43 protein-coding genes, 1 tRNA gene and 2 pseudogenes are annotated in these 46438 nt (G+C 41.9%); 18 read left to right on the forward strand and 28 right to left on the reverse strand.

Annotated elements, in window-relative coordinates; translation table 11 throughout:
* Positions 1–101 precede the first annotated feature (101 nt).
* The gene (locus FTU19_RS11735) at positions 102–251 is read left to right on the forward strand and encodes a hypothetical protein (RefSeq protein WP_180131348.1); all 150 of its coding nucleotides are present in this window, start codon (positions 102–104) and stop codon (positions 249–251) included.
* Positions 252–930: 679 nt separating this feature from the next.
* Here FTU19_RS11735 and FTU19_RS11740 read toward each other — a convergent pair.
* Positions 931–1089, reverse strand: a complete 159-nt coding sequence (locus FTU19_RS11740; protein ID WP_166136100.1) for a hypothetical protein — start codon at positions 1087–1089, stop codon at positions 931–933.
* Positions 1090–1967: 878 nt separating this feature from the next.
* Here FTU19_RS11740 and FTU19_RS16345 point away from each other — a divergent pair.
* The 3 genes from FTU19_RS16345 (at position 1968) to FTU19_RS11750 (ending at position 4898) form a co-directional block, all read left to right on the forward strand.
* Positions 1968–2096, forward strand: coding sequence for a hypothetical protein (locus tag FTU19_RS16345; RefSeq protein ID WP_257220887.1), 129 nt, complete (start codon positions 1968–1970; stop codon positions 2094–2096).
* Positions 2097–2257: 161 nt separating this feature from the next.
* Positions 2258–2821 (forward strand): M23 family metallopeptidase, encoded by a 564-nt coding sequence (locus FTU19_RS11745; protein ID WP_179993073.1) that lies wholly within the window; start codon positions 2258–2260, stop codon positions 2819–2821.
* Between the two features lie 88 nt (positions 2822–2909).
* Positions 2910–4898: an acyltransferase family protein gene (locus tag FTU19_RS11750; RefSeq protein WP_180011657.1), complete on the forward strand. Its 1989-nt coding sequence runs from the start codon at positions 2910–2912 to the stop codon at positions 4896–4898.
* 74 nt (positions 4899–4972) lie between these two features.
* Here the strand turns inward: FTU19_RS11750 and FTU19_RS11755 are convergent, their stop codons facing one another.
* Together FTU19_RS11755 and FTU19_RS11760 are read right to left on the reverse strand one after the other, a co-directional pair.
* Complete coding sequence (locus tag FTU19_RS11755; RefSeq protein WP_180011655.1) at positions 4973–6175, reverse strand: YbfB/YjiJ family MFS transporter; 1203 nt, start codon at positions 6173–6175, stop codon at positions 4973–4975.
* Between the two features lie 209 nt (positions 6176–6384).
* The gene (locus FTU19_RS11760; RefSeq protein ID WP_004784132.1) at positions 6385–7620 is read right to left on the reverse strand and encodes a pyridoxal phosphate-dependent aminotransferase; all 1236 of its coding nucleotides are present in this window, start codon (positions 7618–7620) and stop codon (positions 6385–6387) included.
* A 152-nt stretch (positions 7621–7772) separates the two neighbouring features.
* On the opposite strand from FTU19_RS11760, the gene msrB reads away from it, so the two are divergent.
* Positions 7773–8192, forward strand: coding sequence for a peptide-methionine (R)-S-oxide reductase MsrB (gene msrB / locus FTU19_RS11765; protein WP_004784131.1), 420 nt, complete (start codon positions 7773–7775; stop codon positions 8190–8192).
* The gene (locus tag FTU19_RS11770; protein WP_004784130.1) at positions 8189–8665 is read left to right on the forward strand and encodes a glutathione peroxidase; all 477 of its coding nucleotides are present in this window, start codon (positions 8189–8191) and stop codon (positions 8663–8665) included. Before msrB ends, FTU19_RS11770 begins: the two co-directional genes overlap by 4 nt.
* Before the next feature lie 130 nt (positions 8666–8795).
* Here FTU19_RS11770 and dapC read toward each other — a convergent pair whose 3' ends face one another.
* The 5 genes from dapC to FTU19_RS11795 form a co-directional block, all read right to left on the reverse strand.
* Positions 8796–9965, reverse strand: coding sequence for a succinyldiaminopimelate transaminase (gene dapC / locus FTU19_RS11775; protein WP_180131351.1), 1170 nt, complete (start codon positions 9963–9965; stop codon positions 8796–8798).
* A gap of 22 nt (positions 9966–9987) precedes the next feature.
* Positions 9988–12654, reverse strand: a complete 2667-nt coding sequence (gene glnD / locus FTU19_RS11780; protein ID WP_166136115.1) for a [protein-PII] uridylyltransferase — start codon at positions 12652–12654, stop codon at positions 9988–9990.
* A 23-nt stretch (positions 12655–12677) separates the two neighbouring features.
* The gene (gene purT / locus FTU19_RS11785) at positions 12678–13892 is read right to left on the reverse strand and encodes a formate-dependent phosphoribosylglycinamide formyltransferase (RefSeq protein ID WP_171521865.1); all 1215 of its coding nucleotides are present in this window, start codon (positions 13890–13892) and stop codon (positions 12678–12680) included.
* 853 nt (positions 13893–14745) lie between these two features.
* Complete coding sequence (ygaH, locus tag FTU19_RS11790) at positions 14746–15093, reverse strand: L-valine transporter subunit YgaH (RefSeq protein ID WP_159123254.1); 348 nt, start codon at positions 15091–15093, stop codon at positions 14746–14748.
* Complete coding sequence (locus tag FTU19_RS11795) at positions 15090–15818, reverse strand: AzlC family ABC transporter permease (protein ID WP_179993099.1); 729 nt, start codon at positions 15816–15818, stop codon at positions 15090–15092. Before FTU19_RS11795 ends, ygaH begins: the two co-directional genes overlap by 4 nt.
* Positions 15819–15946: 128 nt before the next feature.
* Between FTU19_RS11795 and FTU19_RS11800 the strand changes: the two genes are divergently transcribed.
* On the forward strand, positions 15947–16441 hold the full coding sequence (locus tag FTU19_RS11800; RefSeq protein ID WP_159123256.1) for a hypothetical protein: 495 nt from the start codon (positions 15947–15949) through the stop codon (positions 16439–16441).
* 526 nt (positions 16442–16967) lie between these two features.
* Here the strand turns inward: FTU19_RS11800 and FTU19_RS11805 are convergent.
* The 9 genes and pseudogenes from FTU19_RS11805 to FTU19_RS11845 form a co-directional block, all read right to left on the reverse strand.
* On the reverse strand, positions 16968–17582 hold the full coding sequence (locus tag FTU19_RS11805) for a superoxide dismutase (RefSeq protein ID WP_180131354.1): 615 nt from the start codon (positions 17580–17582) through the stop codon (positions 16968–16970).
* A gap of 205 nt (positions 17583–17787) precedes the next feature.
* Positions 17788–18879, reverse strand: a complete 1092-nt coding sequence (ychF, locus tag FTU19_RS11810; protein WP_005236355.1) for a redox-regulated ATPase YchF — start codon at positions 18877–18879, stop codon at positions 17788–17790.
* A gap of 111 nt (positions 18880–18990) precedes the next feature.
* Entirely contained in the window at positions 18991–19650 is a 660-nt protein-coding gene (locus FTU19_RS11815; protein ID WP_159123258.1) for a methionine ABC transporter permease, read from the reverse strand.
* Positions 19631–20701 (reverse strand): methionine ABC transporter ATP-binding protein, encoded by a 1071-nt coding sequence (locus FTU19_RS11820; protein ID WP_180131385.1) that lies wholly within the window; start codon positions 20699–20701, stop codon positions 19631–19633. Before FTU19_RS11820 ends, FTU19_RS11815 begins: the two co-directional genes overlap by 20 nt.
* 10 nt (positions 20702–20711) lie before the next feature.
* On the reverse strand, positions 20712–21554 hold the full coding sequence (locus FTU19_RS11825; protein WP_180131357.1) for a MetQ/NlpA family ABC transporter substrate-binding protein: 843 nt from the start codon (positions 21552–21554) through the stop codon (positions 20712–20714).
* Positions 21555–21563: 9 nt separating this feature from the next.
* Positions 21564–22394: pseudogene (locus FTU19_RS11830) on the reverse strand (MetQ/NlpA family ABC transporter substrate-binding protein).
* Positions 22395–22413: 19 nt separating this feature from the next.
* Complete coding sequence (locus FTU19_RS11835; RefSeq protein WP_180131359.1) at positions 22414–23838, reverse strand: LLM class flavin-dependent oxidoreductase; 1425 nt, start codon at positions 23836–23838, stop codon at positions 22414–22416.
* Complete coding sequence (locus FTU19_RS11840) at positions 23838–25061, reverse strand: SfnB family sulfur acquisition oxidoreductase (RefSeq protein ID WP_180131362.1); 1224 nt, start codon at positions 25059–25061, stop codon at positions 23838–23840. The genes FTU19_RS11835 and FTU19_RS11840 overlap by 1 nt, the downstream gene beginning before the upstream one ends.
* Positions 25062–25072: 11 nt before the next feature.
* Positions 25073–26275: an SfnB family sulfur acquisition oxidoreductase gene (locus FTU19_RS11845; RefSeq protein ID WP_373684969.1), complete on the reverse strand. Its 1203-nt coding sequence runs from the start codon at positions 26273–26275 to the stop codon at positions 25073–25075.
* A gap of 381 nt (positions 26276–26656) precedes the next feature.
* Here FTU19_RS11845 and FTU19_RS11850 point away from each other — a divergent pair, with 381 nt between their 5' ends.
* On the forward strand, positions 26657–27421 hold the full coding sequence (locus FTU19_RS11850; protein ID WP_180131368.1) for a glutathione S-transferase family protein: 765 nt from the start codon (positions 26657–26659) through the stop codon (positions 27419–27421).
* Positions 27422–27477: 56 nt separating this feature from the next.
* On the opposite strand, the gene FTU19_RS11855 is transcribed toward FTU19_RS11850, so the two are convergent.
* Positions 27478–29514 (reverse strand): hypothetical protein, encoded by a 2037-nt coding sequence (locus tag FTU19_RS11855; protein ID WP_180131371.1) that lies wholly within the window; start codon positions 29512–29514, stop codon positions 27478–27480.
* A gap of 361 nt (positions 29515–29875) precedes the next feature.
* On the opposite strand from FTU19_RS11855, the gene FTU19_RS11860 reads away from it, so the two are divergent.
* Positions 29876–30346 (forward strand): Lrp/AsnC family transcriptional regulator, encoded by a 471-nt coding sequence (locus FTU19_RS11860; protein WP_004784091.1) that lies wholly within the window; start codon positions 29876–29878, stop codon positions 30344–30346.
* Between the two features lie 66 nt (positions 30347–30412).
* Here FTU19_RS11860 and FTU19_RS11865 read toward each other — a convergent pair whose 3' ends face one another.
* Both FTU19_RS11865 and FTU19_RS11870 read right to left on the reverse strand, forming a co-directional pair.
* Positions 30413–31162: a YebC/PmpR family DNA-binding transcriptional regulator gene (locus FTU19_RS11865; protein WP_004784089.1), complete on the reverse strand. Its 750-nt coding sequence runs from the start codon at positions 31160–31162 to the stop codon at positions 30413–30415.
* A gap of 228 nt (positions 31163–31390) precedes the next feature.
* Entirely contained in the window at positions 31391–31945 is a 555-nt protein-coding gene (locus FTU19_RS11870) for a 1-acyl-sn-glycerol-3-phosphate acyltransferase (RefSeq protein ID WP_179993088.1), read from the reverse strand.
* A gap of 795 nt (positions 31946–32740) precedes the next feature.
* Between FTU19_RS11870 and FTU19_RS11875 the strand changes: the two genes are divergently transcribed.
* Both FTU19_RS11875 and FTU19_RS11880 read left to right on the forward strand, forming a co-directional pair.
* Positions 32741–32817, forward strand: a tRNA-Ile gene (locus FTU19_RS11875).
* A 210-nt stretch (positions 32818–33027) separates the two neighbouring features.
* Entirely contained in the window at positions 33028–34200 is a 1173-nt protein-coding gene (locus tag FTU19_RS11880; RefSeq protein WP_159123263.1) for an iron-containing alcohol dehydrogenase, read from the forward strand.
* A 451-nt stretch (positions 34201–34651) separates the two neighbouring features.
* Here FTU19_RS11880 and FTU19_RS11885 read toward each other — a convergent pair whose 3' ends face one another.
* The gene (locus FTU19_RS11885; RefSeq protein WP_166139384.1) at positions 34652–35833 is read right to left on the reverse strand and encodes a helix-turn-helix domain-containing protein; all 1182 of its coding nucleotides are present in this window, start codon (positions 35831–35833) and stop codon (positions 34652–34654) included.
* Positions 35834–36040: 207 nt separating this feature from the next.
* Here FTU19_RS11885 and FTU19_RS11890 point away from each other — a divergent pair, with 207 nt between their 5' ends.
* Entirely contained in the window at positions 36041–37552 is a 1512-nt protein-coding gene (locus FTU19_RS11890; RefSeq protein WP_180014192.1) for an aldehyde dehydrogenase family protein, read from the forward strand.
* Between the two features lie 500 nt (positions 37553–38052).
* On the forward strand, positions 38053–38280 hold the full coding sequence (locus FTU19_RS11895) for a hypothetical protein (RefSeq protein ID WP_125279759.1): 228 nt from the start codon (positions 38053–38055) through the stop codon (positions 38278–38280).
* Positions 38281–38290: 10 nt separating this feature from the next.
* Here the strand turns inward: FTU19_RS11895 and bioB are convergent, their stop codons facing one another.
* From bioB to queG, 3 genes are all read right to left on the reverse strand, one after another.
* On the reverse strand, positions 38291–39292 hold the full coding sequence (gene bioB, locus FTU19_RS11900; RefSeq protein ID WP_180131374.1) for a biotin synthase BioB: 1002 nt from the start codon (positions 39290–39292) through the stop codon (positions 38291–38293).
* Positions 39293–39431: 139 nt separating this feature from the next.
* A complete protein-coding gene (locus FTU19_RS11905; protein ID WP_005236211.1) occupies positions 39432–39650 on the reverse strand; it encodes a hypothetical protein in 219 nt (72 codons plus the stop codon).
* A gap of 106 nt (positions 39651–39756) precedes the next feature.
* Positions 39757–40851 carry a tRNA epoxyqueuosine(34) reductase QueG gene (gene queG, locus FTU19_RS11910; RefSeq protein WP_159124491.1) on the reverse strand — a complete coding sequence of 365 codons (1095 nt, stop codon included), beginning with the start codon at positions 40849–40851 and terminating at the stop codon, positions 39757–39759.
* 23 nt (positions 40852–40874) lie between these two features.
* Here queG and FTU19_RS11915 point away from each other — a divergent pair, with 23 nt between their 5' ends.
* Complete coding sequence (locus FTU19_RS11915; protein WP_180131377.1) at positions 40875–42332, forward strand: NAD(P)H-hydrate dehydratase; 1458 nt, start codon at positions 40875–40877, stop codon at positions 42330–42332.
* Positions 42333–42343: 11 nt separating this feature from the next.
* Entirely contained in the window at positions 42344–42625 is a 282-nt protein-coding gene (locus FTU19_RS11920; RefSeq protein WP_179993093.1) for an acylphosphatase, read from the forward strand.
* Here FTU19_RS11920 and ruvC read toward each other — a convergent pair.
* Positions 42622–43167 carry a crossover junction endodeoxyribonuclease RuvC gene (ruvC, locus tag FTU19_RS11925; RefSeq protein WP_004784062.1) on the reverse strand — a complete coding sequence of 182 codons (546 nt, stop codon included), beginning with the start codon at positions 43165–43167 and terminating at the stop codon, positions 42622–42624. The two genes, FTU19_RS11920 and ruvC, sit on opposite strands and share 4 nt — an antisense overlap.
* Before the next feature lie 125 nt (positions 43168–43292).
* On the opposite strand from ruvC, the gene FTU19_RS11930 reads away from it, so the two are divergent.
* Positions 43293–43859 carry an FxsA family protein gene (locus FTU19_RS11930; RefSeq protein ID WP_159124495.1) on the forward strand — a complete coding sequence of 189 codons (567 nt, stop codon included), beginning with the start codon at positions 43293–43295 and terminating at the stop codon, positions 43857–43859.
* 120 nt (positions 43860–43979) lie between these two features.
* Positions 43980–44618: a LysE family transporter gene (locus FTU19_RS11935; RefSeq protein WP_180131380.1), complete on the forward strand. Its 639-nt coding sequence runs from the start codon at positions 43980–43982 to the stop codon at positions 44616–44618.
* 5 nt (positions 44619–44623) lie between these two features.
* Here FTU19_RS11935 and FTU19_RS11940 read toward each other — a convergent pair whose 3' ends face one another.
* Positions 44624–44824, reverse strand: a complete 201-nt coding sequence (locus FTU19_RS11940; protein WP_005236199.1) for a hypothetical protein — start codon at positions 44822–44824, stop codon at positions 44624–44626.
* A gap of 126 nt (positions 44825–44950) precedes the next feature.
* The gene (locus FTU19_RS11945; protein ID WP_004784054.1) at positions 44951–45199 is read right to left on the reverse strand and encodes a hypothetical protein; all 249 of its coding nucleotides are present in this window, start codon (positions 45197–45199) and stop codon (positions 44951–44953) included.
* A gap of 459 nt (positions 45200–45658) precedes the next feature.
* Here FTU19_RS11945 and FTU19_RS11950 point away from each other — a divergent pair, with 459 nt between their 5' ends.
* Positions 45659–46324, forward strand: coding sequence for a DUF3887 domain-containing protein (locus tag FTU19_RS11950; protein WP_180131382.1), 666 nt, complete (start codon positions 45659–45661; stop codon positions 46322–46324).
* 22 nt (positions 46325–46346) lie between these two features.
* Here FTU19_RS11950 and FTU19_RS11955 read toward each other — a convergent pair.
* Positions 46347–46438, reverse strand: a pseudogene (locus tag FTU19_RS11955) (IS5/IS1182 family transposase); the annotation flags it as partial.

The following is a 46438-nucleotide window of genomic DNA, read 5'->3' on the forward strand; positions in this document are numbered from 1 at the left end:
CTAGACAAAATGACACCAAATGAGTTTTACTATGATCAGCTACCCCAACAAAACAAGGTGGCTTAACTAGAGCGGAATATCACTTATAAATACGCTTTTAGTTGTTCAAACAAGTGGGACCACCTCTCTATAAGGAAGAAAATGGAATTCTGAAAGTCTGGAATAGTGGCATTTGGGTGAATGCGATTGTACCAAATCTGGAAAAGATGATGGAGCTTGATTTTGAGTTAGAAGTACTCAAATCTATGTAGTAATTTAAAATTTAAAGATCCTTCTATTTAGGATCTTTAAATTTATATATTGAGGTTTTAAAAATAATAAAAAATATCTTTACGGAAAAAGAGAATTTTATTGAAAATAAATTAGCAGTCGTTGATTATTTAAAAATATAGATCTGATGTTTAGTTTCAATTTGATATCAAATAAGGAAAATAAATTATGAAATAGTAAATTAAAACCTATGAAATGACTTAAAAAGACATTAAGTTCAGAAGCTTAAATTTTGGAATGGCAATATATTACATAGAAAAATTTTTTATAAACAAAGATTATTTTATGATTTCAAAGAAATAATCTATTAATTTTTTAAATAAAATTTTTTAAGTAATTGATAATTAAAAATATATTGATTGATAATTAAGGTTTAATTTATAGTTTTACTCTCTTATATTGTGTTTTACTTTAGTTTAAATATTCAAGATTATGTAATATTTTGTTATTTGGTTTTATGCTTATGTAGTGTATAAATAATATACAACTCTCCATGAGGGTAAAACACATGACTAAAGCAGAATTAGCTGTCTCCGCATTGGTCGTATTCCTTATTACCTTGATGGTTTATGGAGTAGGACAATCATTGAGTTATTAAAATAACTTTTTTCTAATGATTCCCGTATGTAAATAAAGCCCTTCGTGGGCTTTATTTTGTTTTTAGTCTGAGTCACTCTTCTGATTTTCAGAATATTCTAGTGCAGCTTTTTGTGCTTCTGCGGCGGCTTTAGCTTCCAAAGGAATAGCATCTGCTGCAATAGTAGAAGTACCATAAAGGCCTATCATAATGAGTATTAGAATTTTCGAAAACTGTTTCATATGAAATCCTCTAATTTTCTAAAACTTGATTTCAGTGTAGGGGATAAAACTCTCTGGGCATGTATGAGCGGTGTCTGCTTATGTAAGATATTCGGGCTTAGCGTGAAAACCCTTTCACCTTATGTAAGAACAATTATCTTATGAATTATTTTGTAGAATTAATTAAAGAAATGTTTTAGAAATTGAAAACATTAAATGTTCTTAAATTTATAACTTGGAAGATATAAATTTTATAACCTTAGAATTTAATTCCTTTAAAGAAAATATTACCATTTATTGAATAAAATAATATGGATTAAAAAATAGTTCAAATAGGAACAATAAAAAATATTATAGAGCTAAGAATATTTGAACCTTAGCAGATTCTATGCAAGTAGTAGCACAATCAAAATTAATAAATTGTTAAACTTCAAAATTGTGACAAGATGACTCTGAATACAGATCTAATATTCAATCTACCTTATCATCCAGTTATTCCTTGACTGCGAAAACTGTGGCATACATTTTATAGCCTCTCGTACTAAATATACTATTACTGCGTTAGTTCGATTCTGAACTGGAAACTTTGTGAACGTTGATACATCAATGCTAAATTTGGATCATCACGTTGGATCCACATCTATTGTTAGATTTTTGAAGGGTTTTATTCAGAAAACCATATTTATATTCAGAGTTAAAACAGGTATCAACATGCAACGCTATGTAAGCGACGTAAATACCTCGAATAAAGATCTAATCAGAATTGAATGACTTAACTAAAGATGCTTTTACATTGACGTATTTGGATACAGCTCAGCGATTGGCTTATTTTATATAAAGGTTAGAGTGATTAATGCAACTTCCAGTGATAGAGACAGTTCTCCAAAGGAGTTTATTCTATGGCTAAATCAAGAGCAAAACACAAGCAGGTTCAGCAAAAGGATAAAAAGGACAGTGCTCAAAATGAAGAGCAACAACAGCAACAGCAGCAATCCTCTAAACCATCTCGTGCGAAAAAGCGTAAATAAAATTTAGACTTGATTCAACAAAACCCTCAGCTGAGGGTTTTGTTATTTTTAAGACTGTTTCCGACAAATAATCTGGAAAAAACATCACTAAAAATAACAGGATTTTGACTTTAAATTTTTCTGTATTCCTTAAGATAAAACGAACCACTCATTAAACGGCAATGCGAGCTATTGTGAAAATTCCCAAAATCCTGCTTTTAATATTTTCCTTAAGTATATTACTTACTGCCTGTCAGCCACCGCCATCAGGTGAGCCAGCGGGCTGGAAAAGCCCGTATCTGTACTGGCAATTAAAAAAATCTGAGCTGATTAGACCGGTAGAAATTCCTGTACAAGGAGTAAAACCTCGCCAGATTCAGGATACTTGGGGTGGAGCGCGCAGTGAGGGACGTAAACACGAAGGAACCGATATTTTTGCTCAACGAGGTACACCGGTAGTCAGTGCGACCCAAGGGATCGTCCGCAAGATTGGAACCAATAATTTAGGAGGTAAAGTTATCTGGATTACTGGTCCGAATTTAAGCCAACATTATTATGCACATCTGGAGGATTATGCTGAACATATTCAGGAAGGAGACTGGGTAGAAGCAGGTGAAATCATTGCCTATGTCGGTAATACCGGTAATGCGAAAAATACACCACCACATTTGCATTATGGGATTTATCTCAGTGGGGAAGGTGCAACCAATCCTTATCCTTATTTAAAGGTAGAAGAATTGGAATAAGTGCAGGTGAATGTAAAAAAAATGTAAAAGATCGCCATCTAAAGAATGAAAAGCATAAAATAGCGTATCTCCCGCTTTTCCTGTTTTTATGAGTTTTGCTTATCGACCAGATATCGATGGCCTGAGAGCTATTGCAGTATCATTGGTTATTTTCAATCACCTGGGCTGGTCATTATTTTCTGGCGGCTATATTGGTGTTGATATTTTCTTTGTCATTTCCGGCTATCTCATCACGACCATTCTGACGCGCGATATTGAGTTGCAGCAATTTTCAATTGCACGGTTTTATAAGAAACGGGTGATCCGTCTGGCACCTGCATATTTTACTGTACTGGCAATTGTCAGTCTGATTGCTTGGCAGGTGATGTTGCCGGGTGAACTGACAGAATATTTTAAAAGTGTCATGTATGCGACTGTACTTATTGCCAATCTGTATATGCGAAATGAGGTGGGAGATTATTTCAGTCCGAATGTAGAAAATGTGCCTTTATTACATTTATGGTCACTGGGCGTAGAAGAGCAGTTTTATATTTTCTGGCCGCTCTTGCTATGGCTATTCCTTAGCAAGACCTCGCGTAAATATCTTTGGCTCGTCATCAGTGTATTCATTGTCGCTTTGGTTCTATATGCCCAGCAGCAACTGACTCAAAACCCGGCCAAAGCTTATTATAGTATGCCGGTACGGGCATTTGAGTTGTTGATTGGTGCATTGATTAGCTGCTTGCCAAAACCAAATCTGCCAAAAAAACTATTACAGGGATTGGTCTGGGCTGGGGTAAGTGTTCTATTTGCAACTGCAATTTATTTTGATCAGCAAACCCCATTCCCAGGACTGATGGCATTGATCCCGTGTCTTGCAACAGCACTGATTATTTATCTGGGACAATCCATAGCTTCAAGTAATTTATTGCTAAGTAATCGTCTTAGTACATGGATTGGCAAAATTTCATATCCTCTGTATTTATGGCACTGGCCAATCATCGTGTTCTTTGGCATTTATATGCTGCCATTGAATCTGGAAAATCAGATTATTATTGTTTTTCTATCATTTATATGTGCATTTCTGACTTATAAACTGGCTGAAACACCACTGAAACGCTTTGTGATGGCTGCAAATTATAAAGTGATTATTCTTGGATTTCTGTTACCTGCAGCCAGTTTTATTGCGATCGCCCAAACCATCAAAACACATGAAGGTTTCCCGGAGCGTTTTCCGCAGTCTGTATATGCAAAACAGGAAGCATTACATACGTATGCTCATGTGATTCGCAGTAACTGTATGGATACCGCGGATCCAAATGTTTTGCCCAGTGCTCAAGATTGTGTCTTAGGGCAATCTAAAGAAGATATTGATTTCTTGTTGATTGGCGATTCGCATGCTAATGCCTATACTGCAATGCTAGATGAATGGGCAAAGGATGCTGATTTACGTGGTTATGATGCAACGCAAAGTTCAACTTTTTATCTGCCAGGTGTGCAGCGATTTGAGTTAAAGCTGAATCAATGGAAAGAACTGACCAAATTCCAAAAACGTAATGATGCTATTACTGCACATCTTAAAGAAACCCATTATCCAATGATTATTCTGGCGGGATCTTATGCGCAGTATTTTGACGATGATGTAAAACTTAAAGATAGTGTCCATCATACTGAGGAAGAGATATTTAAAGCAGGTTTGATAAAAGCTTTAGAAATTGCCCATCAATCTAGTGATCAGGTGGTGCTAATTAATGATGTACCACATCTAGACTGGGAAGGGATTCCATCTGATTGTAATATTCGTAAAGAGATTCTTCATCGAGACGCTTCATGTACAGTTTCTCGAAAAAGTTATGAAGCACATTTAAAGCAATTCAATCAGATTTTGGCAGAAGCAAAACTGAAATATCCGCAATTGAAAATCGTTGATCCAACCAAAGTCATCTGTGATCAGGAGGCATGTAAAACGATGCTGAATGATGTGCCTTTGTATCGTTTTAAGGATGATAATCATCTTAATGATCAGGGTTCACGGCAATTGGGCGTTGAATATCTAAAACAGTTTGGTAACCCGCTTAAAGATTTGAAGAAAGATTAAATGGAATAAAACCACGTTTAATGACGTGGTTTTATTCCCTGGGATTTGGGGCATTGACCGATTTTAATCTTTATTTAATTCTTTTCTTCTTGAACAGAAACTGGTTGCTCACCCATCTTATATTTGGAAGAACGTGTATTCCAGACCAATTGCAAAGTTCCGGCTAATAAAACTAAAGCTGCCAGCATAAACTGTTGATGGTAGTTCAATCCTAGATATTGCAGGGAGCTAAAACTCAATCCTCCAATCAGCTGAACAGCAGCAAAACATAGAGTCGCAATGCTCCAAAGCTTTTTATAGGCCAGTCCATACAGCTGCAAAATGGTATAAGAAGTGAGGAAAACCACAGCGGGATTCAACATTCCGGTAAAAAAAGAAGAACTGAAAGTGAGAAACGGATTAGCATTTAGAGTCGCAATGAAAATCGCCAGAATATATACACTATAAAGAATCTTCAGGGCAGTAAAATTGCCAAATTTTCTTGCAAGAACATAAGCAGAAAAAGCACCTAAGGCACTGCCCAATCCATATAGAATCCAGTTAAAGTTAATCCAGAACAAGCTTAATCCTAGTTCATGGCTGAGATAGTCAATCCAGAACAGGGAATGCGGAATATAGGCAAATGCACTACAGGCATAAACCGCCAGTAAACTATAAAAGACTGTATTTAAAGGTGCTTGCGCAGGATGAGAAACAGATTGTTTAGCTAGATAGGGTTTAAATTGTGGTATCAGTAGGCTTAAGCAGATACAAATCATCAGGGCAAACCCACATAAGATCAGCCAGGCCGTACGTATGGAAATCTGGTCAAGATAAGGCAAAAACAGGGTAGCTAATAAAACCCCTAATCCAATCCCGCTAAAACCAATAAAATTGATTTTAAAACGGTCTTTTAAATCACAGCACTGAGCCACGACACTTGGTGACAAAATCATCAGCAGGCCACCACTAATACCGGAAATCACGCGCCAGCTGATATACCAGATTTCAGAAAACCCTGAAAAAGCGCAACAGAATAGGCTAACCATTCCAGCTATTGCAGCAAGCTGGATATAAGTACTCATGCTTCGGTCTTGGGGCAAGCGCATCGCTGCAAAAGCACCGATTAAATAACCCAGTAGATTGGCACTACCCAAAAGACTGGCAAAGCTCGTGCTCCAGGCAAAGGCTTCACGTGTACCAGGTAACAATGCGGTATAGGAAAAACGCAGAATGCCGATGCCTAAGCACATACTCAGGCAGAGAAAAAGGCTAAGCTTGACCGTATTTGAGGACATCCATGTACTCTTGGATTTTTATATTTGTTCAAAAAATAGCATGAATCATCAAGCTAAAGGAGAAAAGGCTGAATAGATTTTATTAAAAAAAGAAACTCTAGATTAATAGCATGCTTCTATTGTAAATATCTGTAAAGCTTATCGCGGAACTTTTTAGACAATAAAAAACCGCATTCATGAATGCGGTTTTTTGGAATTAATTTTATAAATTAACGCATTTTTGCCAAGAAACGGCCTAAACGGGTAATCGCTTCACGCAGTTCATTTTCTGCTGGCAGGAATACCACACGGAAGTGATCCGGTGTTGGCCAGTTGAAGCCAGTACCTTGAACCAATAGAACTTTTTCGGCACGTAACAGATCAAGCATCAGTTTCTCGTCATCCTCAACTGGATAGATTTCAGGATCAAGACGAGGGAAACAGTACATCGCACCTTCAGGTTTTACACAAGATACCCCTGGAATCTCGTTCAGCATTTCCCAGGCAATATTGCGCTGTTCATATAGGCGGCCACCTGGGCGGATCAGGTCATTAATAGACTGATAGCCACCGAGTGCAGTCTGAATTGCATATTGTGCTTGGTGATTCGCGCAAAGACGCATTGAAGCCAGCATATCTAGGCCTTCAATGTAGTCCATTGCCCGTGATTTATCACCAGTAATCGCCATCCAGCCTGAGCGATAGCCAGCAATACGATAGGCCTTAGATAAACCGTTGAACGATACACATAATTGCTTGCCTGCGAGTGAAGCTACTGACACATGTTCAATGCCATCGTAAACGATCTTGTCATAGATTTCGTCTGCAAACAGGATTAAGTCATATTTCTTCGCCAAATCAACGATTTGCTGTAATACATGACGCGGATAAACCGACCCAGTTGGATTATTCGGGTTGATAATCACGATCCCGCGGGTATTTGGCGTGATTTTGCTTTCCATATCCGCAATATCAGGATACCAGTGATCTTCTTCATCACATTTATAGTGAATCGCAGTACCGCCAGACAGGTTCACTGCCGCAGTCCATAATGGATAATCCGGCATTGGAATCAGCATTTCATCGCCATCATCCAGCAGGCCTTGCATCGCCATCACGATCAGCTCAGATACGCCATTGCCGACATACACGTCATTCACGTGCATATCCAGAATGCCTTTTTGCTGGTAATACTGACAGATCGCTTTACGTGCCGGGAAAATCCCTTTGGAATCCGTATAACCAATCGCATTTGGCAGGTTCAGTGCAACATCATTAATGATTTCTTGCGGGGCTTCAAAGCCGAATGGGGCGGGATTTCCGATATTCAGTTTGATAATTTTATGTCCGGCTTCTTCCATCTCGTTGGCCGCTCGTAACACTGGTCCGCGAATGTCGTAGCAAACATGCTCAAGCTTAGACGATTTCTTGATCTCGCGAGGGGGGGTGTTACCAATACCGGACATAATTCCATCCAATTAATTTTTAAGTTAAACCTATAGATTACGCAAATATCACAATCTATGCTGAAATTTCGCTAGAAATTTTTTCATCTCTAGCGTAAATATGGAAGTACTGAAGCATGACATTGAATGTCAAAGATTTAAAGGAGTTAGTGATGGGAAAACTCAATAAAACAGACCGGGAATGGCAAAGAGAGTTATCACCAGAAGAGTTTCGCATTACGCGTGAAAAAGGAACTGAACCGGCATTCACAGGTAAGTACTGGAATACAAAACAGGAAGGGACTTATGTCTGCCGTTGCTGTGGTACACCACTGTTTTCTTCAACCACTAAATATGACAGCGGTTGCGGTTGGCCAAGCTTCTATCGTCCTGTGAGCAGCTCAGTTGTAGAAGAATTACCTGATACTTCACATGGTATGGTGAGAACAGAAATTGTTTGTCATCATTGTGATGCACATTTGGGACACGTTTTCCCGGATGGTCCGGAACCGACTGGCTTACGTTATTGTGTAAACTCGGCCTCTTTAGAATTACAAACACAAGAAAAAACTGACGAGGAAACTTATCCATGACCAGCATTTATCAGTTTGAAGCTGAGTTGTTAGATGGGAAAAACAAACGGCTTGCAGATTATGAAGGAAAAGTACTTTTAATCGTAAATACCGCGAGTAAATGTGGTTTCACTCCACAATTTGCAGGTCTGGAAAAGCTTTACCAGAAATATAAAGAGCAGGGACTGGAAGTTTTAGGTTTTCCATGCAATCAGTTTGGCGGACAGGATCCAGGTTCAAATGAACAGATCGGGGAATTTTGCCAGAAAAATTATGGGGTTTCTTTCCCAATGTTTTCCAAGGTAGATGTTAAAGGTCCGGAAGCGCATGCAATCTTCCGTTACTTGACCAATAATTCCAAAGGAATTCTAGGAAATGGCATTAAGTGGAATTTCACCAAATTTCTGATTGGTCGTGATGGCAAGGTATTAAACCGTTTTGCACCTACCACCAAACCTGAAGATCTCGAAACAGAAATTGAAAAGGTTTTATAAGTTTATTTGAAATGTCTAATTTCTAATGAATAGAAAATAAGTGAAATAGAAGAATAATTTGTAGCCAAAATCCATAAAAAACCCACTTCTGGAAAGTGGGTTTTTTTATTTATATTTAGATCTTAAAAGATTAAAGAATCGCTTTTAAACGTTGAATTACCTGTTCACATTGTGCCAGATCAGCGACTAATGCCAACCGTACATGGTTTTCACCCGGGTTGCCTTGCGTAGTTTCACGAGACAGGTAACGGCCTGGTAGCACTTTGATATGCGCTTTTTCCATTAGCATTTTGGCAAAAACCTCATCATTGTCTACTTTTAGCCAATAGTAGAAACCCGCATCCGGTTTTTTCAGCGGGATCAAGTGCCCTAATTCTTTCTGGAACAGATCAAATTTGGCACGATACTGTACCCGGTTTTCTTCTACATGGGCTTCATCATTCCAGGCAGCAATTGATGCTAACTGATGCTGCACCGGCATCGCTGCACCATGATAAGTACGGTATTGCAGATAAGGTTTGAGTAAAGTGGCATCACCTGCAACAAAGCCTGAACGCATGCCTGGCAGATTAGAACGTTTAGAGAGAGAATGGAAAACGACGCAGTTTTTATAGTCATCTCGGCCAATTTCGGCACACACTTCCAGTAATCCGGTAGGGGCTTCATCAAACCAGAGTTCTGAATAGCATTCATCAGAAGCAATGACAAAATCATATTTGTCTGACAGTGCAATCAACTTTTTAAACTGCTCTTTAGAGAGAACGGCACCTGTTGGATTGCCTGGTGTACACAAAAATAACAAGGCAGTTTTTTCCCAGACTTCAGCCGGAACTGAATCAAAATCACCTAAGTAATCATTTTCTTCAGTACAGTTAATGAAATAAGGTTTTGCACCTGCAAGCAGGGTAGCACCTTCATAAATCTGGTAAAAAGGGTTTGGCATCACCACATAAGGCGCATCTTTACGATTGATCAAAGCTTGGACAAAAGAAAAGATAGCTTCGCGTGTACCGGAAACCGGTAATACATTGCTGTCTGCACTGATGCTATTGAGTTTAAAACGGCGAGTCAGCCAGTTGGCAATGCTTTCACGTAATTCAGGTAAGCCTTTGCTGTTCGGATAAGTCGATAAATGTTGGAAATTATCGATAATTGCTTGTTTCACAAACTCGGGTGCTGGATGCTTTGGTTCACCAATCGAAAGGGGAATCAAAGGCATATTCGCAGGCTGGATATCCGCGAAAAGTTTATTCAACTTTTCAAACGGATATGGATGCAATAAAGACAAGCTAGAGTTCATGAATGTGTTACCGAGCAGTGTGTTAGTGTTGAGCATTGACCTGATGTGAGGCCTCATCTAGAGCAGCTTTTAATGCCGCTGCAAAATTGTCAGACTCTATTTGGGTCATTGGGCTGCCATCTTTTTTGGTGACAAAGAAAATATCTTCAGCACGTTCGCCAAGCGTAGCAATTTTGGCAGAGTGAATATCCAGACCCTGCATCATAAATAAACCGCCAATTTTCGCAAGTAAACCAGGATGGTCAAGTGTCGCAATTTCAACCATATTCTGGTTTAAAGCTTCATTAAGGGTGATATCGACGGTATTTTCAATATCAAAATGACGTAACTGACGCGGAATCCGGCGCTGCATCAGACCTGGATATTCATCAGAATGACTTAAGGCATCCTGTAAGGCTTCAATGACAGTTGCCTCACGTTCCGGATCGGTCAATAACGTGCCAAAACGGTCAAGGACGACATAGGTATCCAAACTGAAAGCTTTGGTTGCGGTAATAATCCGGGCATCCTGAACGTCCAGATTCATGCGATCCAGAACAGCAACCGTGGTAGCGAACAGATTTGGTTTGTCTTGGGTATAGATGAAGATCTGCACGGCATCCTGTGCATATTTACGATGTGCACGCATTAATACCAATGGTGCAGGATTATCGCCATGTTCCAGAATGGCGCGGGTATGCCAGGCGATTTCATCGGCAGATTCTTTCAGGAAGTAGTCATCGCCCAGTTCCTGCCAGACTTTTTCGACATCATAAAGCGAGAAATGTTCCACTAGACGTTCACTGGCTTCGAACTTGGTATCTTCAATCAGCATCTGGTAATCAACCGGACGGCCCAAGCCAGAACGAATCACATCACGCGCATGCGTATAGAGTTGACGCATCAAAGATGAACGCCAGGTATTCCAGAGTTTTGGATTGGTCGCATTAATATCTGCCACGGTTAGGGTATACAGATAATCCAGATGCTCCATATCTCCCATTTTTTCAGCAAATTCTTTGACCACATCCGGATCGGAAATGTCTTTTTTCTGTGAGGTCACTGACATGGACAAATGGTTTTCAATCAGCCAGGCAACCAGATTGCATTCACGTTCGGTAAAGCCATGGGTACGGCAGAACTGAATCGCATCGGCTGCACCAAGCTCACTATGATCACCGCCACGACCTTTGGCAATGTCATGGAAAATAGCCGCTAGATAAACAATGTCACGACGTGCCAGACGCTGGAACACGGAGCTGACCACTGGGAATTCTTTGGCAAATTCGGGTTCTTTGAAGCGGTTCAGATTGCGGATCAAGAGCAGGGTATGTGCATCCACGGTATAGATATGGAACAGGTCATATTGCATCAAGCCGGTAATCTGTCCGAAAGCCGGAATATATTTGCCCAGAACACCATAACGTTTCATCGCAACTAGCGTTTCGTACAGGCGATGCGGTGAACGAATGATGGCCATAAACAGGGCTTGGTGTACCGCATTATCACGGAAATCCTGATCAATACGTTTAGCTGCCAGGGTAAGCAGACGTAAAGTACGAGCACGAATGCCCTCAATTTCAGGACGATTGGCCAGCAAATAGAAAATTTCCAGAATGGCACTTGGCTTTTCCGAGAAAATCTTGTGATGTTGAACTGCTAACTTGCCATCGACCAGTTTAAAGTTTTCATTAATTTCTTCAATCTGGCGTTCATATTGGGGTAAACGTGGGGTAATGACTGATTCATTAAAATAAGCCAGTAGCATTTCATTCAGAGTCGAAACCTGCTGCGCGCTACGGTAATAGCGCTTCATGAACTGTTCGATTGGATAGTTCGGTGACTGACCTTCTTCACGGGTATAGCCAAACATCGCTGCAATATCCCGTTGATAATCAAACAGCAAGCGGTTTTCATCGCGCTTGGTCAGGCGGTGTAAATGATGACGAATTTCCCAGAGAAAGCTTTCAGCTTCTTCGAGTACGGCAAGTTCAAACTCTGAAATAAAGCCCAGATGCACCAGGTCATAAATACGGTTGACACGGAAATGACGTTTGGCAATCCAGCCAATCTGGTTAATATCACGGATACCGCCCGGTGCATTTTTAATATCCGGTTCCAGATTGCTTTCAGTATTATTGTGCTGAGCATAGCGTTTGTGCTGCTCGTCCATTTTCGCATCAAAAAAGGTTTTATCAGTCCAGGTTTGTGACACGATCCGGCGTGGCCACTTGGTTAAATTTTCATTGCCAATAATCAGACGTGCCTCGATCAAGGACGTCGCTACAGTAAGGTCGCTGCTGGCCTGATTGACACATTCATTGATGGTACGAACACTGATGCCCGGTTTGAAATTGCCCACATCCCAAAGCGAAGAAATAAAGCTGGAGATCAGCTTTTCCTGCTCTGAAGTGAAATCATCTTCTGAGAGGATCATGATATCGACATCTGAATATGGCAGCATTTCGCGGCGGCCATAACCGCCGACTGCGAAAAGCGCCAAATCGGTCTGATCTAGTTCAGCATGATTCCACAGGAATTGCAGAGCCTCATCAATCAGGTTAGAACGGGCCTGAATGATGTCACGGATGGATTGTCCATTTTCAAAACATTCCTGAAGCTGATTTTCTACATCGCTACGCCATTGATTGATCGCTTTGATGTCATTGTGACTTTTAATGTAATTCAGCAGCGGGGAGGTATTGATCATGAACAGTGGTCCGTTGTATTTACTTAATTTTGATGAACATTAACTTGGTCAGCAACCTGTTGAGCCAGCTCGCGAGCCTGTTCAATGCTTTCTGCACGCGCAGTCGCGACACCCATACGGCGGCGTTTAAAACCTTCAGGTTTACCAAACAGGCGTAAATCGGTATCGGCATGGGCTAAAGCAAGATTCAGGCCAGAAAATGAAAGATTGCGATCATCGACACCTGCGTAAATCACGGCACTGGCAGCCACACTATGGCGAGCTGTATTGACTGGTAAGCCTAAAATAGCACGGGCATGCAGTTCAAATTCACTCTGGAACTGGGAAGCCAAAGTGACCAGACCAGTGTCATGCGGGCGAGGTGAAACCTCACTAAACCATACTTTGTCGCCTTTGACAAAGAGTTCTACACCAAAAATGCCGCAACCGCCCAATGCCGTGGTGACTTTATTGGCGATACGTTTTGATTCTTCCAGAGCAGCGGGACTCATTGGCTGAGGCTGCCAGCTTTCTACATAGTCGCCTGAGTCCTGACGATGTCCAATCGGATCACAGTAAGAAGTTTCGATTTCGCCAGTTTGAGGATTCTTAGCCCGCACAGTAAGCAGGGTAATTTCAAAATCGAAATCAATCTGTGATTCGACAATCACTTTGCCCTGATTAACTCGACCACCTGTTTGCGCATATTCCCAGGCAGCATCGACTTCTTCAAAACTTTTCACGCGAGATTGGCCTTTACCTGAAGAAGACATCACCGGTTTCACAAAGTTTGGATAGCCAATGTCATCACAGGCTGCGCGGAAAGATTCCAGAGAATCGGCGAAGCGATAAGCAGAGGTCGGTAAGCCTAGTTCTTCAGCTGCCAGACGACGAATGCCTTCACGGTTCATGGTCAGGTTCACTGCTTTAGCTGAAGGAATTACGGTTGCAATATTCTGTTCTTCAATTTCAACCAGCACTTCGGTCGCAATCGCTTCAATTTCAGGAACAATGAGATGCGGCTGAATTTTTTGAATAAGCTGTTTGAGTTCCGCTGCATCTGCCATATTTAAGGCATAAGAAAAATGTGCCACCTGCATGGCAGGAGCATCTGCATAACGATCTGCAGCATGAACTTCTACACCTAAACGTTGCAAGGAAATCACCACTTCCTTACCTAGTTCTCCTGAACCTAGCAATAGAACTTTAAAAGCTGAAGATTGAAGAGGAGTACCAATAGTCACGTTCATGTGTATTATCCATGCTTGATTTTATGGACTTTTAGCATAACAGAACTCAATGCCGAGATAAGCCGAGTTTCATACAAAATTGTGATATTAGCCAGCAGTTTTATTTATAAAAGTTTATAGAGAATTGCATCTGAAATCAGGCAGTTCGCTTTACTGTATTTTTCACCGGGTTTAAATGATAAATCCGGTTTTGCGGATTGAGTTTTTCCATATGCAAAATTTGCTTGTCATTGAGCTGAAGTTGATAGAGAAGTTTCAGACTTTGTATTCTCTTAAAGGCATAAAAGGGAATGACAAAAGGATAGATAAAACCAAATATCCATAGCAATAAACCAAATCCTGAAAATTGCAGTGCATCTAAGAATACAGTGAAAAAGTGGAATTGATGATTTGACACTGCGACAAGTGCAAAAAATAGAAACAGTAAAATTATACTAAAGCAAAATACATAAATGAGATTTGGAATGCCTTTATGTAGCAGGCTCCATCGGCTAAAAATGATTTGTTTGGGATGCAGATGGATTACCTGTTGAGTCTGATTGTAGAGGGCAATGATTTTATTTTTGCCATGCTTCTGAATATAAATGACACAGATATGATCTGCGGGTCAGCAACCACTTCTACAAAATGACCAGTAAAATTCTGTGTATTAATAAGGCATTCAAAATAGCAGCCGGGTAATTCATATTGGCTAAAAATAGCTAACATCTCATCACGTCGATAATGAATAAATATTTTACCTTCAATTATTTGCTTTGGCTCGAACATGCCAATATTTTCCTTACTTTTTTCTTATATAAAAAAGACTTATGCAATTAATTTAGCATAAGTCTTGAATGAGATTTTTAATTTTCTAAAAGGCTTAAAAAGGTACAGAGATATAGGTATAGATCAGGCCATAAGTTAAAGCTGCAGTTAAGGTCGCCATGACAATTTTCTTAAACTTGAAATACAGTCCAGCGAGTACAATAAAACCGATCAGCATGGCAAAGCTTTTATCTGGCGTTTCCAATAAGGGCGGTAAGGTCGCCACAACCAGCATGGAACTGATAGCAGCAATCCCAATTGAACCCAAAGCAATTTTCAGCCATAGCGCACCACGTTTTTGCGAACCCTGCTGAAATTTTTGAATTACATAGAAAGGGCCAAAACGTGAGGCAAAATTGGCAATCCCGACAATAATTCCGACCAAGATAATTTCAAGATTCATGATTGATCTCCTGCATATTCAGGATCTGGTTTTTTCAGCACATAGTGCTTGAACAGGCCGGCCAAAATGCCGGAACTGATGCCGATAAAGATCGCAGCGGACAAATCGATAAAATAACAGGCTACCGCTGAGACAATAATCGTGATGGTCACCACAAAGGTATGTTTCTTTTCAAAGGCTGCCAGTAAGAAACTTAAGAACAGGGCAGGTAGCAGGAAATCTAAAGCCGCCTGCAAGAATTGTGGCAGGTGACTGACCTGATCAGCAAATAAGCCGCCTAAAAATGAACCTGTCGCCCAAGATAGCCAGCTAAATAGACTCAGACCGAGCATCCACGACTCTGACCATTCCTGACGCCGTTGTGACAGCTTGATCATACCTGAAGCAAAGACTTCATCAGTAAGACCCCAAGCCCAGACTGCGGTTTTCTTCAGGTTTAAACGATCTTGAATCAGGTTTTGTAAAGCTGGGCCGTATAAAAGATGACGAATGTCCAAGGCAATCACGGTCAAGGCAGTCATCCAGATCGAAGTACCGCTACCAAGTAACGCTACAACTAAAAACTGACTGGCACCGGCATACATGGAGCAGGACAGAAATAAGGCTTCCCAGGCAGTAAAGCCGAACTGGGTGGCAGAAACGCCAAAGGCAAAGGAGACCGGAAGGTAAGTAAATATAATGGCCTGGCTATCTTTGGCACCTTGCCAGAAACCGGCAGGTTGCATCGCTACTGGATTGTGGTCAGACACAAAACACCTTGAGGGAGAGAGTTAAAACAGGGATTAAATCAAGATTGTGTATTGTACGCGAATTTAATAGCATAGTGCCGAAATGTTTAACTGGCGATTCTGATATGTTGATGTTCAAGACACGTGCAATGCTGGTCGGTGTTTTAATCGGCAGCACCTTATTTCTTCAAGCTTGTGGAAATGACAGTCAAGCGCCAAAAGCCGAAATTAAAGCGGCACCTAAACTCTCTAATGATGCGACCACTTATGCCAATGCTGCATGGCAATTCATGAATGAAGTCGATCCGCTGGTTTATAACAAGGAAATGGAACAGATAGATGCTCAGGTACGTCAACCGGCCCGTAAATTGAGTACTGACTGGCGCATTAATGTGAAAATGACTGACTCAGTGACGGAAGGAAAATATGCCTTATGTCGCAAGGCGTTAACCAGTCTGGAAATCTGGGCACGTAGCACCGTTGAAAATAGCAGTAGCGTGGCACAGAAACAGGCCGACTATGAGCGTGATAAACAGCAATGTCAGGGAGCTATTGCTCATCCTGAACTGGGAAATACTGATCCAAAGCAGAAAGGTAATGCAGTAGCTGAACAGTCTTAATCGGGTTTTATAATCTTCAGGCGGGACTTCGGTTCCGCTTTTTTGTTATAAAAAACGATTCTATTTATATAAATAAACAATAATTAAAATCAAAAAGATTGCCCTGAATCATTAAAAAAGTCCTATAATTGACTCATAATCAAGCGATTTAGAGATAAAAGTTAATTTTTGGAGTCATTTTAAATGTTTAATAAATTGTTTTTAGCGATAAGTCTAAGTACTATTTTAGTAAGTGGAGTACAAGCTTCTCATGCGTGTGAAGTGGCACCATGTACCAATGGCTTTGATAGCGTCAATGTCTGTGAATTGCGTTCTTAAATTTTAAATCCATCTCCCTATAGAAAATTTAAACAGCAAAAATTAAAAGAAGCCTCAGAATAAGGCTTCCCATACAGTAGACGATCATGTCTTAAAGCAACATGAACAGACGTTCTAGATACAACACTGCTCCGCTCAAAAGAATACTGAGACCACAGAGCAAACGTAAAGAGTGCCAAGACATGAGATTTCGTCCTACTGTATTCATTTATGTTGAAAGTGCTTCCAGATAACGGCGATTCACTTCCTTCCAGTTCACCACATTAAAGAAAGCGGCAATATATTCAGGACGACGGTTCTGGTATTTCAAATAGTACGCATGTTCCCAGACATCCAGACCTAGAATCGGGGTATTGCCATGCATGAGGGGTGAGTCCTGATTGGCACTGTTTTCTACAATAATGGTTTGATCAGGTGCTACGCTGAGCCAGGCCCATCCGCTACAAAAACGGGTCAGGGCTGCTTTGGTAAAAGCTTCTTTAAAGGCTTCAAAGCCGCCAAGCTCCTTGTCGATCGCCTGTGCAATTTCACCTTGAGGATTGCCCCCACCATCTGGACTCATTACTGTCCAGAACAGGGAATGATTGGCATGACCACCACCATTATTAATCACATTATTTTTCAAATCTTCAGGTACCTGATTGGCTTTGCTCACCAGTTCTTCCACAGAAAGATCTTCCCATTCTGTGCCTTCAATACCTGCATTGATGTTGTTGATATAAGTTTGATGATGTTTGGTATGGTGGATTTCCATAGTTTTAGCATCAATATGCGGTTCCAATGCATCATAAGCATAAGGGAGTTCGGGAAGGGTATAGCTCATTTTTAATTGTCCTTAAGCGTGATTGAGTGAGTGGAATTTTCGACTAAATTTTAAAATACGCTTGAGTTATATTAAATACAATGAGAATTATTATCATTAATGTTATGGGATGAGATTTTTATAAATAGAATGTAAAGATGCGTATGAAAATGGCAAGAAGCCAAAGAAAAGCCCCGATCATTCGGGGCTTTTCTTTGGCTTCAACTTATACGTTGAAACGGAAGTGAAGAACGTCACCGTCCTGAACGATATAGGTTTTACCTTCTAGACGCCATTTACCTGCTTCTTTAGCGCCAGCTTCGCCGTTATACTGTACGAAGTCATCATAAGCAATACATTCTGCGCGGATGAAGCCTTTTTCGAAGTCAGTGTGAATGACACCCGCTGCTTGAGGCGCAGTAGCACCGACTTTAACCGTCCAGGCACGAACTTCCTGTACACCGGCAGTAAAGTAAGTTTGCAAGCCTAGCAGTGAATAGCCTGCGCGGATTACCACGTTCAGACCCGGCTCTTCCATATCCATTGCTTCCAGGAATTCGGCACGGTCTTCATCTTCAAGCAATGAAATTTCAGCTTCGATCTGGTTGCAAAGTGGAACCACGATTGCATTTTCAGCAGCTGCCAGTTCACGTACCGCATCGAGGTGCGGGTTATTTTCAAAACCGTCTTCTGCCACGTTAGCGATGTACATCGTTGGTTTAAGCGTTAACAGACCAAAGCCACGTACCAGTTTACGTTCGTCATCATCCAGATTTGCTGCACGGGCAGGTTTGCCTTCATCAAGCAAAGGTAGGATTTTTTCAAGAACGGCTTTAGTGGCTACAGCTTCTTTATCGCCACCTTTTGCAGACTTCGCCAGACGAGTCACTGCTTTAGTCACAGTTTCAAGGTCAGCTAGAGCAAGTTCAGTGTTAATCGTTGCGATGTCATCAAGCGGATCAATTTTACCGTTGACGTGAATCACGTTTTCATCTTCGAAACAACGAACAACATGAGCAATTGCATCAGTTTCACGGATATTCGCCAGGAACTGGTTACCCAGACCTTCGCCTTTAGATGCACCAGCAACCAGACCCGCGATGTCCACGAATTCCATGGTAGTTGGTACCACGCGTTGTGGTTTTACGATTTCAGCAAGTTTATCCAAGCGTGGATCTGGTACAGGCACGATACCGGTGTTTGGTTCAATCGTACAGAATGGGAAGTTTTCCGCAGCAATTGCAGCTTTAGTTAATGCATTGAAAAGCGTAGATTTACCAACGTTAGGCAGGCCTACAATACCACAATTAAAACCCATGAAATAACTCACACAGCGTTATATAAAAATTGCCAGTGATTTTACATGAAAGCCATGACAAAGTCAGGTCATGGCTGGGTGCTTTGTTGAAAACTTATGAAATAGATGTTTTTAAATTTTACGTTTATCGAGCTGATTCGATAGGGTGTCACCAGTGGCCTGAACCAGCATGACCAGAATCACCAGCACCACAATCACCGCCAGCATGATCTGCATGTCAAAACGCTGATAGCCATAACGGTAGGCAATGTCGCCCAGACCACCGGCACCAATAGCACCGGCAATGGCGGATGAGTTAATCATGGTCACCAAAGTGACGGTAAAACCGGCCACAATCCCTGGTAAAGCTTCAGGTAATAGCACATGCCAGATAATTTGCTTACGGTTACAGCCAATCGCTTGAGCCGCTTCAATCAGTCCCTGATCTACTTCACGTAAACTCACTTCAGCAATACGCGCAAAGAAAGGAGTCGCGGCCAACGTTAAAGGTACAACGGCTGCCCAGACGCCATAGCTGGTGCCTACAATCCAGCGGGTAAGGGGAATTAAAGCGACCATTAAAATCAGGAAAGGCACCGAACGGGTAATATTTACAATCCAGCCCAGAGCCTGATTAATGGGTTTGGATGGATAGATCCCGTGTTCAGATGTACTGACCAGTACTACTGCCATCGGTAAACCAATCAGAAAGGCAACGATTGCGGATACACCAACCATGATGAGGGTATCGGTGGTTCCTGTTAGTAATAAATCAATGAGTTGGTCGTGCATAGCCAATCACCTCAATCTGTGCAATGTGTTGTTTTAGTTTTTGCTGAAGTAAGTCAGTATCCAGATTTAGATCGGCAACTGCGACAATCAGGCTACCGACCAGATGATTCTGGATGCTGTCGATATGACTTTGATAGAGATGCACCGGATGCTCGAACTGTTCGAAAATCACTTTCAAATCTGGTGAATGCTGAACACTAGAGGCATAGCGCAGTTTGATAATGCTATGCGTGGTATCTGTTGTCACTTCAGGACTGATCGAAAATGGCAGTTCCAGCTGTTCCAGATTCAGCAGTTCCTGGGTAATTTGCTGCTGTGGATTGGAAAACACTGACCAGACTTCACCCGCTTCAACAATTTCACCTTTTTCAATCACGACGACTTGATCGCAAATTTCACGGATCACTTGCATTTCATGGGTGATCAGCACAATGGTAATACCAAGTTTCTGATTGATTTCTTTTAACAGTGATAACACCACGGAAGTGCTTTCCGGATCCAGTGCAGAAGTGGCTTCATCACAGAGTAGAATTTCCGGGTGATGCACCAGCGCGCGAGCAATGCCGACACGCTGTTTTTGTCCACCGGATAGCTGGGAAGGATAGCTCTGTGCCTTATCGCTTAAGCCCACCAGTTGCAGTACTTCGTTTACACGCGCATCAATGTCTGATTTTTTATAATTTGCAACTTTTAAAGGCAGAGCTACATTTTCCCAGACGGTTTTGGCTGACATCAGATTGAAGTGCTGGAAGATCATGCCAATGCGCTGACGTAGCTGGATCAGTTCAGCATGGGTGAGCCCAGCCAGATCCTGCTGATGGATATGGATATGACCTTCACTGATCTGTTCCAGACCATTCAAAGTACGTAGCAGCGAAGATTTTCCTGCGCCACTTTTCCCGATAATCCCGAAGATTTTACCTTCAGGAATATCCAGATTGATGTCCTTTAAGGCATGTACCGATTTGCCTTGTACCTCATAGTATTTGTTCAGGTCACGGATTTTGATATGTGGGACGGAAAACGCCACCTGAGAACCAAAACTCACCATAGTATTCACCTTATTTCCAGCCTTCAAACCACATACCAGTACCAAAATCCTGGTCCAGAATTGCTTTGACTTTTTCAGAATTCTGGAAAGCTTTTACGAAAGTCGCCAGTTTCTGGTTTTTATCTTCATAGTCTTTGCGTGTCACAAACAGAATGGCGTATTTCTTGTCGATTGGATCCAGGAACAGAGCATCATGTGGATCTGCTGCTTTAGCAAGTTTTAGATAATGCGGATAACCAAAGATCAGGTCTGCTTCATTCAGGGCATGCGCCGTTTGTGGGCCCTCAACTTCAATAAACTGCAACTGTTTAGGATTATTCTTGATGTCCTTAACGGTTGATAATTCATTGTTGATATTTTTCAGTTCAATCAGTTTTGCACGGTTAAGAAGGATCAAGGCACGTGCCAGATTCACCGGATCATTTGGAATGACCACACGGGCATTTTGTGGTAACTCATCCAGCAATTTATATTTCTTAGAATATAAACCGACATGGCTACCCGTACCGGGCGCGAAGCTATGTAGATTGAAGTTGGTTTCGCGAATGGCATTTCTTAAGTACACACTTTGCTGAAAAAAGTTGGCATCAATATCACCATTTTGTACCGCGACATTGGGTGCATGCCAGTCGGAAAATTCAACCAGTTTCACATTAATACCTTGCGGTTTCAGTTCATCAGCCACACTTTGCAATAAGTCTGCATAAGGTGGGCTAATGCCAATGGTCAGTACATCTTCCTGCTGCTGACCCTTGGTCCAACGGTAAGCCGCCAGACCAAGAATAAGTGCGAGGATGACGCCGCCAATGATCCACTTCTTTGCATTCGAATTTGACGAATTTACTTGTGTCATAACTACACCTTATTTCCAGCCCGGGAACCAGAGTTTCGCACCGAAGTCAGCATCTAATGCTTCCTTCACGCGAGGTGAGTTCTGATAGATTTCAACAAATTTTTTCAGCTTGTCATTTTTGTCCTGATAGTCTTCATGTACGGCAAACAGGATCGCGTAACGGTTGTCTTAGTTAGAGTCAAATAGCAATGCTTGTTCTGGATCAGCTGTTTTAGCCAGACGTAGGTAATGCGGGTAACCGAATGCCAGATCAACATCATCAATGGCACGTGCGGTTTGTGGGCCTTCGACTTCAACGAACTGCAGGTTCTTCGGATTCGCTGCAATATCTTTCAGGCTAGATAGATGATTGTTTGGATCTTTTAATGTGACCAGATTCGCTTGTTGTAATAACAATAGAGCACGGCCTTGGTTAACTGGATCGTTTGGCACCACAACTTTCGCGCCGTCTTTAAGTTCATCCAGACTGTTAATTTTCTTGGAATATAGACCAACATGAGTTGCTGTACCTTTGGCAAACGCCTTGATTTTAAAATCAGTTTCTTTCTTCGCATTATCCAAAAATGGCTGATGCTGGAAAAAGTTAGCATCAATGTCACCATGATTCAGGGTGATGTTTGGTGTGTTCCAGTCTGAGAACTCGACCAGTTTGACATTTACACCTTGTTGTTTGGCCTCAATTGCTGCCACCTGTAAAGGTTTAGCAAAAGATGGGCTGATCCCAATCACCAGTTCATCCGAACCAGATTTCTTTTGCTGGTTCCACACCACTAGTCCGATAATCACGGCGGCAATAATCACCCCAATAACGGTGAATTTTGTTTTAACGGTTTGTGCCATGTTGCACCTCAAAATAAATTTATGCTGATTGTTTTTGCTTTAGGTTCGTGTTCGCTGTTGAGGCGGAGCTTTGACATCGGAATTGCTGCACTGGATGCGCGCTAGGTAAGCGGTCACCTTGCTGAAACAGTTTGTGTCTGAAACTGCCTTGTTCATATTCAGTTTTATAGCGTCCGCGCTGCTGTAATTCAGGAATCACAAATTGGATAAAATCCTGATGTGATTCAGGTGCCACCGTGCGGGTCAGGTTGAAGCCATCGATACCAGTTTCATCAATGAGCTGAATCAGTTTTTCTGCCACCGTTGCGCCACTACCTACGATCAGTGGATAACGACCACCCAGCTCATGTTGAGCTTTTAGGTCATTGGGTGTGATCTGCTGCTCTTTAAATTTGTCATTAACCGTCGCAATACTATTGGTCTTCTTGTAAGGAATTGGTTCATCATCAGCGAATTTGGACAGGTCAATCCCGACAGAACTTGAATAATGCGCAAGACCAGCTTCAGGACTGGCATAAGCACGGTATTCATCCAGTTTATGCTGTGCCAGTTTATCCGTTTCAGCGGTCACGACGGTAATGCCGACAAAAATCTTGATCGCTTCAGGATCACGGCCTTGTTCAGTGGCCTGACGACGAATCTGATCGACCTGTTTCTTGATCTTGTCCGGATGGTCACCACCAATAAACATGCCTTCAGCATGCTGGGTAGCGAAAGCCATACCACGCGGTGATGCACCAGCCTGGAATAGTACCGGCGTACGCTGAACAGAAGGGGAAACCTGGAATACGCCCTGACTGCGATAAAACTGGCCTTGGTGATTGATCTGATGCACCTTGGCTGGATCAGTAAAGATACGCTGCTGCTTATCTTTTAAGACAGCATCATCTTCCCAGGAGCTTTCCCAGAACTTGTAGCACAGCTGTAAAAATTCCTCGGCCTGTTCATAGCGCAGATCATGGTCTTTCAGGCCATTTTCACCAATCAGACGTTGTGCACTGTCCAGATAACCGGTGACAATATTCCAGCCGATACGGCCATGGGTCAGGTGATCCAGGCTGGCAAAGCGACGGGCGAACTGATATGGCGATTCATAACTGAGATTCACCGTGACGCCAAAACCGAGATTCTCAGTCACTGCTGCCATGGCAGATACCAGTGTGCTTGGATCATGGCTGGGTAATTGAATCGATTCTCTTAGTGTCAGATCAATGCCGTTTTGATAGACGTCATAGACTCCAGTAATGTCGGCAATGAACAGACCATAAAACAGGCCTTTTTCTAGCGTTTTTGCCAGATCAGTCCAGTAGCTCAGCTCATTAAAACGGTGTGATTCATCCCGTGGATGAGTCCACAGACCATGATTGATATGACCCACGCAGTTCATATCAAATGCATTCAGTAGGATTTTTTTTGCTTTCGAGCTAATTGTAGTATTTGTCATTACAATGTCCCCCGGCGTGGAGGCAGTACGCCATTCAGCAAATAATTAGCGATGAAATAGTACTTCCAGCGTGAAGCATCGTGCAGGGTATGCACGCGGGCATTGCGCCAGAAACGATCCAAGCCATCTTCGCGCTGGCTACCACGACTGCCAGCCAGTTCAATCAGCTTCGATGATGCTTTTAATGCGGTTTCAGAACTGTGTGCACGCACTTTGGCTACATCTAGAGAGGCTTTGGCAACACTGACCTCAGTCGGAGCAACCTTGGCGGCATCGACAGAACGTGCGGCCTGTTTCAGTAACACTTCAGAAGCACGCACATCAGCGACCACGCGACCCAGTTCAAATTTGGTCAGCGGATCATCCATGGCTTTATCCACACCTGAATCAATCCACGGGCGCGCCTGACGTACGCGATTCAAGGTTTCCTCAAAAGCAGCACGGGCAATGCCGGTTTCAATCGAGGCATGCAACAATTGAGCGAAAGGGCCGGAGATGGTTGGACGGGAATAGGCTGTATCAAAACGTACGACATCTTCTGCAAGCACCTGCACATTGTCAAATTTTACTGTGCCGCTGCCGGTGGTACGCTGACCAAAACCGCTCCAGTCATCGATTAGGGTCAGGCCTTCACTGTTGCGCGGCACAAAGACCAAGAACTGCTGTTCATGTTCATCCACCACTAGGGTTGGAATGCGATGCGCAAACAGGCTGCCAGTACAATAGAATTTTTCGCCGTTAATGACATAACCTTGCTCGGTTTTGCGGATCGCGGTTTGACGCTGTGCAGCAGTCTTGGTCTTGAATTCAGCTAGGGCATTACCAAAACGAGCACCTTTTAAGACTTCGGCATAGAGTTTCTGTTTTTGTTCCTCCGTGCCGTTATTGCGCAGGATTTCGAGACCATAGAAATGGTTTTGCGGAATCTGACCGATTGATCCATCCACACCGCTCATTAGGGCAATGACTTGTGCCACCGTATAGCTAGACACTTCTGCACCACCATATTCTTTAGGTACAGTAATCGCCCAGAGTCCGGACTGGCTATAAGCCTCGATTTCTTCGAAAGGCAGAATACGTTCAGCATCACGTTGTACTGAATTAATCTTGAACTGCTCTGCCAGATTATGGGCAATTTCTAGTGCTTCTTCATCAGATTTGATGATGTGCGCATGTGCCAGCTGTTCTGACTGCAATGGACTAATGTTTTGAAATGAAGTCATGGCAAATATCCTTAAATCCAGGCGTGGCGGGCAGGGAGTTTATGATTTAGGTAATAATCCCCAAGTGCATGCAGCTTCCAGCGGATCGGGTCATGCAAGGTATGCACACGGGCATTACGCCAATGCTGATCCAGATTGTGCTGACTGAGGCTGGAGCGACTTCCACCCAATTCCAGTAATTTTTCCGAGATATGTAGCGCAGCATCGTTGGCATAGACCTTGGCTTCAGCCACTAGAATTGAGGCTTTGGCTGCCTGCTCATCAGTCACAGATTCCAGCTGATCCAGTTCATCCAGATATTCAGCGGCTTCATCCAGCAGTAAAATCGCGGCATCGAGCAGCACAGAAGATTTGCCAACTTCCTGCAGGGTATAATGTTCTAAGCTGGCTTTTTCGACTTGAGCATCGACAATTGGACGTGCTTTTTGTACGGCAGTCAGCGTATCGGCAAAAGCAGCTTCGGCAATGCCGACATCAATCGCGACCTGCATCAATTGGGAATAGGCACCGCGGTAGCTTGGTTGATTTCCTAACAGACGCTCATCAAAAATCAATAGCGGATCAACTTCGACATGCTGAAGTTTGACGGTACCACTCGAAGTCGTGCGTTGACCAAAGCCATTCCAATTGTCGATCACTTCCACACCTTCAGCATTGCGGTCGACAATGGTTAGTACTACATGGCCTTCTGGATGAATCGCTTTAATCGCTAACCAGTGCGCGAAGCTACTACCAGTTGAATAGAATTTCTCGCCATCCACAAAATAGCGGCCATTTTCAAATGTTAAAGTGGTGGCAAGCGTCTTGGTATCTTTGGTATTGCGCTCTGGACCGCCATTCGCCAGACGCTTACCTTTTAGAATTTCGTTATAAATAAACTGTTTTTGTTCTTCTGTGCCCATGATCTCGATCATGTTGAGTAATGCGATCTGGTTCTGCGGAATTTGCCCGACACTTGAGTCAGCCTTATTAATAATCCGGAATACATGCGCCAGGGTTTTATTGACAACAAATGCACCGCCGTACTGTTTCGGAATGCGCATGCCGCCCAGGCCTTTCTGGCTGAACAGGTCAATCTCAGCAAAAGGTAATAGACGTTGCTGATCACGCTGATTACGGCCTTCCAGGGCAAAGTCTGCAACCTGATAAGCAGCATTAATCGCGTCAAGATCATTTTCGATGATATGAACTTTTTCAGAAGTTAAACGAGACATAATGACATCCTCAATCGATGCCAAAACGTTACAGCGAAAGCTTTATGTAATTAAGCAATTGCTTTTGCAAAGCTTATAAAAAAAGCTCTTTAAGATAAAAACTGCTAGATTCTTATAAATTTGGAATATAGTAACTGATTAAAATTAAATAGATTTTGAATAATTTCTTAATTTTAATAGATGTTTTTAAAGCAGTGCATATCTGCTTTATAGATAATCAAGACAAAAAAATGTATAAAAATACTCATCGTCGTGCTGAATAAGCAACATCTTTATTTTGAATAAAAAGTTCATTGTATTTCCAGGCTAGGGTGACTAAAGTATCCGACTAAATTAGATGGTTTTAATGCGATCTAACCTAAAAACAAGCATGGAGAATTTATGCGCATCTTATACCAGTTTCCACTTTCTCATTTTTGTGAAAAGGCACGCTGGATGCTGGATTACAAAGAGCTGGAATATGTCGCGCAAAACCTCATGCCGGGTGCCCATCGTGCCTTTGCCCGCCTGAAAACTGGACAAAACCGTTTACCGATTCTGCGTGATCAGGAACGGTGGATTGCGGATTCGACCAAAATCGCTCTATATCTGGATGAGCAATATCCTGAACACCGTCTGCTACCTGCAGAAGCAAGCTTGCGTCAGCAGGCACTAGATATTGATGAAATCATCCAAGAATTAGGCCGCCATGTGCGTCGCTGGATGCTGGCTCAGGCTTTATCGCATGACCATGAATCGATGGATATTCTGATTGGAGAAAAAGGCTATCTGCGCCAGTTTGAAAAATTCTCCAAGCCATTGCTAAAAACCATTTTGACCAAGGGTTATGCCTTGACTGAAGAAACACTGGAACAGTCCAAACAATTTATCAAGGATTCGGTTGAGCAGCTTAATCAGATCCGTATGGAAAAAGAAGGACCTTATCTCGTCGGTTCGCGTTTCTCTCTGGCCGATATTGCGGTTTGTTCTATTTTGGCTCCTCTATTGGCTATTCCGGGAACGCCGTGGGAGAGGGAAAGCTTTGAATCGATGTCGGATGAATACCGGGAATATCAAAGTCATCTGGCTGAGTTGCCATTAGGGCAATATATTCAAAAGATGTATCGTAATGAGCGCAATGCCCGTGTTGATTGGCGCGGTGTATAAAATTAAAAATGAAATAAAAAAACGCGCATAAAGCGCGTTTTTTTATGAGATTAGAATTAACTCCAAGGGCTGGTTTGATCAATATCACTTGTTTTACTGAAGCCACTGAGCAGTGAGCTAAAGTCAAACTTCGGCAGGGAACTACCACTTGAGAGATTGGTAATAGTTTCTTTAATGGTTGGGAGGATTTCAGTAATGCTGATATTCGTAGCCGTATCAGTATTACTAATGCCGGAAATCAATTCGCTAAGATCAGGCAGTTGTAGGGACGAGTTGTTACCGACTAAATTGCCAAGACTATCCGTGAATGCATCCAAACCTAAACCCTCTAAGCTTGGCACGCCAGAACCGAGTGACCCGAGCAGGTCGCCAATTTCAGGAAACTGAACACCATCCAGAAGATCCGAGAATTGACCTTCGCTATCAATCAGCGCAATCACTGGTTTTAGTGCTGTAATCACATTGTTGAGGTCGCTGGATAAGGTGAGCAGTAATGGGTTATTCACAAAATCCAGCACCACTTGTACGCCATTCAAGACATCGTAAAGAGAATTCACGATTTCTGCCTGATCAGCGTCAAGAACGTCACTATTCGCTAATAGATTCAACAGTGGATTGATGCCTTTTAGTACATCTGCGATGGTGTCTGGCACATTACCTGAACCTGCAGAACTGATTGCAGATACCAATGTAGTCACACTACCAACCACTGTTGGTAAAACTTGGGTAAGTTGATCCATATCAATGGATGAGTTACCTGTATCAATCGATGCAAGCAGTGGCATCAGGCTTTGCGTTACAGTTTGCGCAATGGTGCCCGTATCGATATTGCCTGAATTGCTGATTAGACCACTGAGCAAATTGGTAATAGCACCGATATCAAGGTCACTGCTTGCATTGCTCATTAAGTTACTGGCTAACAGATTGACTGAACTGGTATCTAAACTACCTGTTGAGCCACCGATCAATCCGCTGATCAAGTCAACAATTGCACCGATGTCGAGATCACTAGCGGCATTGCCACTGATGAGACCACCGACTAGGTTGGCAATTTGACCAATATCTACATCGCCAAGTCCGCCAGAACCACCAATTAAGTCACTAACCAGTTCAGCAATTTGTGCGATATCAATATCGCCACCTTGAATCAAGCCACCGACGAGGCCTGCAATTGCTCCGATATCAATACCATCAAATCCGCTAGAGCCACCGATTAAGCCGCTAACTAGTTGAGCGATTTGCGTAATATCAATGTCACCGCCTTGAATCAAGCCGCCGACTAGACCCGCTATTGCGCCGATATCAATGCCGCCTAATCCACCAGAACCACCAATTAAACCACTAGCCAGTTCAGCAATTTGAGCAATATCGATATCGCCATTACCACCAATAAGGTTGCTAACTAAGCCAGCGATTGAACCTATATCAATACCATTAAGTCCACTAGAGCCACCAATCAGACCGCTCAATAGTTGGGTGATTTGAGTAATATCAATATCACCACCTTGGATGAGACCACTGACGATACCGACGATGGCACCAATGTCTGTTCCACCAAGACCACCAGTACCTCCAATCCGGCCACTCAGCAGTTGAGTGATTTGGGTAAGATCAAGGTCGCCACCTTGCAATAAGTTGCCAGCCAGTTCAGCAATTTTACTAAGATCTAGATTACCAGTACTGCCACCCATCAATCCACTGACCAATTTGATAACTGCATTTAAATCCAGGGTTGATGTATTACTACCCATTAAACTGCCAAGTAGATTGCTGATTGAACCTATGTCAAAACTGCCACCATTGGCTTTCGTTAATTGGCTAATTAAACTGTTGATATCAAGTTTAGAAGCATTTGAGCCTGTAAATTGGCTAATTAAATCAGTGAGGGAACTGGAAGCTAAACTCTTGCCAGAAAGCAGGCTGTTTAAGAGAGAATCTAGGGAAGGGGTAGAGGGGGTAGAACCTGTAATAGAACCAATAATGCCAGAAACACTGCCACCCAATAAACCACCAAGTAAACTCGTATTTTGTATCTCTGTCGTGAGCACTGGACTGAGTTTAGTTTTAATTGAACTAAGAATACTAAAAGCCATAATCGTTTTGCGAATTTTTATCTTGTTATGTTTGTTGTGTGTTTTAGATAAACCGCTCAATTCTTATTCAATTTCTATACAAGTGTAAATCTAAGTTGGATTAATCATGCTTTGAAAATCCAGTTATCAGCGTCATAGTTTTTATTCATAAATAGTTTAGTGATAAATAAGAATGATTTATTTAAAAAGAGACGTTTATCGAAAATTTGTTTTATACGACGAATAACCATAAACATGGTTTAAAACTGGTTATTGAGATGTTTCTGGCATTTTTTTTCAAATAACTGGTAATTTATGAAAAATTTATCAATACTATCAGCAAAACAATGATGTATTTGAATAAAATGGCAAGAGATTAAAGATGGAATTAGATCGTTTTGATAAGCACATTCTTGAAATTTTGACCCATGAAGATGTCAATCTGAATGAACTCTCGGAGAGAGTAAATTTATCTGTGAGTTCGGTACACCGCAGGATCAAGCATTTGATCGATCATAATATTATCAGTGGCTTGAAGCGCGAGATTAATTATCAAAAATTGGGCTTTAGTCTGCATGTGCTGTTGCAGGTTTCCTTAAGCAAGCATGATAGCGATACTTTTGCCAAATTTTTAGAAGAATTAGAAAATATTCCGGAAGTCATTAATGCTTTCCTGGTGACAGGACAGTCTGCGGATTTTATTGTCGAAGTTGTGGCACGTGATATGGAAAATTATAGTCAGATTCTATTAAGCCGAATCGGCAAGATCGAGCATGTCGTAGCACTGCATTCCAGCTTTGTGATCAAGGAATATAATGTTTTTAACTGTAGTGGTCTTTTAAATAAGGTTTAAAATTCCAGGCATTTTTTAACACATATAAAAAACGCACCCGAAGGTGCGTTTTGATCTCATAGAAGATTAGGCATCGAGTTGCGCTAAAACTTCATCAGAGAATTCAACGTTGGTATAAACGTTTTGAACATCGTCTAGGTCTTCAAGCATATCGATCATTTTCATGATTTTTTTCGCTTGGTCGATATCTGTGATTTCAGCTTTGGTAGACGGGCTCATCACCACTTCAGCGTTATCAGATTTTAAACCTGCAGCAGCTAAAGCATCTTGTACTGTACCGAAGCTTTCAGGCGTAGTGATCACCAGGATTTCATCTTCATCCACTTCGATGTCTTCAGCACCCGCTTCAAGCGCCACTTCCATGATTTGATCTTCTAAAGACACATCTTCAAAAGTAATTTCGCCACGTTTAGTGAATAGGAAGGATACTGAACCGTTGGTACCGAGGTTACCATCAGTTTTAGTAAAGCAGTGACGTACATCAGGAACCGTACGGTTCAGGTTATCTGTCATGGTTTCAACAATAACCGCAACGCCGCCTACGCCATAACCTTCATAGGTTACTTCTTTCAGATCGTCGTTATCTTCACCACCGGCACCACGCTGAATCGCGCGATTGATCACATCACGTGTCATGTTTACAGATAATGCTTTTTCTACAACAGCACGTAGACGAGGATTACTACCCGCATCAGCGCCACCGAGTTTAGCAGCAGTTGTTAATTCACGAATGTACTTGGTAAACAACTTACCACGACTGGCATCTTGTTTTGCTTTACGATGCTTAATATTGGCCCACTTGGAATGACCCGCCATGCGAAATATGCTCCTTGTAGATTGGCTGTATGCCTATCGAATTGCGCCGATTCTACCATAAGCTCTTTTTTTGAAAAAAGAGTCTGGATTTGAGATTTAATGATAATGCCAAAAAAATAGGCAATAAAATAGAAAGGCAAAGCAATAAATGTAAATAAAAACTTAAGAAAATACCTAAATAAGAAAAGAGCAGAAGAAACATTATTCTCAAGCCCTTTTATGGAAAGTTTATTCCGGGATAATAATATCCAGACCAACATTCTCTTTATAGAGCCGCTTGATTAAAGCCAGATCATGTGCAAGATCAGTAGGATAAATTTTGCCAAAAATCCCGCCTTGCTTGGTCTTGGAATTGGCATACATAAGCACAATTGGCACATTGGCAGCTTTGGCAATATGCCAGAAACCGGTACGGATCGGTTTGCGCGCTTCACCATTTTTGGCACGGGTGGCTTCAGGTGCGATCACCAGATTGAATTTTTCATTATTCTGAAAATGTTCAACCATTACGCTGACAATATCTTTATTGGCTTTACGGTCGACCGCGATACCACCCATGGCTTCCAGAATTGGTTTCATTGGGCCTTTGAACAGTTCTTTCTTGATCAGGGTATGAATTTTGATGTCATACATCTTAAAGAGCGCCAAAGATAGAACTGCATCCATCATGGATGTATGTTCAAATCCGACAATGACCTGTTTATCTTCGAGTACATCGGGTTCAACATGATATTGCCAACCGGCAAGTTTAAATGCAGATTCGCCAATAAATTTGTTTAGCATAAGTAGAAAGAAATAAGAGCTAACGGTATGAACTGCATAATTTCTTCCTGTTCTTATTCACAGTCAATAGGCATTAATTAAAATTCATTAATAATATAAAAAATCCAAAATCAAAAAAGTATATTAAATAGTTTTTTAAGACCTGAAAGATATAAATAAATACTTAATAATCCTTGAGATATATCATCTTATATAAAATAAGTCTTAAAATGATGAAAAAATGACTATCCAGCACAAATTTTAGTTATTAGACTTTTGTCGAAGAAAAGAAGAAATTGTGTCTTTTCTATTTTCTGGTCATTTTCTCTCTGAGATTGAAACCTATGACGTATATTACAGCTTTCATGTTCTCAATGCTTCTGTTAGCACTGGTTATTGTATGGTCTTTAATCGAAATCTATATGGATTTACGTAAAGACGAGAAATTGGAATCGGAATTTTAGTCTTTATAGATTTTTAAAGAATATTCTAGGATTATATTTCTATACTTAATAGTTGGTATTTTTATTGATTATGGTTATATTGAGACGTAAAAGCGATTAATTTATTGGTTTGATATTCGAATAATTAGCGTGCTCTCTTTATTTTAGATAGAAAATATAGATGTCATATTAGGCTTTTGCTAGCTTAACTTAGACTGAAGTCTTAAATCCTAAGCAGGGCAGTTATTAAGGATAAAAAATGATTGCTGGCTAAGTGTGCAAGCAGAAAGAAAAGTACTTGTTTTTTGATCTAATCTTGGCTAGTATTCAATGCGCCTGAACTAGTTGAAATATAACAAATTCAGTCTATATAGGGCCTATAGCTCAGTTGGTTAGAGCAGCGGACTCATAATCCGTTGGTCGACAGTTCAAGTCTGTCTGGGCCCACCAAATACATCAAGCATCTAGGAGCAATACTCTTAGGTGCTTTTTTATTTTTTGAATTCATTTAAGCACTATCTATCTTCAAAAATAACTAAAATTTCAATCTCTTATCATAAGGTAGGCTTTTAGTAGGTGGGATTCTTTTATCGTTCATTGAATACTTAAATCACGGTGAGGGTCACCGATAATAAGATGAATGGTAGAAGGAATCGAACCATGGCTTTTAAGAATATTGCAGATCAAACAAACGGTTTTTATATCCCTTGTGTTTCACTTTTCGGTCCAGGCTGTGCCAAAGAAATTGGCGTTAAAGCACAAAATTTAGGTGCCAAGAAAGCTCTGATTGTGACCGATGAAGGCTTATACAAATTTGGTGTCGCAGATACCATCGCAAATTATTTAAAAGAGGCTGGTGTTGACAGCCATATCTTCCCAGGTGCAGAACCAAACCCAACAGATATTAACGTTCATAATGGCGTACAAGTCTACAATGACAACGGCTGCGATTTTATTGTATCACTCGGTGGCGGTTCTTCACATGACTGTGCCAAAGGTATTGGCCTGGTGACTGCCGGTGGTGGTCATATCCGCGACTATGAAGGTATTGATAAAAGTACTGTGCCTATGACACCGCTTATTGCAGTCAATACCACAGCGGGTACAGCGTCGGAAATGACACGCTTCTGTATCATTACCAATACCGATACCCATGTCAAAATGGCAATTGTGGATTGGCGTTGTACACCATTGATCGCGATCGATGATCCTAAATTGATGATTGCCAAGCCAGCGGGCTTAACTGCCGCGACTGGTATGGATGCCTTAACCCATGCGGTAGAAGCGTATGTTTCTACGGCAGCCAATCCGATTACGGATGCCTGTGCAGAAAAGGCCATTACCATGATCAGTGAATGGCTGAGTCAGGCAGTAGCAAATGGTGAAAATATTGAAGCACGTGATGCTATGAGCTATGCACAGTATCTGGCAGGCATGGCATTCAACAATGCATCACTCGGATATGTGCATGCGATGGCACACCAGCTGGGTGGTTTCTATAACCTGCCACATGGTGTATGTAATGCGATTTTGCTACCGCACGTATGCGAATTTAACCTGATTGCCTGTCCGGATCGCTATGCAAAAATTGCCCAGTTGATGGGTGTAAATACTGAAGGATTAACTGTGACTGAAGCAGCTTATGCAGCGATTGATGCCATTCGCCAGCTTTCAGCTTCAATTGGAATTCCATCTGGTCTGAAAGGCTTAGGGGTTAAAGAGGAAGACCTTGCCATTATGGCAGAAAATGCGCAAAAGGATGCCTGTATGCTGACCAACCCGCGTAAGGCTAGCCATGCACAAGTCGTAGAGATTTTTAAAGCGGCGCTGTAAGCCTCTATGTAAGTCGATTCTCTCCACTCGGCAGACTTACATTTTATGCAACCCTGTTCGCACTTCTTAGTGAAGTGCGCCAAGATAAATGTATCCCCATGCGATATTCTTGGCTGATCCTTACACCCTTGATAAGGATATAGAGCAGGCGTTGCTCTTTTTTTTGCCTAAATTTTTGCTTTCAAAAAATATATTTGGGCAGTTAATTCATCAGGGTATAGCTTATTAAAATTAACTGAATGAACTCGATAATAATAAAATACTGGAATGAGCAGAGTATTGCTAAAAGCTTATTCGTAGCATGAGCTAAATCAATAAAATGTTATAATAAAAAATTATAATTCTAAAGTAGTTAAATGCTTTTTATATTTTTATAAGTTGGAATCTTCTCAATGGAAGATAGCCGTAATTATCTTGCTAACAAGAAGCCAAACAAGAAATGATCTGATTTTTAAATATCCTGAAATTTAAGCAGGGTTTGATGTGCTGGATGACCTTTTGGCATCAGTTCAATCAGACGTTCAACCGCATCAATTGCTTCAGGAAAACGTGCTACATGTTTCAGCAGCACATCAGTTTCATTGGCTTTGAAAATAGCATCACTGAGACGTGATTCCAGACAATCCCGCCATGCACATAAAAATGGGCTTTCAGTTTTTGCCAGAAAAACTCCAGTATAAAGTTTTAAGGCTGAATCGATATAACCTGCATCTAAAGACTGTTCGGTTTGCAGGAAGTCTGCTTCAACATGCGCCAGCAATCGATAAGGGCGCGAACCAAGCATACCGCCCAGAATATCTCGTAACTGTGACATTTCAGCTTTTAGCGTACCCATGCTGACTTTACGTTCGCCATAAAGTGCCTGATGCAAGTGATCCAGACTTAAACCTTGTGGGAATAAAGCCAGAATAGCGAGAATTTCAGTCTGGCGTGGGGTTATGGTCAGGGTTTTACCATTAAAAATGACCTGCGGGACAGAAAAGGCACGAATATATAAACGCTGTTTTTGCGATTCCAGTAAAGCAGATTGAATGATGGATGCACAACGTTCGGCTGCTAATAGCCCTAAGCTATTATGTTTTTGCCAGTGGGTGGACAGATCAATAACCCCTAGAATCTGTTTGGAATAAGGATCAATAATGGGGGAGGCATAACAGACTAGATCCTGCACGGAAGGCATGTAATGTTCGCTGGAAAACACGCAGCTCGATTGTTGGGTTTTGATCGACAGGGCAAGGGCATTGGTCCCGACCAGTTCCTCACGCCACTGACCGCCTTCAACTAAGTGAATATTATCAGCAATTGTGCGCAATTCAGGGCAGGAGGCCCGCCATAGTACCGTACTGCCAATATCTCCAACGGCCAAAACCATAGAGGACTGTTCGGCAATATGCCTCAAACTTTCAGCACAATGTTCCAAGGCATGACTTAAAGCCGAAGAAGTGCTGATTTGTTTTATATCTGTTAATGGGGCAGCCAGACGATTTTTGGGAATCTCGGCTAAAGAAGAGCGTTGCCAGGAGCTAACGATGCTCTGTTCGAGTTGTGCTGCATGTGAAGGCGATAAACTGCTGCTTTGACGAAGCTGATCAATTTTTTGCCTTTGTTGTATCAAGCTCTGTTCTGTCATCATTCCTTATTCTCACAATAATTCATGATTTACATCCAAATGTAATTATTATTGTTTTTATGAGGAATCAAAAGAAATGTAAATCGGTTGAGTGCCAACCTTTCTCCAACCTTATAACGCGTATGTTAACTAAATAGAGTACGGATGTACCTTATACCAAAGCTGTAGATGCAGCATTTTTAAAGATTAAAATAAGCAAAGGAAATACATATGCGTTATATCGATCCGAACCAGCCTGGCTCAAAAGTTCATTTCAAAGCCCAGTATGACAACTTTATTGGTGGGCAATGGGTGCCGCCAGTCAAAGGCGAATACTTTGATAATATTTCTCCTGTAGATGGCAAGCTGTTTACCAAAGTGCCACGTTCTAGCGTGGAAGATATTGAACTGGCGCTGGATGCTGCGCATAAAGCTAAAGCACAATGGAATAAATCATCTCCAACGACTCGCTCTAACATTCTGCTCAAAATTGCTGATCGTCTCGAAGCCAATCTGGAACTGCTGGCGGTGGCTGAAACCTGGGACAATGGCAAGCCAATCCGTGAAACCCTGGCTGCTGATATTCCTTTAGCGATTGATCACTTCCGCTATTTCGCCGGCTGTATCCGTGCGCAAGAAGGCGGCATTTCTGAGATTGATGAAGATACCATTGCCTACCATTTCCATGAGCCTTTAGGTGTGGTTGGTCAGATCATTCCATGGAACTTCCCGATCTTGATGGCAGCATGGAAATTGGCACCGGCTTTGGCCGCAGGCAATTGTATCGTTCTGAAACCGGCAGAGCAGACCCCGGTCAGTATTCTGGTACTGGCTGAACTGATTCAGGACCTGTTACCTGAAGGTGTATTAAACATCGTGAATGGCTATGGTGTTGAAGTCGGCCGTCCACTGGCTGTGAATCCGCGTATTGCCAAAATTGCCTTCACTGGTTCGACTGCTGTAGGTCAGCAAATCATGCAATATGCCACTGAAAATATTATTCCGGTGACACTGGAACTTGGTGGTAAATCACCAAATATTTTCTTTGAAGATGTCATGGCGCAGCAGGATGATTATCTGGAAAAAGCACTGGAAGGTTTCACCATGTTTGCCTTGAACCAAGGGGAAATCTGTACCTGTCCATCACGTGCTTTGGTCCAGGAAAGTATTGCTGATCAGTTCCTGGAACTGGCAATCGATCGGGTTAAACGTATTAAAACTGGTCATCCACTCGATACTGAAACCATGATTGGTGCGCAGGCATCGCAGGAACAGCAGGACAAGATTCTGGGGTGTATTGCAACAGGTCGCGGCGAAGGTGCAGAAGTGCTTGTTGGTGGCGGTGTACGTCAGGAAGTCGGGCAAGGCTTCTACATTGAACCGACCATCTTTAAAGGCACCAATAATATGCGTACCTTCCAGGAAGAAATTTTTGGGCCGGTACTGGCAGTAACCACCTTTAAAGATTTTGATGATGCCATCAAGATTGCCAACGATACGATTTATGGCCTAGGTGCTGGTGTCTGGTCACGTTCGGCACATACCTCGTATCGCGCTGGCCGTGCCATTGAAGCGGGTCGTGTCTGGACCAACTGCTATCATATCTATCCGGCCCATGCAGCCTTTGGTGGTTACAAGAAATCTGGGATCGGTCGTGAAAACCACAAGATGATGCTGGATCATTACCAGCAGACCAAAAACCTGTTGGTGAGTTATTCAACCAAGCCAGCTGGTTTCTTCTAAATAAAAGCAAAAAAGCGAACTTCGGTTCGCTTTTTTTATAGTAGAGAATCTTTAATAAGTGGTATTTGAGATATAGATCACAGATGCTAATTAAAAGCATGAATCAATTGAAATTTAACTTTATCGGAAAGTTGAAAAAATGAATGAAATAGGTTTTACATTTTGAAAAATTCTGGTTATAAGTTAGAGGTGGTTTTTATCCAGAACAACAAATCGACACTCAGGAAGGGTGCCTAAAGAAGCGTATTTTAAAAATGATGAAACGGGAGTTTTATAATGCTTCAACTACTGAAAAAACTATTCTGCTTGCACATTTATGAATACCAGCAAATGGAGGAAATTGGGGCAGATTGGGAATGCCGCAAATGTGGTACCCAAAGAGATTAAAAAATACTGCAAGAAAAAGTGAGCGATATGCTCACTTTTTTATATCCATTATATTTAATCTAAACTCATATCCATTAAAATCATTACCAGTACCACATGATGAGAAGGCTTAAATGAGCAAAGATTTCCATGCCAAAACCTATATTGTAGATGAAAATCTGGCTGACACTTTACACTGGTTAAGCCTGCATCAGGACTGTTATGACTCTTTTAGTTTTGATGCACTGACGCAGGAACTGGTCGTACATCATGCCAATGGAACAGACCAGATCCGGATCGGTGATTATCTCAATGCCAGTTATGGCATTTTAATTACTGCACATAACTTTTCAGCATCTTGAATTATTTCAATTAACTTGCCATTGCATCAGTCGCCAATGCGCGGATGCTTGGCTTAGGTTGTTCTGCTACCAGTCCCAATTTTTCAAAGAGCTGCTGGTCACGACCTTTGGCTGTATTTGGAGTCGTTAGCAGTTTTTCGCCTGAGAAAATCGAGTTGGCACCCGCCATAAATGCTAATGCCTGATCTGAGTCAGTCAGTGATTCACGGCCTGCCGAAAGACGAATATAACTTTTTGGCATCAGAATGCGGGCCACTGCAATAGTTCGAATCCATTCAATCACATCCAGTTTTTCAACATCTGCCATCGGTGTGCCTTCGATTGGCACCAGCATATTGATAGGCACAGATTCCGGATGAATTGGAAGGGTAGAAAGCTCAAACAATAAACCGATCCGGTCATTACGACTTTCACCTAAGCCGACAATGCCACCACTACACACTTTTAAACCCGCTTGACGCACATGATCCAGTGTATCCAATCGGTCATCAAAACTGCGGGTACTGATAATATGTGAATAGTATTCACGTGACGTATCCAGATTGTGGTTGTAATAATCCAGTCCTGCATCTTTCAGGCGTTCTGCCTGTGAGGCATTCAGCATGCCTAAAGTCATACAGGTTTCGAGTCCCAGTGCTTTGACTTCACGTACCATGTCCAGTACATAAGGCATATCACGTTCATGCGGATTACGCCACGCTGCTCCCATACAGAAACGTGAACTGCCAGAGGCAAGAGCTTCTTTTGCTTCCTGAATTACTTTTTCTAATGCGATTCGTTTTTCCGCTTCGAGTTTGGAGTCATAATGTGCGGACTGAGAACAGTATTTGCAATCTTCTGGGCATTTACCGGTTTTAATAGAGAGCAGGGTACTGACCTGAACGGCATTGGCATCAAAATATTGACGATGAACCTGTTGAGCCTGAAAGAGCAAATCCATTAAAGGTTGTTGATACAGGGCCTCAATTTCTGCACGAGACCAATCATTACGTATCGGATCAATACTGTTCATCTGTCCATCCTTGTTCATATTTATTTATCAGGCTCCATCTTAAGTAAAAGTATCGCCATCTTCATTAGCAAAATATGACCTTATAGAAAAAACAAAACCCACACAAGGTGAGCTTTGTAGTTGAACTCTTGATCGGAGTTTATTCACGATGATTTCCGTGAATATTCTGGTTTTGTAAATCACTACGATGTTGCTTGTTTAATACACGTTCATCTTGTTCGTGCTGATTATTTTTTGGAGAGCCAAGCGGGCCATGTTGTGACTGCTGCTGTTGCTGTTGTTGCTGCTTCTGGTGTTGATGTTGCAACTCTTCAAGCTGTTCCTGATTTTGATGTTGTGTATCAGATGACTTTTGCATATCCACCTCCGGCTTTATTTCTATTCTTTTTCCTTTATGCCATAGCTTGCACAGTAACTGTGTAAGGCTTTGACGAGAAAATGTGAACCGAAGTAAAAATTGAAAATTACCGGGATTTTGCCAGTTGTTCCTGTATGGCCCAGTCAATATGAACTTGTACAATCTCATCATGTTGATTCTGCTGAGCTTGTAATGCCTGGACAATCTGTGGATCAAAAGGCGCATTACCCAAGCCGATCGCAATATTGCGCATAAAGCTCTGATAGCCGGTACGGCGTAATGGACTGCCTTCAGTTGAGCTTAAAAATGTAGCTTCATCCCATTGCCAGAGATCCAGTAAACTCACTTGATCCAGTCCATGTCGGGGGTGAAAATCTTCAATATTAGTTTTTTGAGCAAAGCTGTTCCACGGACAAATCAACTGACAATCATCGCAACCGAAGACCCGGTTACCAATCCCTCGACGTAACTCCTCTGGAATGATCCCTTTATACTCAATGGTTAAATAAGCAATACAGCGACGTGCATCCAGCATATACGGTTCAACAATAGCCTGTGTCGGGCAAATATCAATACAGGCTGTGCATGAACCACAATGTTTGCTTGCAGGCTCATCAAAGGGTAGTTCCAGTGAGCTAAACAGCTCACCTAAAACAAAGAAAGACCCGGATTTTTTATGGATTAATAAAGTATGTTTACCGGTCCAGCCCATGCCCGCACTTTCGGCCAGGGATTTTTCAAATACAGGAGCAGAGTCTGCAAAGGGGCGAGATTCAAATTCACCGACTTTTTCCCGAATTTTAGAAGCCAGCATTTTTAGGCGCCCGCGCATGGTCTTATGATAGTCACGACCACGGGCATAACGGGCAATAATCGCAGAATTTGGTGCATAGGGTACTAGACGCGGTTCTGGAAGATCGACCAGATAATCCATTCGTACACAGATCACGGATTTGGTATTGGGAATAAGCAGTGTGGGATCGGCACGTTTTTCCAGATTTTCTTCCAAAAACTTCATATCACCGTGATAGCCGCGGTCTAAATATTCCTGCAAGCGGACTAATTCTGCTTGAGCATCCGGTTGGGCAATGACACAATCAGAAAAACCCAGTTCTCGTGCCTGCGCTTTGATCCACGCTTTCAGTTCATGGGGATCTTGTTGATAAACTTGGATTTGCGCTTGGGAATCGGGTGTTGTCATAAACCAGAAACAGGAAATAAGAAATGCAGCAGCAAGTTTATCATAGCCGCAATATACAAGCATGGGAGCAGCGCTGGTTTGGCAAGCAAAATAGTTCTTATGGTTTGATGCAACAGGCAGCATGGTCGATTGCGCAGCGACTCATCCCTTTGTTGGAACAACAGCAATTGACCCGAATCGCTGTGTGTTGCGGTCAGGGTAATAATGCCGGTGATGGTTATCTGATAGGTAAATATTTAAAACAGGCCGGTTTTGAAATAGATATTTATGCAGCAGAACCCGATCCATCACAGGATCTGGCTCAAGCAATCCGGGAAACTCAGCAAATCGGTATACCCACTTATTCAGGTTTTAATTTTCAGAAACAATATGATGTCTATATTGATGCCTTATTTGGGATCGGCTTGAACCGTGATCTGAATGAAAATTGGCAACAGATTATTCAAAGCATTAATGCCCAGCAAGGTCTTAAAATTGCAGTGGATATTCCAAGCGGACTGCATGCCAATACAGGCCAGTCTTTGCCGGTTGCCATTAAGGCAGATCATAGTTTTACTGTTTTAGGTTTAAAGGCGGGACTATTTACCGGACGAGGCAAAGAATATGCCGGCAAGGTAGAGGTCATCTCGGTTATTCCTCCCGATGCTGAACTTGTGCCGATAGCTCAAATTTCCTCGACTCAAATTCATCTGCCTAAACGTGAAGCTTTTGGACATAAGGGCAGTTATGGGCATGTGCTCGTAATTGGGGGGCATGCCGATATGGGCGGTGCGGTCATTATGGCAGCTGAGGCAGCCTTTGCTGCCGGTGCAGGTAAGGTCACTGTGGTTTGTGATGCCAAACATCATACTGCCATTTTGTCACGTGCTCCGAATATCATGCTGCGTGATATTAATGCGCTAGATGCTGAGCAACGCCAAGCTTTAGTTCGTCATGTGGATGCTGTCTGTTTTGGTATGGGGTTAGGACGAGATACTTGGGCTGAACAGCAATATAAATACTGGTTTGACCTGATTCAGCAATCAGAACTGGAGACAGTTCTCGATGCAGACGCCTTGTGGTTTCTGGCAAAATCACCACAAAAGTTGAATGCCCATACTTATGTAACACCACATCCGGGTGAAGCGGCTACTTTGTTAGAAATGAAAGCATCAGAAGTCGAAGCAGATCGTATTCAGGCAATTCAACAGCTCCAGCAAAAATATCAGGGACAATGGGTGCTCAAAGGTTCAGGTAGCCTGATTTTAGAAGATGCTCTTTTCATCTGTACCGCAGGCAATGCCGGTATGGGAACCGGAGGAATGGGAGATGTACTTGCTGGCATGATCGCAAGTTTGAAAGCCCAATTTAAAGATGCCATTCATTTACATGAGATCGTAACTTTGCACGCACTTGCAGGCGATTTGCTGGCAAAAAATGGGGAGCGCGGCTTGCAGGCACAAGATATGAAACATGCCATTTACCAGGTTGTGAACCACTAAGGAAAATAAAAATGCAGGCCATTCATTTGATCATTCAGGGCAAAGTGCAGGGCGTGGGCTACCGTCGCTGGTTTGAACAACAAGCAATTCAATTAGGTTTAAAGGGTTTTGTGCGTAATCTGGAAACAGGCGAAGTTGAGGCTATCATTGTGGGGAAGGAAGCGATTGTTCGGGAAATGATCCAGCTCAGCAGAACTGGACCACAACGTGCAGAAGTCACTGCAATTCATCAGCAGAAATTGACTCTTCAGGACGCTGATTTTCAGGATTTTAAAGTATTAACTAAAGACTAACGACGACGGGTGCTGACCCGGCTGCGTCCGCGTGCCATACCGCCTAAGGCATTCAATACGGCCATTTTACTCATGCTGCCTGAAGCATGAGCATGACAAATCGCAGCAGCAAGTGCATCGGCAGCATCTTGTTGCGGTTTGATTGTCAGGTTCAGAATACGCATAACCATCATCTGAACCTGTTCTTTGTCTGCAGCGCCATAGCCCACAACAGACTGTTTGATCTGCCGTGCCGTATATTCGGCAACTTTCAGATCCAGATTCACCAAGGCTGCGACTGCCGCACCACGAGCCTGACCCAGTTTAAGAGCAGAATCCGGATTTTGTGCCATAAACACCTGTTCCACCGCAGCCTCGGTCGGGCCGTAAAATTTGACAATCCGTTCGACACCAGCAAAGATTCGTTTTAAACGTTCAGGCATTTCCGCTGTTTCAGTTCTAATCGTTCCTGCATCAACAAAAGTGAGTTTTGAACCTTCTTTTTGGATGATACCGTAACCTGTTAGACGCGAACCGGGATCAATCCCAATAATTAATGACATGCCTGCACTTTAAAAATAAAATAATGCCCATATTGTTACATAAGCGTATCAAAAAAGCTTGATCCTGATGAAGCAGTTGATTACAGCATCCTAATATTTATTTTACTGAGATTAGATTAATTTTCATGAAATTATTTCTTATTATCCTGGCCGGCTTAGTCCTCGAAGTATTTGTATGGATTGGCGTGGGTGACCTTGTCGGGAGCATGTGGTACGTATTTTTCTGGTTCGTGGCGGCTTTCTTTATCGGTATGAACCTGATCCGGAAATATTCGGCCGGTGTAATGCCACAAATGCAGCAAATGCAGATGGGACAGATGAGTGCAGATCCGGCATTATCAAATAATTTGCCTAAAATCTTAGCCGGCTTTTTCCTGCTGATTCCTGGTTTGATTAGTGATGTACTTGCGGTATTAATGCTGATTCCACCTGTACAACGTGCTTTCCAGGCAGCCATGATGAAAATGATGATGAAACGTCAGCAAGCCATGATGGAAAAAATGATGGGTGGCATGATGGGCGATGTCGGTGGCGGCGCAGGCCAAAACCCGTTTGCTGAAATGATGCGTCAAATGCAAGATATGCAGAACCAGCAGGGTGGTCATGGTGATTCAACCATTATTGATGGTGAAGCTCGTGAAGTGACCCCGGAAGCCAAGAAAATTGAAATGAAAGATGTGAACAAGAAATAAAATCACGCTTTCAATATAAATACTTCAAGCCGAATCTCATGATTCGGCTTTTTTATTGGAACTTTCTAATTTCATTAAACAAAAGTTATAATAGTTTTTTTACCATTTGATCTTTTTTAAATGTCCTTGCTTTTTACCATCTGTTTTCTGCATTTTGTTGCTCAATTAAGCCCGGGTCCTGACATTTTACTTATCGCAAAAAGTGCTGCTTCTACGACACGTATGAATGCCTTAAAGGTGATTTCCGGAATTTCAGCGGGGATCGTGGTTTGGGTGATATTGACGCTAGCTGGCTTTACCGTACTGATCGATCAGTTTCCCTGGATTCAGCAAGTATTGATGGTCATCGGTGGGCTATTTTTGGCCAAAATGGGCTGGGCCATGCTAAAAGGTGGATGGCAAGGTTTTCAGAACAGGCATCAAGCTCAAGATGATTTAAATACGGTAGAAACACCAAAAAGTTACTTTATGCAGGGTTTATTGACTAATCTGTCGAATCCTAAAACCCTGATCTATTTCAGTAGCGTATTTTCACTTGCACTGAGCTCATCAGCTTCTGATTATTTAAAAGCGCAACTGGCAGTGATTATTCCGCTGCAAACCTTTATTACTTTTACTTTACTGATGCTATTAATTTCCCATCCCAAAATTAAAGAGGCTTACCAGCGATCAGGAAGTTATATCGATATGATTTCAGGCGGGTTATTCCTGATTTTTGCAGTCTGGTTATGGTATGACGCGCTAGTTCTAATGAACTAAAAATCTTAATTTGATGGAGTGACAGAGGAGTTTTCGTTAGAAAGCTGCTGTGCAGCGGAAGCGTCAGAAACTGGATGATCCTGTTTCTGCACTGGAGACTGATAACGATTCGGTTTAAGGGTGGCCTCAGTATTTTCCGAACCCTGATAACTGCGACTGCGATTGGCACGCTCACGTAAGCCGCCTTTTTTAATTAACTGAACCATTTTCATCTCTCACTGCAAGATGACTTATTGTAATTCAAATTTTCTATTCTGGCAGCGTTTCATATTCAAGTTAAAAACGCATAAAAAAGACCTGATCCAAGTCAGGTCTTGCTGGAGGATAAAAAATTAGCGCGGACGTTTATTATCTTGTTGCAGCACATCAAATAAAGACGACTGAGCTGGCACTTCCTGCTGCTGTGACTGGATATAAACATGCATTACCTTGAACGCGATTGCAGTAACCAGACAGGCCACCAGACATAAAATCCAAAAACCATAAGGGCTGCGAATATTATGTGAGCCACAGGCATGACATTCTTTTTGGCCAGCTTCCACAACTTTATCGCAGCACGCACAGTGATATTGATAGTACATTGCTAAGCTCCATTACATTTCTGATATTTTTTTTGTTATCTTTCACGGACTTTTATTTCAGGTCTGCATTTCATGTTAATGAGGCAATTAGACGCTGACAAGTCATATAACAAAAAGTTACCCAAGTCTCAGTGAGGAAAACAAATAATAATTGGCTAAGTACATAACATCGTTAGATTATTTCAAGAAAATTCTCTGAAATAATTAACTATGCTATCTATCAATTCATAAGCAATTTTTGAACCAGTACTAGTTAAGCTTAAGAGCAACAAGTATAAAATGGCAAATAGACAGGGCAAGAACTTATATGGCTTAATCTGCCCTACAAAAAAGAATGATATGGAATATATTTTGCTTATTTTTTAACTATTCGTTGCACTGTATTAAGTCTATAAAAATGTTTAATTTCAATAATTTTTATGAAAGTGCATTATAAACTTAAGGAACAATACTGATCTCATGAAGAAAATATCACTGTTTTTATCATCCTTGCTCTATATGAGCAGTCTTTATGCACAATCGGATATTGAAAAGGAAGTTATTGCCCAGTTTCAGCAGGATTTTAATGCGCAAAATTATGCAGCAATTTTTGAAAAGTTTTCACCTGAAGCGAAAAAGGCGATTCCTTTAAATATGTTTGAAAAAGTCTCTAAAGACTTACAGCAGCAACTGGGCACAATACAAAGTCTTGAGTATTTGGAATCCAAAGGTAAAGAGACTGCAGTCTATAAGGCCAACTTTGAAAAAGACCGTCTGAAACTCAGCATGAGTTTGAATAATGATCAACAGATTTCCGGCCTTTTATTTACGCCCTATATCGAATCTACCGCAGCAAATAATAAGACAGTCAATGCTATTCAAGGCTATCCAAAAGCGATTGCAGAGAAAATTTATCAGGCTACTCATACTTTTCCAGAACAAACTCAAGTAGCGATAGCGGTATTAGATCAGGACAAACCCCATTACTATGGAGTACAGAAGCATAAGGACAAAATCCAGGCCCAGGCCAATCAGGATAAAATCTTTGCAATTGGTTCTCTGACCAAAGTGATGACATCAACCATATTGGCTGAACTGGTGACACAAAATAAAATTAAACTGGATGACAAGATTAGGGTCTGTTGACACTTACTGTTCATAATTAACCCTATAACGGTAGCCATAAAAATATACAGGCTAAGGCAACAGAACTTTGATAATTTCTTTTGAGCTTGTCATATCGAGTAGCTATTCCTCTAA

This window comes from Acinetobacter sp. YH12072, from assembly GCF_013419565.1.
Classification (GTDB): domain Bacteria; phylum Pseudomonadota; class Gammaproteobacteria; order Pseudomonadales; family Moraxellaceae; genus Acinetobacter.

Bases quoted from the DNA above. Each gene is read 5' to 3' on its own strand.
- FTU19_RS11825 (WP_180131357.1), bottom strand. From the start codon at position 21,554: ATGACACAAGTAAATTCGTCAAATTCGAATGCAAAGAAGTGGATCATT.
- bioB (WP_180131374.1), bottom strand. From the start codon at position 39,292: ATGAACAGTATTGATCCGATACGTAATGATTGGTCTCGTGCAGAAATT.
- FTU19_RS11915 (WP_180131377.1), top strand. From the start codon at position 40,875: ATGCAGCAGCAAGTTTATCATAGCCGCAATATACAAGCATGGGAGCAG.
- FTU19_RS11770 (WP_004784130.1), top strand. From the start codon at position 8,189: ATGACCAGCATTTATCAGTTTGAAGCTGAGTTGTTAGATGGGAAAAAC.
- FTU19_RS11860 (WP_004784091.1), top strand. From the start codon at position 29,876: ATGGAATTAGATCGTTTTGATAAGCACATTCTTGAAATTTTGACCCAT.
- FTU19_RS11940 (WP_005236199.1), bottom strand. From the start codon at position 44,824: ATGGTTCAGTTAATTAAAAAAGGCGGCTTACGTGAGCGTGCCAATCGC.
- FTU19_RS11835 (WP_180131359.1), bottom strand. From the start codon at position 23,838: ATGACAAATACTACAATTAGCTCGAAAGCAAAAAAAATCCTACTGAAT.
- FTU19_RS11885 (WP_166139384.1), bottom strand. From the start codon at position 35,833: ATGATGACAGAACAGAGCTTGATACAACAAAGGCAAAAAATTGATCAG.
- queG (WP_159124491.1), bottom strand. From the start codon at position 40,851: ATGACAACACCCGATTCCCAAGCGCAAATCCAAGTTTATCAACAAGAT.
- ruvC (WP_004784062.1), bottom strand. From the start codon at position 43,167: ATGTCATTAATTATTGGGATTGATCCCGGTTCGCGTCTAACAGGTTAC.
- FTU19_RS11815 (WP_159123258.1), bottom strand. From the start codon at position 19,650: ATGCACGACCAACTCATTGATTTATTACTAACAGGAACCACCGATACC.
- FTU19_RS11930 (WP_159124495.1), top strand. From the start codon at position 43,293: ATGAAATTATTTCTTATTATCCTGGCCGGCTTAGTCCTCGAAGTATTT.
- FTU19_RS11855 (WP_180131371.1), bottom strand. From the start codon at position 29,514: ATGGCTTTTAGTATTCTTAGTTCAATTAAAACTAAACTCAGTCCAGTG.
- ychF (WP_005236355.1), bottom strand. From the start codon at position 18,879: ATGGGTTTTAATTGTGGTATTGTAGGCCTGCCTAACGTTGGTAAATCT.
- FTU19_RS11740 (WP_166136100.1), bottom strand. From the start codon at position 1,089: ATGAAACAGTTTTCGAAAATTCTAATACTCATTATGATAGGCCTTTAT.
- glnD (WP_166136115.1), bottom strand. From the start codon at position 12,654: ATGATCAATACCTCCCCGCTGCTGAATTACATTAAAAGTCACAATGAC.
- FTU19_RS11745 (WP_179993073.1), top strand. From the start codon at position 2,258: ATGCGAGCTATTGTGAAAATTCCCAAAATCCTGCTTTTAATATTTTCC.
- FTU19_RS11945 (WP_004784054.1), bottom strand. From the start codon at position 45,199: ATGTACTATCAATATCACTGTGCGTGCTGCGATAAAGTTGTGGAAGCT.
- FTU19_RS11865 (WP_004784089.1), bottom strand. From the start codon at position 31,162: ATGGCGGGTCATTCCAAGTGGGCCAATATTAAGCATCGTAAAGCAAAA.
- FTU19_RS11850 (WP_180131368.1), top strand. From the start codon at position 26,657: ATGCGCATCTTATACCAGTTTCCACTTTCTCATTTTTGTGAAAAGGCA.
- FTU19_RS11935 (WP_180131380.1), top strand. From the start codon at position 43,980: ATGTCCTTGCTTTTTACCATCTGTTTTCTGCATTTTGTTGCTCAATTA.
- FTU19_RS11880 (WP_159123263.1), top strand. From the start codon at position 33,028: ATGGCTTTTAAGAATATTGCAGATCAAACAAACGGTTTTTATATCCCT.
- FTU19_RS11750 (WP_180011657.1), top strand. From the start codon at position 2,910: ATGAGTTTTGCTTATCGACCAGATATCGATGGCCTGAGAGCTATTGCA.
- FTU19_RS11950 (WP_180131382.1), top strand. From the start codon at position 45,659: ATGAAGAAAATATCACTGTTTTTATCATCCTTGCTCTATATGAGCAGT.
- FTU19_RS11800 (WP_159123256.1), top strand. From the start codon at position 15,947: ATGTTGATGTTCAAGACACGTGCAATGCTGGTCGGTGTTTTAATCGGC.
- FTU19_RS11895 (WP_125279759.1), top strand. From the start codon at position 38,053: ATGAGCAAAGATTTCCATGCCAAAACCTATATTGTAGATGAAAATCTG.
- dapC (WP_180131351.1), bottom strand. From the start codon at position 9,965: ATGAACTCTAGCTTGTCTTTATTGCATCCATATCCGTTTGAAAAGTTG.
- FTU19_RS11805 (WP_180131354.1), bottom strand. From the start codon at position 17,582: ATGAGCTATACCCTTCCCGAACTCCCTTATGCTTATGATGCATTGGAA.
- FTU19_RS11755 (WP_180011655.1), bottom strand. From the start codon at position 6,175: ATGTCCTCAAATACGGTCAAGCTTAGCCTTTTTCTCTGCCTGAGTATG.
- FTU19_RS11890 (WP_180014192.1), top strand. From the start codon at position 36,041: ATGCGTTATATCGATCCGAACCAGCCTGGCTCAAAAGTTCATTTCAAA.
- FTU19_RS11760 (WP_004784132.1), bottom strand. From the start codon at position 7,620: ATGTCCGGTATTGGTAACACCCCCCCTCGCGAGATCAAGAAATCGTCT.
- FTU19_RS11870 (WP_179993088.1), bottom strand. From the start codon at position 31,945: ATGCTAAACAAATTTATTGGCGAATCTGCATTTAAACTTGCCGGTTGG.
- FTU19_RS11845 (WP_373684969.1), bottom strand. From the start codon at position 26,275: ATGTCTCGTTTAACTTCTGAAAAAGTTCATATCATCGAAAATGATCTT.
- ygaH (WP_159123254.1), bottom strand. From the start codon at position 15,093: ATGAATCTTGAAATTATCTTGGTCGGAATTATTGTCGGGATTGCCAAT.
- FTU19_RS11920 (WP_179993093.1), top strand. From the start codon at position 42,344: ATGCAGGCCATTCATTTGATCATTCAGGGCAAAGTGCAGGGCGTGGGC.
- FTU19_RS11905 (WP_005236211.1), bottom strand. From the start codon at position 39,650: ATGCAAAAGTCATCTGATACACAACATCAAAATCAGGAACAGCTTGAA.
- FTU19_RS11795 (WP_179993099.1), bottom strand. From the start codon at position 15,818: ATGCAACCTGCCGGTTTCTGGCAAGGTGCCAAAGATAGCCAGGCCATT.
- FTU19_RS16345 (WP_257220887.1), top strand. From the start codon at position 1,968: ATGGCTAAATCAAGAGCAAAACACAAGCAGGTTCAGCAAAAGGATAAA.
- FTU19_RS11840 (WP_180131362.1), bottom strand. From the start codon at position 25,061: ATGACTTCATTTCAAAACATTAGTCCATTGCAGTCAGAACAGCTGGCA.
- msrB (WP_004784131.1), top strand. From the start codon at position 7,773: ATGGGAAAACTCAATAAAACAGACCGGGAATGGCAAAGAGAGTTATCA.
- FTU19_RS11820 (WP_180131385.1), bottom strand. From the start codon at position 20,701: ATGGTGAGTTTTGGTTCTCAGGTGGCGTTTTCCGTCCCACATATCAAA.